Raw genomic sequence first — 55,775 nt, forward strand, 5'->3', positions numbered from 1 at the left:
CGGCGCAGGCGCTCCGCCATGCGGGCGGACGGCGCGAGGTCGGGGAGAGCGACGTCGCTCTCTTGAGTGAGCAGTGCCACGGAAAGTCCTTCCTGATTCAATCGAGCACTATGGTCGCGGTGGACAGGCTCGAGCCGACGGAACCGGCCACCGCCTGCCACAGCTCGACGACGAGCTCGCCGAACGCCTCGTCACGGCGCAACTCAGTGACATCCGTCGTGGTCTTGGGCGGGGTCTCTCGGACCATCGCGATGCGACCGGGGCGTGCTGAGAGGACGATGACGCGGTCGGCGAGGGTGACCGCCTCCTCGATGTCGTGGGTGATGTAGACCACGGTCGAACGCGTCTCCGACCAGATCCGCAGCAGCTCCTGCTGCATGACGACCCGCGTCTGGGCGTCTAGCGCCGAAAGGGGCTCGTCCATCAGCAGGAGATGCGGCCTGGTCGCGAGTGCACGGGCGATCGAGACGCGCTGGCGCATCCCGCCCGACAGCTCGTGCGGATACGCGTTCTCGAAGCCCTGCAGCCCGACGAGCTCGAGCACCTCATCGGCTCTGCGGCTCTTCTCGGCCGAAGAGATGGCGAGCTTTGAGAGCCCCACCGCGGTGATGTTCTTCTTCACCGTGAGCCATGGAAGCGTCGACTCCATCTGAAAGACGGTCGCGCTCGGCAGTCTTCCGAGTTCTCCGTCGGAGTCCCCGGCGACGATGTCGACCGAGCCGTCGTAGACGGTGTCGAGACCCGCGAGGAGACGCAGGAGCGAGCTCTTGCCGCAGCCACTAGGACCGATAACGGCGATGACCTCGCCTTCTCGCACCTCGATGTCGATGCCGCGGAGAGCCTCGACCTCCTTCCCCTTACGGCTGAGGAAGGTCTTGTTGACGTCGCGGATGGTCACCGCGACGTCAGCCCCCGCCGGGGCGGCCGCCGAAGCGGCCCCCCGAGTCGGGGCCGAATCAGCTGCCAGCGACATATTCTCCGAGCTCCTTGATCGCAGCATCCCGGAACTGCGTGTCGATGAGATCCGCGACGTCGACGTCGACCGCGAGGTCTCCCGTCATCTGATAGAAGTCGCTGCAGTGCTGGATCCAGTCACTGTCGACGACCTGGTCGGGGTCGAGACCGGCCGGGCTGGCCTTCATGAGGTCTTCGATGGGGGTTCCGGTGCGCTCCGCGACGACCTCCATGACAGCGCGCTTCTCCTCCTCCGTTCCATAGAAGACCGCATCGTTGTACTCGCGCACGGCCTTCATGTACGCGTTCATGAAGGCCTGAGCGGTCTCAGCGTCTTCGATGAACGCCGGTCCGTATACGAGCGCAGCCGTGCTGACGCCACGGGGCAGGCCGTCAGTGAGGTCCGAGACCTCGACAGCGATGTCGTTCGTGATCGCCTGCGTCAGGTACGGCTCCTGCATGACGGCCGCTTCGATCGAGCCTCCCTGCAGGGCGGCGGTCTGGTCGGGCGATAGGACCGGCGTGATCTGGAAGTCGTCGAGCGAGAAGCCATGGTTCTCGAGGAACGCGGCCAAGTAGACGATCTGGATCGACAGGGAGCTGTGGATCGCGAGCCTCTTGCCCTTCAGGCTCTCCAGCGTCGCCGTGATGTCTCCCTTGTCGTACTCGGGAAGCACCGCCAGCCGCGTCGCGGAGATCGCGGGCGTGTCGCCATCAGCGGGAGCCATGTAGTTCTTGTCGCCGACGATCTTGATGCCGAGATCCTGCTCGACCGACATGAAGGTTCCGGGCGTCATCGTGGCGCCGGCGACTTCGAGCTGTCCCGTCGCGAGGGCGTTCGTGATGGCGGACGCGTCCGCCAGTCGCTCGAACTTCACCTCGATGCCCGCGTCTGCGAAGTACCCGCGCTCATCGGCGAGGAACAGACCCGCATCGGCGGCCACCTGCTGGCTTCCGATTCGCACGAGCGTTAGCTCGTCGCTGCCCGGATCCGCCGGGGTTGTGGATGCGCTGCTGCACGCGCTCACCGGGAGCACGAGGCTCAGAACGGCGGCGGCGATGAGCGCCACCCTCTTCCGTCTACTGATCATGGACCAGATCCTTTCGAACTCATCTGCACTTCATCGGACTGACGAGACGTCCCGGCCATTCGGTCACGAGACGCGAGCGGAGACATCATCATGCCCGCTGTGACTCCCACATTAGTCTATTGCCCTACAAACGGTCAATGGGTTAGTAACTGTGCGGGTTAGTAGCTGCGCGCGAGAAACGCACCGTAGGCGCCGCCCGAGTACACCAGCGCCGTCTCGTCACCGTGATACCGCGAGCGGACGATCGCTCCCGTCACGAGATCGTGGTCCCCGCAGCGCAGCGTCGCGTCGAGTTCGCACTGCAGCACGGCGACTGTCCCCGAGCCCAGGGTGGGGATGCTCGTGATCGGGTCCGAGACGATGAGGTGGGCGATGCGAGCGAGGTCGTCGCCTCCCCGCGCAAAGGCGCGCGCGACGTCGACCCGGTCAGCCGCCAGATAGTTGACGGAGAAGACGCGCGTGGCCTCCAGCGAGCCGAGGAACGACGTCTTGACGTCCACGGAAAAGGTCGCCATCGCCGGATCCGCGGACAGCGACGTCGCCGAGGTGCATGTGATGCCGACGACGGTTCCCGTCTCGGTGCGCGTCAACACGACCGCGACGGGGCCGGGCACCTGACGGTAGGCCGACCGGAACGATTGCGGAGCGATCGTCCTCAGGGGAGCGAGGGTGTTCATGCATTGTCCTTCCTGACAATCAGTGCAGCTCCGTCGGCCCACACGGCGTCCACGACGCCCCGAGCCGCGAGCCGCTCGCACTGCGATTGATCGATGATGAGCGCTGTCGCCGCCCACTCCGCCGCCGTGGCCGTGGCCGCGAGCACCGTGATCGTCTGTGCGTCGACGGCGGCCGGAGCTCCCGTGCGCGGGTCGATGATGTGGTGCGCGACATCCGACGCCCGCTTGGTGACGCCGCTCGTAGCGACGCCCCCCACGGAGAGCATCACGACCCGGTCGCCGGGGACCTGGACGGCCCATCCCTCACCGACGGGACCTCCCCCGCGGGCGGCGACGTCGCCGCCGAGGCTCACGACGGCGTCGCCGCCCAGCCTCCGCACCGCTTCGTCAGCCCACACACCCTTCGCGATCGCGCCGAAGTCGACGTTTACTCCGGCTGCCAGTCGTGCTCGACCGCGACCCAGCTCGAGCACCTCGAAGAGCGGCCGCACGGGCGACGGCTCCTCCCCGGCGCCCACCCACGCCGCGGGCCACGGCCGCCGGTATCCGACGTCGATGAGCGCCTGCGTCGTAGCGATGTTGACCAGCCCGAGGCTGTCGGCCTCCACGCGCAGGGCGTGGGCGAGCATCTGTGACATCTCGTGCGAGATGGTCACCCATTCGCCGCCGGAAGAGTTCAGAGCGCTCAGCTCGCTGTCTTCGCGGAACCTCGAGAACCGCGCGTCGAGCGAGCGCAGCCACTCCTCGATCCGCTCGTACTCCGCCGCTCCCGCACCCATCGCGGCGTACTCGACGTCCGTGTTGAACACGCGGACCCGATGCACCTCGAGCGTGGAAGCGATCATGTCATCGGCTCCTACGCACGCGGGTTGAAGGGATCCTTGATTCCCTGCCCCGCATCGATCCAGATGCTCTTCTCCTCGGAGAACTCCCGCATCGCGTCGATGCCGTTCTCACGACCAAGACCGCTCTGCTTGTAACCTCCGAACGGCGTCGCATAGGACGTCTTGCGGTAGTTGTTGACCCACACGGTGCCAGCCCTGAGCAGACCCGCCACGCGGTGCGCGCGGGGGACGGAGCCCGTCCAGACACCGGCAGCGAGGCCGAACTCCGTGTCGTTGGCAATGCGGACGGCCTCTTCTTCATCGTCGAAGCGGATGATCGCCGCGATCGGGCCGAAGACCTCCTCGCGCGCGATGCGCATGTCGTTGGTGACATCGGCGAAGACCGTCGGCCGGACGAAGAGCCCCTCCTTGAGTCCCGGAACCTCCGCGACGACCCCTCCGGAGACCAGCCGCGCTCCTTCTCCGGTCGCGATCCCGATGTACTCGAGGACCTTGTCGTACTGCGCGCGGCTCGCGACGGCGCCCATCTGACTCTCGTCCTCACGCGGGTCGCCGACCACGATCGCGTCAGCGCGCCGCGCAATCCGCTCCACGACCTCATCGTAGACAGTACTCTGGACGAGGATGCGCGAGCCCGCCATGCAGGTCTGCCCGCTCGCACCGAAGATGCCCGCGACGGCCCCCGTGACGGCGGCCTCGATGTCGGCGTCGTCGAAGATGATGTTGGGCGACTTGCCGCCGAGCTCGAGCGACACCCGGGCGAGGCGGGACGCCGCGCTGGCGGCGATGGCCTTCCCCGTCGGCGTCGATCCCGTGAACGCGACCTTGTCGACCTCGGGGTGCTCGACGAGAGCGCGGCCCGCTGCGCCTTGCCCTGTCACGACGTTGAAGACGCCGTCGGGGAAACCGACTTCGGACGCGATCTGCGCCAGGCGCACGGTCGAAAGCGGAGTGACCTCCGACGGCTTCGCGACGACGGTGTTGCCGGCGGCGAGAGCCGGTCCGAGCTTCCACACGAGCAGCAGAAGGGGGGAGTTCCACGGCGTCACGGCGCCGACGACTCCGATCGGTTCGCGCACCGTGTAGTTGACCATGCCGCGCAGGTGAGTCGCATTCGTCGCGCCGAGGGGGAGCTGCGCCAGGCCGGCATAGTAGTTGAAGTACTCGCGCATGAGCTTGGTCTGCCCGAACATCTCGCGCATGAGCTTGCCGTTCTCCCGCACCTGCAGGTCGGACAGCTCCTCGGCGTTGTCGGCGATGGCGCTTCCGAAGTCGATCAGCAGCTGGGCGCGATCGGCGGGGCGCAACATGCTCCACTCTTCCGATTCGAAAGCGCGCCGCGCACTCCTGACCGCGAGATCGACCTCTGCGGCTGTCGCATCGAGCGCGCGATTCCACACGCGTCCGGTCGCAGGGTCGCGCACGTCGAAGTACTGTGCGCCGTCGGGGCGCACGAGTCGCCCATCGACGTAGATGCCGTCCAGTGCGGTGGTCTCGGCTGTCGAGCGGTCGTCCCGGGTGATCGTCTGCCTCATTGCATCCTCAAGTCTGCTGATCTTGGCCGCGGATACGGTCGGATGCAAGACTAACCTATTGCCCTACAATTCGTCAATCGACCTCATTGGGGAAACTGGTGGTACATTTCAGCGTGTGAGCGACTCTTCCGTGCTGTACCCCGTGCGCCGTGTCGCCTCGCCCGTCCGAGAGCAGACGGCCGAGGCAATCCGGATCCAGATCATGTCCGGCGGGTTGCGTGAGGGACAACGGCTGGTCGAACGCGAACTGTGCGAGCAGCTCGACGTCTCCCGCAACACCCTCCGGGAGGCGTACCGTCAGCTCGAGGCGGAGGGCTTCATCGACATCCGCCCTCACAAGGGCCCCACTGTCGCCCGCATCACCCCGAGCGACGCGACGTCGCTGTACGAGATGCGCGAGGCACTCGAGGGAATGGCCATCAAGGTCTTCACCCTGCGTGCGAGCGACGCCGATCTCGCCGAGCTGGTCGAGTCCTTCGAACAGCTGCGCACAGCCCACACGCAGTCCGACACGAATGCCGTCCTGCAGAGCAAAGAGGCCTTCTACGACGTGCTGTATCGCGGCGCGGCGAACAAGGTTCTCGAAAGCCACGCCCGGGTGCTGCGCGGACGCCTCGCCCAGCTGCGCGTACGGTCGCTGTCACGGGGATCGCGTCGCGAACAGATGCTCCTGGAGATCGACGCGGTGCTCGAGCACATCAAGAAGCGCGACGCCGAAAGAGCCCAGAGTGCATGGTGCGAGCACATTCGCTTGGCTGCTCGCGCCGCAGAGGAATCGCTCGCGGCGGCAGCATCCGAGGCGGAGGATCGCACCCCGGATCCCGGCGAGGATCACCACCAGCCGACGAACTCGTCCCCCAGCGCCCGGTAACGACGCTCGAACCCCAGCGAGAGCTCGACCATGTGCTCACGCATGCGATCCTCCGCGAGATCGGGGTCGCCCTCCATCACAGCCTCGGCGACCTCACGATGCTCGCGCAGAACGAGCTCCCGGCGCGCCGCCGGTTGCTCGACCGGAACGACACGGCCGGTGTAGACCTCTTTGAGCGACCGACCGAAGAGGTCGAGCACCGCGTTGCCGGAGATTCCGGCAATCACACCGTGGAACCGCTGCGTCGCCTCGAGATAACCGTGATCGTCCTCAGGATAGTCCTCCAGCGTCGCCGCGAGTGCGCGCAGGCCATCGGCATCGCGCCGTCGCGCTGCGAGCGCAGCCATCATCGGCTCGAGGAGCACGCGGGCTTCGAGCACCTCCCAGAACCGGGTCTGGCGCATCTGGAGGAACCAGGTGAGGGATCGCGCGAATGTCACAGGATCCACTTCTCCCACCTGCGGGCCGCCGTTGCGACCAGGCTTGAGCACCACGAGCCCGTGCGTCTCGAGGATCCGCAGCGCCTCGCGGACCGTCGCACGCGACACGCCGAAGTGATCGGCCATCTCCGCCTCAGGCGCGAGGGGTTCACCGGGAAGCCTGCCCCGTGCGACGATCTCGTCGACAACAGATCGGGCGACCGTCTCGGCGAGCTTCACGACACGGGGACGGCTCGGCGACGAACCGGTGAGTGCGCGTGACACGTGCGTCCTCCTCCCGGCCGCGAGCGGCGCGTCGTCAGTTCCCGGCGGGTTGACTGTATCGGATTGTGGAGCCGCCATCGATGACGACATGCTCCCCTGTGATGTGACGGCTGAGGTCGGAGGCGAGGAACACGACGAGGTTCGCGACATCCACCGGCTCGGCGAGTCTCCCGATCGGGATCTCGCGTCGGTAAAGTTCGCCCAGCTCCCCTTCCGCCAGATGCAGGCGTCTCGGCGTCCGGGTCGATCCAGGACGCACCGAGTTGACGCGCACGCCGTGCGGGGCGGCCTCTATCGCCAGCGACCTCACCAGCGAGTCGAGCCCCGCCTTGGCCACTCCGTACGGGATGCGCAGAGGCGAGGACTGCTGCGCGTTGATCGACGAGATCACGACGACGCTGCCCGAACCGCGTTCCATCATTGCGGGCAGGAAGGCCTGTGCGACGAGGAACTGCTGGCGCAGGTTGAGGCCGATGATCTCGTCCCACAGCTCGACATCGGTCTCGCCTACGCCGCGGGCGGGGCCGCCGATCCCGACGACGTTGACGAGCACGTCCGGGAGCCCGAAGGAGCCGACGACCGCCGCCATGAGCTCCTGCACGCCCGCCGCATCGCGCACATCGCACTCGAAGCCGGCATGCCCCTCCCCGTCGAGCGCCGCGACGGCGTCGTCGGCACGACCGGGGTCGATGTCGACGACGCCGATGCGCGCACCGAGCGCTGCGAAGGTGCGCGCCGTCTCGAGTCCGATGCCGGGCCCGGAGCCGATCACGAGCACGCGGCGGCCGGCCAGACCGGGAGCGAACGCCTGAGGGGTCGTCATCCGTCGGAGTCCAGGATCCCCGCCTTGGCGAAGTTGGTCAACTCGATCTCTTCTATCACGATCGTGACGCTCGCCGGCGTGCATCCGAACGAAGAGACGACGGCGTCCGTCACGGAACGCGCGAGGTCCGCCTTCTGCTCATGGGTGCGTCCTGCCTTTGCCTGGACGATGATGCGAGGCATGGGTGATTCCTTTCTTCGGATACCGCTTCGTCGCGCCTCGGACTGAGGGCACGTATGTCAGGAGACGGCGCTGGCCAGGACGGGTGCGATCGGCGCCGTGTCGTTGGCGATCCGCCATGACGTGTCGTCGTCGCCCCAGTTCACTCCGAGGTGCTGCACACGCGGCATGACCTCGCGCGCGAAGAGCATGATCGAGTCCCGCACCTCGTTGCTCGTCATCTCCCCCGCCTGGTTCATGAGGACGATGTTGCCCACCCCCGTCTTGGCGTAGAGTCTCTCGATCTGCGCCACGACCTGGTCCGGTGTGCCGACCAGGGCGATGCCCGCCTCGATGAGCTCCTCGAACGACTTGCGACGCACTGCGCCCATGGTGCCCCGCATCGCTGCCACCGCATCCGATGCGGACGAGTATCCGGGAGGGATCGCCGCACCCAGCCGCATGCGACCGGCCCGTAGATAGAACATGAGCTTCTCGCCGATCTCACGCGCCTTCTCCTCGGTCTCCGCGACGTGGCAGAGCGCGAGATAAGCGAACTTGTCGGGTCCGGGCTCGCCGAGCCCGGCGTCCGCAGCCGTGCGTCGATAGAGCCGGAATGTGTTGGCGGCATCGTCGTAGGCGCCCAGCAGGTTGCAGAGCGTGTGCTCCTGCTCCGCCGTCCATCTCACGAGCCGCTCAGCGGTACCGCTCACCCACACCGGGGGAACCGGTTGCTGGAACGGACGCGGCCAGATGCTCACGTATCGGTAGTGGTAGAACTCGCCCTCCCACGAGAAGATGTCGCGCTGGCGCCACGCCTCCTGGATGAGGTCGTGGGCCTCGAAGAACATGTCGAGGTTGCGCGCCGGGTTCGCGTTGGACGGATAGGTCTCGCCCTGGACCCCGCGGACGAAGCCGCAGTTGACTCGGCCTCCGCTGATGTTGTCGAGGAAAGCCATCTCCTCCGCGATGCGCACGGGACTCGGGTGGTGGGGCACGGGCGTGCCGAGCACGAGCACACGACCGTTGCGCGTGCGCTGGATGACGGTTGCAGCGCTCAGCGACGCCGATACGTGCAGAGTCGCGGCGGACTGGTGGTGCTCGTTGACCATGACGTTGAACCCCAACTCGTCGGCGAGCTCGTACTCGTCGAAGTAGCGCTGGTAGAGATCGTGCGCCTTGAGCGGGTCGAAGTACTTGTTGGGCATGAAGTACTTCAGGCCGCCGTGCTGTTCCTCGACCTCCGGCGGAACGTACGGGTAGGGCATCTCTGTGAAGTGGAAGAACTGCATGTCGTCATCCCTTGAGTTGTGCGTGGAAGGAGCGGACAGCCGCGGCGAAGGCATCGGGCTGTTCGAGGTACGGGTAGTGGCCTGCGTCGGGGATTTCGACGTACGTCGCCCGCGGAAGGCGTTCGGCGAGTTCGCGGCTGTGCCCCTCGGCGACCATGCGGTCGTGGGATCCGGCGATCACGAGGGTCGGAACATCGATCACGTCGAGCCAGCGTCCGAGCTGCGGGCTATGGAGGAAGGGCTTCCAGATGTAGCGCGTCAGCGTCGCGCGCTCGGCGAAAGCGGTCTCGTGCTCGGCATCGTCCGGGGTCGGCGGATAACCGGGCATGCGCAGGCCGTGAGCACGCGACGGGTCGGCCCATCCGAGCTCGAGCTGCTCATCGGCGTCGAGCAGCACGATGTCAGCGAACTCGCGCTCCATGGGGCCGCGCAGCTTCACGCCGTACGGCCCGACCAGGACGAGGCTCTCGAGGCGCTCGGGGCACAGGAGCGCCAGTTCCAGGGCCACCCAGCCTCCGAAACCCGCCCCACCGACGCGGACGGCCTCGCCGCGAGGGATTTCCCTGCGCACATGCAGCGCGAGGTCGGCGGCGGTGTCCCACCTCTCCCACGCTCGATCGAGGTCGTCGAAGTGGCCCTCCATACCGGGGTAGCCGGGAACGGTGATCTCGTGCGTCTGCGCGAGCGGTCCCAGCATGTCGGCGTCCCGGATCACGACATCGGCATCGTGCAGGAACAGAAAAGGCGTCTTCGCTTCGACCATGCCATCACATCCTCTTAATACTGTATTGATTAGGGTAGTTATCTTACGCGGCCCGCGCAAGTACCCGGTGGTTCGACAGAGTCGATGCTCCGGCGAGCGCTCCTCGCGGTCGCGATGGCCAAAGCCCGCGCACGGACCGCCGCGCTCCGGCGCTGCACGCCTGCGCTCAATGACCAGGCAGCCCCGGCTCTAGACTGGAGGGCATGTCCAAGGTCCTCCAGTCCCTCCCCGTCGGCGAGAAGGTCGGCATCGCGTTCTCCGGGGGCCTCGACACCTCCGTGGCCGTCGCGTGGATGCGCGACAAGGGCGCCGTGCCGTACACCTACACGGGCGATCTCGGCCAGTACGACGAGGACGACATCGACTCGATCCCCGGTCGTGCGCTGGAGTACGGCGCCGAGGCCTCACGGCTGATCGACTGCAAGACGGCGCTCGTCGAAGAGGGCTTCGTCGCCCTCTCCTGCGGCGCGTTCCACATCCGCTCCGGCGGCAAGACGTACTTCAACACCACGCCCATCGGCCGCGCCGTGACCGGCACGCTGCTCGTACGCGCCATGCGCGAGGACGGCGTGGACATCTGGGGCGACGGCTCCACCTACAAGGGCAACGACATCGAGCGGTTCTACCGCTACGGCCTGCTCGCCAACCCGCGCCTGCGTATCTACAAGCCCTGGCTCGACGCCGACTTCGTCACCGAGCTGGGCGGGCGTCAGGAGATGAGCGAGTGGCTCGTCGCGCACGGGTTTCCGTACCGCGACTCGGCCGAGAAGGCGTACTCGACGGATGCGAACATCTGGGGCGCCACGCACGAGGCGAAGACCCTGGAGCACCTCGACGTGTCGCTGGAGACCGTCGACCCGATCATGGGCGTGAAGTACTGGGACGACACGGTCGCCATCGCGACCGAGGACGTCACCGTCACGTTCGAGGGCGGGCGCCCCGTCGCCCTCAACGGCACGGAGTACGCCGACCCGGTGGCGCTCGTCGACGAGGCCAACGCGATCGGCGGGCGTCACGGCCTGGGCATGAGCGACCAGATCGAGAACCGCATCATCGAGGCGAAGTCGCGCGGCATCTACGAGGCCCCCGGCATGGCACTGCTGTTCATCGCATATGAGCGCCTCGTCAACGGCATCCTCAACGAAGACACCCTCGCCACCTACCACGAGCAGGGACGGCGCCTGGGCCGCCTCATGTACGAGGGCCGCTGGCTGGAGCCGCAGTCGCTCATGCTGCGCGAGTCGATCCAGCGCTGGGTCGGATCCACGATCTCGGGCACGGTCACGCTGCGTCTGCGCCGCGGCGACGACTGGACGATCCTCGACACGACCAGCCCGAACCTCTCCTACGGCCCCGAGAAGCTGTCGATGGAGCGCGTCGGCGATGCGGCCTTCGGCCCGGTCGACCGCATTGGTCAGCTCACGATGCGCAACCTCGACATCGCAGACTCGCGGGCCCGCCTGGAGCAGTACGCCGGCCTCGGCCTGGTCGGCGGCGCCACGGGCGAGCTCGTGGGCCGCGTGACCGCGGGCGAGGCCGGCGAGATCACCGGTGCCGTGGAGGGCTCGCTCGCCGAGACGGATGAGGCGTTCGCCGACGCGGTCGACTCGGCATCCGAGGGCGCCGCCTTCGACTCCGGCACCGACTGATCGCCTGACCGGGGTCTCGCAGAATACAACTTGCACAGGCGTGTGTAAGTTAAATACACTCTCTGGGTGACCACGACAGCCGAACCCCGCCGGCAGCGCCGAGACGCGGCCGAGAACCGCGCCGGCATCCTCGCCGCCGCTCGCCGCGCCCTCGCCGCCGACCCGCACGCCTCGATCGACGAGATCGCACGCGCGGCGGGCCTCAGCCGCCGCGCGCTGTACGGGCACTTCGACGATCGCGGCGCGCTCGTGCGCGAGCTGGTGCGCTCGGGCGCGCAACGGTTCAACGCCGTCGCCGCGCGGATCGACGAGACCGATGCCCGACTCGCCCTCGCCCGCCTGGCCGCCGAGCTGTGGCGCGAAGCCGCGCACGTGCGCCTCGCCGCCGCTCTCGCGCTCGACGAGGCGCACCTCGAAGAGACCGCCGCCGCTCTCGCCCCGCTGCGCCGCACCGTCGCCGCGATCGTGCGGTCGGGGCAGGAGGCCGAGACCCTGCGTGCCGACATCACCGCGCCCGCGCTCGCCCGTCTCATCGAAGAGACCGCCCGGATGGTCGTGACGCGCGCAGACCCGTCGTCGGCCGTGGGCGGCATCGCGGTGCGCGCCGTGCTGAGCATGGCCGGGTTGTCTTGGCAGGATGTGGATGCGCTGATGCGCGCGCATCCGGCTCTGCTGTCCACGAGCGCGTCGGAGCGCGAGGAGCCTCGGTCATGAGAGTCGTCGTCGATGCCGTCTCGAAGGGCCGCCGCGGTGAGGCGCTCGGCCAGACCAGCCTGACCTTCGAATCGGGCCACGCCCGCTTCGTGCGCACCGAGACCGAGCAGCGCCCCGCCGTGCTCGGCCTCATCGCCAGCGGACGGATGCGCCCCGACACGGGCACCGTGACGATCGACGGCGACGCGTCGCCGAAGGAGCTGCGCCGGCGCGTCGCGCTCGTCGACGCGCCCGATGTGAACGACCCGCCGCCGAACGTGACGGTGACCGGTGTCGTCGGTGAAGAACTGATGTTCGCGGGGCTCCCGGCCACCCCTGTGCACGCCCGCCGCTGGCTGAAGCAGACCGGCTTTCCGGATGTCGCCGCGCAGCCGATCAGCACGGTCGACCCGCACGTGCGCGTGCGCATCCTGTGCGAGCTCGCGGCGCTCCGGGAAGGGGTGGAGGGCATCGTGCTCGTCTCGCCCGACCGCCACGGCGGCGGCCCCGAGGGCTGGTGGCGGATCGCCGCCGAGCTCGCCGAACGCGGTCTCGCACTGCTCGTGATCATCGGCTCGGCCGCCGCCGAGGTCATCGCCCGGATGCCCGAGACCGCTGCCGACCACCTCGCCGAGGCGACCGCCGACGACCCTGATCCCGCCGCCGACACCGAAGAGCCCGAGACCGAAGGAGAGATCCGATGAAGGTCCCCTCGATGATGGCCGCCGAGTTCCGGCGGCTCACGGCGAGCCCGATGGCGCTCATCGCGCTCATCGCGCTCATGTGCGTGCCGATCCTGTACGGCGGGCTGTACCTGTGGGCCAACCAGGATCCCTACGACAAGCTCTCCGACGTGCCGGTCGCCCTCGTCGTCGACGACGAGGGTGTCCGCACGCCCGCCGGCGAAGGCGCGACGGCCACGACGAACTACGGCGAGAAGGTCGCCGAGAACCTCCTCGACGGCAAGGCGTTCGCCTGGCAGCGGATGTCGGCGGATGCGGCCCAGACGGCGCTGAAGCGCGGCGAGGTCGACTTCACCGTCACCATCCCGTCGGACTTCTCCGCGGCGCTGAACTCCGCCTCCGGCACCGATCCCCACCAGGCGCGCATCGCCCTGGAGACCAACGACGCGAACAACTACCTCGCCTCGACCATCGGCACCCAGGCGGTGGAGAAGATCCGCCGCTCGGTGGCCGAGATGGTCGGCACCGAGGCGGCCGAGAAACTGCTCACCGGGCTCAGCGATGTGCGCGACAAGCTCGGCGAGGCCACCGACGGCGCCTCGCAGCTGTTCGACGGCGCGGGCACGGCGTCGGCGGGCAGTGCGCAGCTGGCCGAGGGCACCGCGCAGCTGGCCGACGGCACCGCCCAGTTGGCCAGCGGTGCCCAGCAGCTCGCCGACGGCGCGGGGCAGATCAGCGCAGGCAACCAGCAGCTGGCCGGCTATGCCGACGATGCCGCCTCCCTCTCGCAGCTCGCCGTGGATGCGCTGCCCCAGGCGCGCGCCGACCTCGCCCAGCTGCTGGCCGAGCAGGGCCTGTCGCAGCAGACGATCGACGCGATCCTCGCCCGCCTCGACCCCGTCGCCGACCGTCTGCACGACGTCAACGGATCGGTGCAGAACGCGGTGGGCAAGATCGATCAGCTCGCCGGCGGCAGCGCGACTCTCGCCTCCAGCGCGCAGCAGCTCGCCGACGGTGCGGGCGCCGCGGCGAACGGTGCCGCCTCGGCCCGCGACGGGGCCGCCTCGCTGCGCGATGGGCTCGGCACGCTGGGCACCGGCATCGGCCAGCTGCGTGACGGGCTCGCGGCCGGCGTCGAGCAGATCCCCGCATCCACGCCCGAGCTGCGCCAGGCGCAGGCGGGAACCATCGCCGATCCCGTCCAGGTCTCCTCCGACAAGGTCGCCGCGGCGGCCGACTACGGTCAGGGCCTTGCGCCGTTCTTCGCGGCGCTGGCGGGCTGGATCGGCATCTACGCGCTGTTCCTCATCGTCAAGCCGATCTCGCGCCGCGCCGTGACCGCACTGCACTCCCCGCTGCGCATCACGCTCGCCGGGTGGCTGACCCCCGCCGTGCTGGGAGCGGTGCAGATGGTGACCCTGCTCGGCGTGCTCGCGATCGCGCTGGGCTTCACGTTCGACAATCCGTGGGGCACGCTCGGCGTGATGGTGTTCGCCTCGATCACGTACGCGGCGATCATCCTCGCCCTCAACGTGTGGCTCGGATCCGTGGGGCAGTTCCTCGGGCTCGTGCTCATGGTGCTGCAGCTCGTCACCGCCGGGGGCACGTTCCCGTGGCAGACGCTGCCCGGGCCCCTGGTGGCGCTGCACCACGTGCTGCCGATGAGCTACGTCGTCGACGCGATGCGCCAGCTGATGTACGGCGGCGATGCGTCACGCGCGATCACCGACCTCATCGTGCTCACGCTGTGGCTGGTGGGTGCCCTGGCGATCGCGGCGATCGGCGTCACGCGGATGACGCACCGCCGCACCCTGCGCGACCTCCAGCCGAGCCTCATCGGGTAGCGGAGCGGCGAGGCGCGGTCATGCCGATGAGCGCATATCGTGAAGCGAGGAGGTAGGTCCGCGATGGTACGACACAGTCCGCTGCCGGTCGATCCGATCGCCGAGGCCAAGCGGCAGTGGAGCCTGCACGGATGGACGGATGCCGCGCCGGGCATGACGGCGGTCACCTCGATCATGCGCACACAGCAGCTCATCCTCGGCCGGGTGGAGCGCACGCTCAAGCCGTACGGCCTGTCGTTCGCGCGCTTCGAGATGCTGCGTCTGCTCGCCTTCACCCGCGAGGGGAGGATGCCGATGGCCAGCGCGATCGCGCGCTTGCAGGTGCATCCCACGAGCGTGACGAACGCCGTGTCCCGCCTCGTGAAAGACGGGCTCGTGCGGCGCGAGGTGCATCCGGAGGACGGACGGGCGGCGCTGCTCGTGCTCACGCCCTCCGGTCGTGCGCTGATCGAGGAGGCCACGGTCGCGCTGAACGAGGTGTTCTGCGACATCGGGTTCTCCGACGACGAGACGACGGCGCTCGTGCGCATTCTCGCGCGGTTCCGCAAGGAGGCGGGCGACTTCCGCGACCCTGATCCGGTGCCCGAGCCGCTCTGAGCCGGTCAGCGGTGGGTGAACTCCGCCGGTCGCTTGTCGCGGAAGGCGGCCATCCCCTCCTTCTGGTCGTCGAGCCCGAAGGCGGCCGTGAACGCCTGCTTCTCGAAGCGCAGGCCCTCGGCGAGCGCGGTCTCCTGCGCGGCCTGCAGCGCATCCTTGGCCGCGTAGACGACGGGCAGCGACTTGCTCGCGATCGTCTCGGCGACGGCGGCGACCTCGGTGAGCAGGTCGTCGGCAGGAACGATGCGCGAGACGAGCCCGGCGCGCTCGGCCTCCTCGGCGCCCATGGTGCGGCCGGTGAGGATGAGGTCGGCGGCCTTGTACTTGCCGATCGCGCGGGGCAGGCGCTGCGTGCCGCCGATGCCGGGGATCACGCCGAGGTTGATCTCGGGCTGGCCGAACTTCGCGGTGTCGGCGGCGATGATGAGGTCGGCCATCATCGCCAGCTCGCATCCGCCGCCGAGGGCGAAGCCGGCCACCGCGGCGATCACGGGGGTGCGCAGCCGGCCGAACTCGCCCCAGCGCGCGAACGGATCGTTCAGGTACATGTCGATGTAGCCCTGATCCGCCATCTCCTTGATGTCGGCGCCGGCGGCGAACGCCTTGGCCGAGCCGGTGATCACGATGGCGCCGATGCCCGGATCGGCGTCGAACGCCGTGGCAGCCTCGACGATCTCGCGGATGAGCGTCGAGTTGAGCGCATTGAGCGCCTCGGGGCGGTTGAGCGTGATCCAGCCGACGCGGCCGGTGGTCTCGACGAGGATGGATTCGTAGTCGGTCATGCTCTCTCCCGGCTCAGGCATCGGTCGCCGTGCTCTGCGCACGGATGGTGTTGATGATGCCAGAGAAGTCCTGCCGCGCGCCGTCGCCGTCGGCGAACGCCTTGTAGATGGCGCGGGCATGGCGGCCCAGCTGCGCATCCACGCCGGTGAGGTCGATGGCCGATTCGGCCAGCCCCAGATCCTTCGACATGAGCGCGCCGGCGAACCCCGGCTGATAGTCGCGGTTGGCGGGGCTCGTGGGCACCGGTCCCGGCACGGGGCAGTTCGTGGTGAGTGCCCAGCACTGCCCGGAGGCGTGGGAGGCGACGTCGAACAGCGCCTCATGGGTCAGGCCGAGTCGCTCGCCGAGCACGAAGGCCTCCGCGACGGCGATCTGCGAGATGCCGAGGATCATGTTGTTGCAGACCTTCGCGGCCTGGCCGAGACCAGGGCCGCCGCAGTGCACGATGCGTCCGCCCATGACTTCCAGCACCGGAAGCGCCGAGGAGAAGTCCTCCTCGCTTGCGCCGACCATGAACGCGAGGGTGCCGTTCTCGGCGCCCACGACGCCGCCCGAGACCGGAGCATCGGCGGCTCTGTGCCCCGCCGCGAGCGCGAGGTCGTGCGCGGTGCGCGCCTCGTCGACGGCGATGGTCGAGCAGTCCAGGAACAGGGTGTCGGGGCGGGCCGAGGCGAGGAGCCCCGGGGAATCGTCGTCGCCGCGATAGGCGGCGATCACGTGCGCCCCCGACGGGAACATCGTGATCACGATGTCGGCGTCGGCGACGGCGGATGCGGCATCCGCGGCGATCTCCACACCGTGCCCGCGGGCGTCGTCACCGGCGGCGGGCACGAGGTCGAAGCCGATCACCCGATGCCCGGCGGCGACGAGGTTGGCTGCCATGGGCCCGCCCATGTGGCCGAGTCCGAGGAATGCGATGTCGGTCATGTAGACTCTTCTCTCTCTGTCATGCGCTCTCCAGGAGGCTTCGGCCGATGATCATCTTCATGATCTCGTTCGTGCCCTCCAGGATCTGGTGCACGCGCAGGTCGCGGACCACGCGCTCGATGCCGTACTCCTTGAGGTATCCGTAGCCGCCGTGCAGCTGCAGGGCGGCGTTGGCAGCCGCGGATGCCGCATCCGTGGCGAAGCGCTTGGCCAACGCGCAGGCGACGGCGGCATCCGGGGCGCCCTCGTCCATCTTCTCCGCGGCGCGCTCGAGCAGCGCGCGAGCCGCCTGCAGCTCGGTCTCCATGTCGGCGAGGGCGAAGACGACGGACTGGTTCTCGGCCAGCGGACCGCCGAATGCACGCCGCTCCTGCACGTAGCGCGTGGCGCGCTCCAACGACCACTGCGCGCCGCCCAGCGAGCAGGCGCCGATGTTGACCCGCCCGCCGTTCAGGCCCTTCATTGCGATGCCGAACCCGTCGCCCTCCTCGCCGAGGCGGTGCGAGACGGGCACGCGCACATCGTCGAAGAACACCTGGCGGGTGGGCTGGGCGTTCCAGCCCATCTTCTCCTCGTTGGGCCCGAAGCTCAGTCCCGGGGTGCCGTCGGGCACGACGATGGCGCTGATCCCCTTGGCACCCGGTTCGCCCGTGCGCACCATCACGACGTACACCGCTGAGGATCCCGCGCCGGAGATGAACTGCTTGACCCCGTTGATGGCGTACTCGTCGCCCTCACGCACCGCCGACGTCGTGATCGCCGCCGCGTCGGATCCCGCGCCGGGCTCGGTGAGGCAGTAGCTGCCCAGCGCCGACATCTCGGCAAGGCCCGGGACCCAGCGCTCGCGCTGCGCATCGTCGCCGAACGCATCGATCATCCAGGCGACCATGTTGTGGATGGAGATGTACGCGGCGATCGTCGTGTCTCCCTTGGCGAGCTCCTCGAAGATCGCCACCGCATCCCGGCGCGACAGCGCAGAGCCGCCGACGTCCTCGCGGACGTAGATTCCGCCGAGCCCCATCTCGCCCGCCGTGCGGAGGGTGTCGACGGGGAAGAACTTGTCTCTGTCCCACTGGGCGGCGTGGGGCACCAGCTCGGTCTCGGCGAAGTCGCGGACGGCGTCGACAAGGGCCGCGCGCTCCTGTGCGGCCGTGGGGGTGGCGGTGCGGGACATGAGCATCACTGCATCGTAGGGATGACGAAGCTCGCGCCGTCGCGCAGGCCGTGCGAGGGCCAGCGCGAGGTGACCGTCTTCGTCTTCGTGTAGAAGCGGAACGCGTCCGGACCGTGCTGGTTGAGGTCGCCGAAGAGGGTGGGTCCGAGATAGAAGCCGTTCTCGTGCCCTTCGACCGAGAACCCGCGGCCGTCGACGAGCAGGCTCGCCCCCTCATCGACCCCCTTCTGGATGTATCCCTCGACGCGAGCCAGCGCATCCGCCGTCACGAGGGGGCCGTAATCGACGCCCTTCTCCAGCGACGGACCGACCTTGAGCGCCTTCACGCGCTCGGTGAGCTTCGCCGCCAGCGCGTCGCCGGTCTCCTTGCCGACCGGGACGGCCACCGAGATGGCCATGCAGCGCTCGCCGGCCGAGCCGTAGCCCGCGCCGATCAGTGCGTCCGCGACCTGGTCGAGATCTGCGTCGGGCATGACGATCAAGTGGTTCTTCGCGCCGCCGAAGCACTGCGCGCGCTTGCCGTTCTGCGCGGCCGTCTCGTAGATGTACTGCGCGATCGGCGTCGAGCCCACGAATCCGACCGCCCGGATGCGCTCATCGTGCAGCAGCGCGTCGACGGACTCCTTGTCGCCGTTGACGACGTTGAGCACGCCGGCGGGCAGCCCCCCCTCGAGGAACAGCTCGGCGATCCGCAGCGGCACCGACGGGTCGCGCTCGCTGGGCTTGAGGATGAACGCATTGCCCGCGGCGAGGGCCGGGCCCATCTTCCACAGCGGGATCATCGCGGGGAAGTTGAACGGCGTGATCCCCGCCACCACGCCCAGCGGCTGGCGCATGGAGTACACGTCGATGCCCGTGCCCGCGTTCGAGGAGTACTCGCCCTTGAGCAGATGCGGCGCGCCGATCGCGAACTCGATCACCTCGACGCCGCGCTGGATGTCGCCCAGCGAATCCTCATACGTCTTGCCGTGCTCGCGGCTCAGCGTCTTGGCCAGCTCAGGGGCGTCGGCGTTGATCAGATCCACGAACCTCATCAGCACCCGGGCGCGCTTCTGCGGGTTCGTCGCGGCCCAGCCGATCTGCGCCTCCTCCGCGTTCGCGATCGCCGCCTCGACCTCGGCCGTCGAGGCCAGCGGCACGCGCGCCCGCACCTCGCCCGTCGAGGGATCGAACACGTCGGCGAACCGGCCGGACGTGCCGGCGACGTGCTCGCCGCCGACGAAGTGGGTGAGTTCGCGGACCATTCCAGACTTCCCTTCGCGCACGTCTCGTCGTGCGCATCCGATGTTAGTTGATATTCAACGTATTTACTAGGTAATGCAAGTAATTGCTCTCGCGGCGTCGCCGATAGGATGCCGGGAGCACCTCAGTGCGGAGACTCGGCAGGGACGACCGTGATACTCCGTCTCACCCGAACGGAGGAGCACCGATGACTGCTCTCGCTCCCGCCCACCCCGATCCGGATGCGCCGCGGCCCCATCGCATCGGCCGGATCATTGGACGACTCGCGTTCGGCGTCGTCGCCGGAATCGTCGTACTCGCCACGGCCGCCGCGTTCTTCCTCGTGTGGACCATCCAGCGCTCCTTCCCGCAGACCTCGGGCGAGCTGGAGCTGTCGGGGCTCGACGCGCAGGTGACCGTGCAGCGCGACGACCGGGGCGTGCCGACGATCACCGCCGACAACACGCACGACCTCTTCTTCGCGCAGGGCTTCGTGCATGCGCAGGATCGCTTCTGGGAGATGGACTTCCGCCGCCACGTGACCAGCGGTCGGGTGGCCGAGCTGTTCGGCGAATCGCAGGCGGGCACCGACGCGTTCCTGCGCACGCTCGACTGGCACGGCATCGCCGAGCAGGAGGTCGAGGCGATGGATGAGACCACGCGCGCCTACTACGAGGCCTACGCCGACGGCGTGAACGCCTATCTCGCCGACCATTCCGGCGCCACGGCCTCGCTCGAGTACGCCGTGCTCGAGCTCACCACGCCCGGGTACGAGCCGGAGCCGTGGACGCCGGCGGATTCCGTGGCGTGGCTGAAGGCGATGGCCTGGGATCTGCGCGGCAACGTCGAGGCCGAGACCGAGCGCGCGCTGCTGGCCCAGTCCGTCGACCCCGCCACGATCGCCTCGGTGTACCCGGCCTATCCGTTCGCGGAGAACCCCGTCATCGTGCCGACCATCACCCCGGCCGATCAGCTGCCCGCGGCCGCGGCCGCCTCTGGCGATGGCGGCGGCTCGGGATCCCTCGCGGTCGCCCCGACGACGGACGACACCGACGACCACGCATCGGCGAGCGCCGAACCCTCGCCCACCGCATCCGCCGTCACCTGGACCGAAGCCGACGGCGTGCTCGGGGCCGTCTCGGCCCTGATCGGCGACCTCGGCGAGGGCATCGGATCGAACTCATGGGTCGTCTCGGGCGATCTCACCGAGAGCGGCATGCCGCTGCTGGCCAACGACCCGCACCTCGGCGCCTCGCTGCCCTCGGTCTGGTACCAGATGCAGCTGCGCTGCTCGACGGTGAGCGAGGAGTGCCCGTTCGACGTCGGTGGATTCTCGTTCTCGGGCCTGCCGAGCATCGTGATCGGCCACAACGCCGACATCGCCTGGGGATTCACCAACCTCACCACCGATGTCACCGACCTGTACATCGAGAAGATCGACGGCGACGCGTACTGGCGCGACGGCGCTCTCGTGCCGCTGGAGACCCGCTCCGAGACCATCGAGGTCGCCGGCGGCGACGACATCGACCTCGAGATCCGCTCCACCGTGCACGGCCCGATCGTCTCGGGTCTCACCGCCGACTTCACCGCGATCGCGGGCGACCCCCGACTCGGCTCAGGCGACGCGGTGAACGACCCTGCCTGGATCGGCGCGCCCGATGCGAGCGTCGAGGCCCTGACGGGCGAGTACGCCGTGAGCCTGCGGTGGACGGCGCTGGACCCCGGCACCACGGCGACGGCGATCTTCGCCATGAACACCGCGAAGGACTTCACCGACTTCCGCGCCGCCGCATCGCTGTTCGACGTGCCCGCCCAGAACCTCGTCTACGCCGACCGCGAGGGCAACATCGGCTACCAGACGCCGGGCCGGCTGCCCACCCGCGGCGCCGGCAACGGCTTCGCCCCCCAGCCGGGCTGGAGCAGCGCCTACGACTGGACCGGCTTCATCCCCTTCGACGACCTGCCCGTGTCGTACAACCCCGAGTCGGGCTACATCGTCACCGCGAACAACGCGATCGTCTCCGACGACTACGCGTACTTCCTCTCCCGCGACTGGGACTATGGCTATCGGGCCGGACGCATCGCGACCCTCATCGAGGACGCCGCGGCCGACGGCCCGATCACCGCGCAGGACCTGCGCGACATCCAGTTCGATCAGGAGTTCTGGATCGGCAAGAAGCTCGCCGCCGTCGTGCAGAAGGTCGCCGTCACCGGCGACGGACCCAAGGCCGCTGTCGAGCTGCTGCGGTCGTGGGATGCGCAGGGCACGGCGGACTCGGCCGCGGCCGCCTTCGCCAACGTGCTGTGGTCGAACCTGGCGCAGAATGTCTTCGCGAACCGCGCCGACGCGCTTCCGCTGAGCTCGCAGGGGCGGATGTTCGCCGTCGTCGGCGCCATGCTCGCCGACCCCGACGATCCGCTCTGGGTCAACGACGAGATCGGCGTGGCCGGCATGGACGAGATGCTCGCCTTGTCGATCGAGCAGGCGTACGACGAGATCGCCTCGTTGCAGGGCGAGGATCCGGCGGCATGGAACTGGGGGTCGCTGCACGCGCTCACCCTCACTCACCAGACGCTCGGCACCTCGGGCATCGCGCCGATCGAGATGCTCTTCAACCGCGGGCCGTTCGCGGTCGGAGGCGGCGCCTCGGTCGTGGATGCGACGGGCTGGGTGCTCGGCGAGTCGTACGAGACGACGACCGTGCCGTCGATGCGGATGGTGGTGGATCTGTCGGACTGGGACGCCTCGACATGGAACCACCTCACCGGGGCGAGCGGTCACGCCTTCCACGCGCACTACACCGACCAGACCGATGCCTGGGTGAAGGGCGAGCAGTCGCCGTGGGCGTTCAGCGAGGAGGCCGTCGACGCCGCCGCCGTCGACACGCTCGTCCTCTCCCCCGCGGGCTGATCCGTGCCGGAACACCTTCTGGACGACGACTCCGACGTCGAGGAGTTCAACCACGCCGGGGCGACCCTCGTCGTCGAATCGATCGGGAAGGGCCGCCGGCCATTCGTGCTCCTGCACGGCATCGGGATGGGCCGCAGCGTGTACCTCGACATCGTCTCGCGGCTGCCGGGCCGGGTGATCGCGATCGACCTGCCCGGCTTCGGCGAGGCGCCCGAGCCGGCGCGCACTCTGACGATGCCGCGCCATGCCGACCTCGTCGCAGCCTGGCTGCGCCGGGCCGGTGTGCACGATGCGGTCGTCATCGGGCACTCCATGGGCAGCCAGATCGCCGCCGAGCTCGCCGCACGGCATCCCGACGTCGTGGCCGGGCTCGTGCTGGCCGGGCCCACCGTCGACAGCACGGCCCGCAGTATCCGCGCGCAGGCGTCGCTGCTGCTGCGCGACCTCATCGGCGAGCGCCCGCGCGTGCTGTGGCGCGGCGCCCGCGAATACCTGCGCGGCGGCCCGCACCTGCTGCGCAAGATGCGCGCGACCATCGTGCACGAGCCCGAAGACGCCTACCGCCGCGTGACCCGCCCCACCCTCGTGCTGCGCGGCGAGCATGACCCGCTTGCCCCCGCTGACTGGTGCGAGTCGATCCTCGAGCTCATCCCCGGCACGCGGCTCGAGGTGATCCCCGATCACGGCCACGGCACGCTCATCAGCGACTCCGGCCCAGCCGCCGCGGTGATCGCCGCCTTCGCCACGCGGCTCTGAAGAGCTAACGGGGCTGCAAGAGCGGAGGCGGCTGCGTGGGAAGGATGAACGCGAAGCGGCGCGCCCGGGTGAGGAGCACGACGAACAGGCCGAGCCCGGCGAACAGCAGCCCGATGAAGATGCCCACGCCTCCCAGGACTGCCACCACGCCGCCGACTGCGATGCCGATGATGCCCGCGAGCACCACGGCTGCGGCGAGTCCGATCAGCACCCATCCGACGATCAACGAGACGAGATAGCCGCGGGGCCCGGCATGACCGGGCCGCACGCCGACGCTCTGCGCGACGTACCAGCTCCACCGGGTGCCGGTCCACCACCGGGTGATCCGGCCTGCGACGGCATACCAGCCCGCACCCGGCCCCTCGGTCGTTCCCGGCAGCGGCTGCAGAGAGGGGTCGAGGATCGGCCCGGTCTGCGGAGCGGGCAGCTTGGCCACCCGCGCGGTGCTGACCGCGCCGATCAGCCAGATCGCGGCGACCAGGAGGAACAGGATCGGCACCGCGGCGTTCACCCCCGAGCGCGACAGGAAGAACAGGAACAGCTGCGCGAGGCCGATCGCGGCGAACACGAACCCGAACACGAGCCCCCGGCCGGACGGCTCGACGGCGAAGGCGTCGGGCTTGGGCCTGCCGTCGTGGATGCGGTAGGGCGTCCAGGTCACGCCGTCCCACCAGCGCACGTCCGAGGTGCCGGGCACCGGATACCAGCCCATGCCCGCGACGAGCCCGGTCATCGCGCCCGCGAGAGGGCGCTCGTGCACCGTCCATTGCCGGCCGTCCCACCAGCGTTCGACGCCGGCCACTCCCGCGTCGTACCACCCCGGATGTGCGTTCATCGGTCCCCCTTGTCGGCGCCCCTTTCGTCGCACTGTGACACGCGGCGCGCTGCGGCGGATCAGCCGCCGGCGGCGGGCGGCGTCTCGCGCGACTCGGCCAGTTCGTCGACCACGAGGTGCCGGTGATCGATCGTGCCGTTGCGGTACGCCTGTCGTCCCACCATATGCGCCGACAGCGGCGCCGTAGCGAACTGCATGAGCACGACGGGGATGACCAGCAGCAGTCCCAGCCCGATGCCGAGCACCGAGCGCTGCGACAGCGCGATGGCCAGGCAGATGAGGGCGAGCCCCAGCACCTGCGGCTTGGTGGCCGCGTGCAGGCGGGTCGGCACGTCGCGCAGACGCAGCAGGCCGATCGCGGCCACGAGGCACAGCAGCGCGCCCAGCAGCACGAGGATCCAGACGGCCGTGTCGATCACGGCATCGGGGATCGTCCACTCGAAGACGTTCATGGCGTGTTGTCCCTCCGCGCGACGTACCGGGCCACGGCGATCGAGCCGAACACCCCGACGGCGGCCACGACGAGCAGCACGGGCAGCGTGCGGGTGTGCTGATCGATCGCCATCTCGGCGCCGAGCACGCAGATCACCTCGGTGACGAGCACGTCGGAGGCCACGGCGCGGTCGAGGATCGACGGGCCGAGCACGATGCGGATGACGGTGAGCGTCGCCGCGATCGCGAACACGATCATGATGATGAGCAGCAGCGGATTCACGGGTGCTCCCCTCCCCCGTCGGCACGGGCGTCCTCGCGCAGCGCGCGGTACTGCGCGGTCGTGCCCAGCGCGCGCACGATCCGGCGCTCCCAGCGCAGCGCATCCTCGCGCTGGCGGTCGGCATCCGCGCGGGTGCGCACCCCGATCACGTGCAGGTACAGCGTACGGGTGTCGCGATCGGCCTCCACGACGAGCGAGCCGGGGATCAGCGAACAGGTCACGGCGACGTGCGTCATCACGAGGTCGTCGGCGTACCGCAGCGGCACGGCGATGATCGCCGATCCGGGCAAACGCCGCGGGTTCAGCACCTGCGCCGCGACACTCAGCGAGCCGAGCACGACCGCACCGAGGAACTGCGCGAGCAGCACCGCACCCCACCACAGGTTGATGCGGCCGGACAGCTCGATGGTCGGCAGCCGGAACACGCGCGTCACGAACACGGCCACGACGATGCCGGTCACCAGCGACAGCACGGTGAACTGGCCCCACAGCAGCATCCACAGCACGACCAGCCAGATCAGGAACGGCAGCTGCAGGCGCAGGTCGCGCCGCACGTTGCGCTTGACGTCGGGGGTCACGGCACGCCCTCCCCGCTCTCGTACACGAGCACCACGGGCTCCTGCAGTCCGATGCCGATGCGCTCACACAGCCCGTAGATGGGCCCGGCAAACACCGTCAGCGCGAGGGTGACGGCGACCATGCCGCCCGTGGCCAGCGTCATGATCAGCGGGATTCGGCGACGCTCCTGCTGGTCGGCCGCGGCGGGCGCGTCGCCCAGGTAGGCGATGCGCTCATCCGGCTCTTGCGCATCGCCGTCCTCGCGCCAGAAGGCGAGGTTCCAGGCGCGCATGAGGGCGTACAGGGTGAGCAGCGAGGTGACGACTCCGCCGACGATGAGCACGATCATGAGCGGGGTGCCCACGGCGGCGGCCGCTTCGAACAGCCCTATCTTGCCGATGAAGCCCGAGAACGGCGGCAGTCCGCCGAGGTTGATGGCCGGCACGAAGTACAGCACGGCGATCAGCGGCGCCGCCTTCATCAGTCCCTTGACGCGCACGATCGAGGTGCTCCCCGCCCGGCGCTCGACGAGCCCGACGGCGAGGAACAGCGTCGTCTGCACGACGATGTGGTGCACGATGTAGTACACCGTCGCGCCGATCGCCGCGGGTGTGGCGATCGCGAGGCCGAACACCATGTACCCGACGTGGCTGACGAGCGTGAACGACAGGATGCGTTTGAGCTCGGCCTGCGCGACGGCGCCGAGCACCCCCACGACCATCGTCGCCAGCGCCACGATGAGCAGCAGGGTGTCGATGCTGTTGGAGGCGAACAGCTGCGTCTCGGTGCGGATGAGCGCGTAGACGCCCACCTTGGTGAGCAGGCCCGCGAACACGGCCGTGACCGGGGCGGGCGCGGTGGGGTACGAGTCGGGCAGCCAGAACGACACGGGGAAGACGGCCGCCTTGATGCCGAAGGCCGCGACGAGCAGCAGGTGCAGCACGAGCTGCACGTCTTGCGGCAGCTCCCCCATCCGATCGGCGATCTGGGCCATGTTCACCGTGCCGAGCGCGCCGTAGATCATCGCGATGGCGGCGAGGAAGAGGATCGACGACACGAGCGAGACGACGATGTACACGGCGCCGGTGCGGATGCGCGACTCGGTGCTGCCCAGCGTGATGAGCACGTACGAGGCGACGAGCAGGATCTCGAACCCGACGTAGAGGTTGAACAGGTCGCCCGCGATGAACGCGTTGAAGATGCCCGCGGCGAGGATCAGGTACGAGGGGTTGAAGATCGAGATGGGGGTCTCTTCGATGCCGTCGGCCGATCCCTGGCCGATCGAGAACAGCAGCACCGCCCCGAGCACGACGCTCGAGACCAGCACGAGGAGAGCGGCGAGCCGGTCGACGTAGAGCACGATGCCGAAGGGCGCCGGCCATCCGCCGACCTCCACGGCGATCGGCGCCGTCGCATCCACCGTCACCAGCAGCACGGCCGCGATGATCGAGACGAGGCCCAGCGTGGTGACCGTCACGATCACCTGCACGCGCGTGTTGCGGCCGAACACGAGGGTCACGGCCGCGCCGAGCAGGGGCAGGGCGACCAGCAGCGGCACGAGGGCGCTCATCGATCACCCCCGCCCGTCGAGGGGTCGTCGGCGCGGGCGTCCGGCAGGTCGTAGGGCGCGTCGTCGTCGATCGCGGCGAGGTCCTTGGCGTGCAGGATGCGGATGGGCGAGGTGTCGACCCCGACGAAGTCGGTCGTCGCCTCGTCTTCGGAGGGATCCGTCTCGTCCTCCATGATGTCTTCCTCGGCCTCGGAGCGCTCGCGCAGGGCGATGTCGACTTCGTCGTCCTCGACCGTGTCGGCCTGGCCGAGCTGCCAGGAGCGGTAGATGAGGGCGAGCAGGAACGCCGAGACGGCGAAGGTGATGACGATGGCGGTGAGGGTGAGCGCCTGCGGCAGCGGGTCGCTCGTCGCCCGCTCCTCGCCGAAGAAGGGTGCCGCGCCCGGCACCCCCATCACGATGAGCAGCAGCAGGTTGGTGGCGTTGCCGAGCAGCAGGAACCCGATGAGCACGCGCGTGAGGCTGCGCTCGAGCATGGCGTACACGCCGCAGGCGAAGAGCGCCGCCATGACGATGATGAGCACGAGAGAGACGTCCATCAGATGCGCACCCCCCTCGCGCGCATCTCCTGGGCCTGCCGGTCGACCTCGGCGCCGAGGCTGCGCAGCACGTCGAGCACGAGCCCGATCACGACGAGGTACACGCCGATGTCGAAGATCGTCGAGGTGACGAACTCGATGTGCCCGAGCACGGGGACCTCGATCTCCCAGAACGCGCTCGACAGCGGCGCGAGCCCGAAGAACAGCGGTACGACGGCCGATCCGACGGCGAGGATGAGCCCGGCGCCCAGCAGACGCCCGGCATCCGCGGGGGCGGCGGCGCCGAGCTCCCACCGGCCGCCGGCGATGTAGCGCATGACCAGCGCCATGCCCGCCACGAGCCCGCCGGCGAAGCCGCCGCCGGGGGCGTTGTGCCCGGCGAAGAGGAGGAAGATCGACACGACGATGATCGTGTGGAACAGGATCCGCACGATCACCTCGAGCAGGATCGAGCGGTTCTCGGGCTTCATCTGCTGTCCGCCGACGAGCCAGGCCCGCGGCCCGCCGACATTCTCGGCCGTCTGGAAGCGCACGCCGTCGGTCGTCTCGATGAGCGGCCTGCGCTGTGCACGACGACCCGCCACGCGCGTGCTCGTGCCGATGTCGGGCAGGGCGCTCATGCTCGACAGGCGGTCGGCGCGATGCGTGACGAACACGAGCGAGGCGACGCCCGTGGCGGCGAGCACGAGCACCGACAGTTCGCCCATCGTGTCCCACCCGCGCAGGTCGACGAGGGCGACGTTCACGACGTTCTTGCCGTGCCCGAGCTTGTACGCCAGCTCCGGGAAGGCCTCGGAGATCGGCGTCTGCACGCGGGCGCCGGTCGCGAGCACGGCGACGAAGGCCATGGTCGCCCCGACGGCGATGGCGAGCACGGCGCGCGGGAGGCGGCCCACCGACGCGTTGTGCTCGCCCATGCGCGATGGCAGCCGTCGCAGAACGAGCGCGAAGGTGACCAGCGTGACCGTCTCGACGAGGATCTGCGTGACGGCGAGATCGGGCGCCCCGCTGGTGGCGAAAAGCACGACCATGCCCATGCCGGTGACCGAGACCAGCACGACGCCGGTGTAGCGCTTCCGCGCCACGACGGCGAGGATGCCCGCGGCGATCATGATCGGGGCGATCGCCACCTGAAGGGGCGTGTGCCATGCGCTCAACTGCATACGTGCGGGCTCGCCCGCGACGAGAGCCGTCGTCTCGGCCGCCACGACGACGATGAAGATCGTGCCGACATACACCGGCAGTGATCCGCGCTGGGTGAGACCGGTGGTGAGCACCGACAGGCGGTCGACACCGCGCATGACCAGCTGGTACGCATCCTGCGCGGTGAACGGCAGCAGCCGCGGCTTTGCGCCCCACCCGGTGCGGCGGGTGATCACGAACAGGCCGAGACCCAGTAGCACCGCGCCGAGAGAGAGGAACAGCGCCGGCTCCAGCCCGTGCCACAGCGCGAGGTGCCCGGTCTCAAGCAGTTCACCGTCGCCGGCGGGGGCGGTCGCCGTGACGGCATAGCCGTGCAGCGCGGTGTCGAGCGCCGGTGCCGCGATCCCCGCGCCGAGCGTCGCGACGGCGAGCACCACCGGAGCCACGAGGAAGCCGAACGGCGGATCGGGCCATTCCGTATCGGGCATGTACTCGCTGGGATTCGCCCGTTTGCGCCAGAACGCCCCCCAGAGGAAGCGGGCGCCGTATGCCGCGGTGAGCACGGACCCGAGCACGACGCCTGCCAGCGCCACGATCCCCCAGGGCGAACCGCGCAGCGCGTCGTCGAAGAGGGCGGCGAGCGTGGACTCCTTCGCGACGTAGCCGATCGTGGGCGCGATACCCGCCATCGAGGCGACCGAGATGAACGACGCGACCGTCATCACGGGCGCCTGGCGGCCGACGCCCGACAACTCGGTGATGTCTCGTGTGGACAGCTGCCGGTCGATCACGCCGACGATGAGGAACAGCGCCGATTTGAACAGCGCGTGCCCGATCACGAGCGCGAGCCCGCCGAGAGCCGCATCGGGGGTGCCGTAGCCGAGCACGACCGTGAAGAATCCGAGCTGGCTCACGGTGCCGAAGGCGAGGATGCGCTTGAGGTCGGTCTCGCGCATCGCCTGGATGCCGCCCAGCAGCATGGTGAGCACGCCGAGGCCGATCGTAATCGGCCGCCAGCTCGCGGAGAGCGCGAAGATCGGCGCGAACCGGGCGATGAGGTAGATGCCGGCCTTCACCATCGCCGCCGCGTGCAGGTACGCGCTCACCGGTGTGGGGGCAGCCATGGCGCCGGGCAGCCAGAAGTGGAAGGGGAAGATGGCCGACTTGCTCAGGGCTCCCACCAGCAGCAGCACGATCGCGGCCTCCACGACCGGCCCGGTGGGGGCGACCGCAAGGATCTCGGCGATGCTGCTCGTGCCCGTGTCGACGACGAGCAGGATGACGCCCACGAACATCGCCAGGCCGCCGAGGGTCGTCACCAGCAGGGCCTGCAGCGCCGCACGACGGCTGGCGCCGCGGGCGTGGTAGTAGCCGATGAGCAGATAGGAGAGGACGCTCGTGAGCTCCCAGAACATCACGAGCAGCACGAGGTCGTCGGTGAGCACCAGGCCGTACATCGCGCCGGCGAAGGCGAGCAGTACGGCGGCGAACTGGGCGATCGGCGACGACGAGTCGCGGAAGTACCAGCGGCAGTACAGCAGCACGAGCGCACCCACGCCGGTGACGATGAGCGTGAGCACCCAGCCCAGCACATCCATGCGGAACGACAGCGACAGCCCGAGCTGTGGAATCCATTCCACCGACTCGTACGGAGTGGCGCCGACGTCGTCGGATCCCGCCAGCACCCGAGGTGTGAGCAGGAGCGCATGGACGAATGCCGCCGCAGGAATGAGAGCGGCGATCGCGAAGGCGCGGGCGCCCGCGACGCGCACGAGAAGGGGCAGTGCGAGAGCTCCTGCGGCGAACACGGCGAGGAGCATCAGCATGCGCGGACTCCTCTGGCTCGTCGGCCGAGATGAGATCGACGCAGGCGGGCGGTTGACCCTATTCTACGGGGCGGACGCCCTCCCGTGCGACGGTGCACAGGTCGTCGTGCCCTCGCGGAAGCGGCAGGTGAAGACGATCGACTCGACCTGCTCCCCCGCCAGCAGGCGCGCCACCGCGGCACCCGCGGCACGCCCCTTTCCCACCGCCGGCTGCACCACGGTGGTGAGCACGTGGTCGCCGAGTCCGTCGACGACGACGCCGTCGAACCCCGTCACGCTGAGGTCTTCCGGCACGCGCAGCCCCCGCTCCTCGGCCGCGCGGATCACCCCGGCGGCGAGCAGGTCGCTCTGCGCCATGATCGCGGTCGGTCGATCCTCGGCCTGCTCGAGCAGCGTGCGCCCGGCGATCATCCCCTCGTCGATCGAGCTTCCGCCCGCCGAGACCACCCGGGCATCGGGGTACTCCTCCCGCACGCCATCAAGGCGTTTGCGGGTGACGTCGACGGTGATCGCCGCGATCCGCTCCGGCGAGGCGAGCCCGCGCAGACGGGACGCGTCGAACGGGAGCGTGACGACGTCGACCCGCTCATGGCCGAGCCCGCGCAGATGCCGGGCGAGCTGCGCGGCGGCCTCGCGGTTGTCGAGGTCGATGCGGGGCACGCCCTCCCCGGCATCCCCCTCGATGACGACAGCCGGCACACCGCGCGCACGGACCGCGTCGAGGTCTTCGTGCAGCCGACCGCTGCATCCGATGAGCACGACGGCGTCCACGGGCACCGAGGCGAGCGTGGGCGCCCCGGCCACGGCATCCGTGTCGTCGCGCAGCAGGAGCACACCGGCGCCGAGGCCGGCCAGACCGTCGGTGACGCCGTCCATCATCGCCGTGGTCACCGGATCGAGGAAGGCCGTGCGCAGATGCCCCTCGAGCACTACGGCGACGATGCCGCTCCTCCCCCGCCGCAGCGATGCCGCCCGCGGGTCGGGCCCGGCGTATCCGAGCTCGGCCGCGACGGCGAGCACGCGTTCCCTCGTGCTGTCCGCCACGGGGGCCTTGCCGCTGAAGACGACGGATGCCGTGGACGGCGAGACGCCGGCCGCCTGAGCGACGTCGGCGATGGTGGCGCGGCGTGCGGCGTCCCTGCCCTGCGACATCCCGGTCATGCCCCGAGGATAGCGCCCGCTGTCGCCGGGATCGAATCGATTCGATACGCTGGTGCGATGACCACCGCCCTCAGCCGCGCGCTCTTCGTGCGCTGGCGCGCCGCGATCTTCGCGATCTTCCTGCTCAGCGGCCTGTCGATCGCCACGTGGGCCGGGCGCGTGCCCGCGATCAAGGTCGCACTCGACATCGACAAGGCGCAGGTCGGCCTGCTGCTGCTCGCGATGGGCGTCGCCTCCATCATCGGCATCTCGTCGGGGCCGTTCGTCTTAGCACGCACCGGTGCGCGCAAGGGGATGCTCGCGACCATGCTCCTCGTTGCCGCAGGCGTCATCCTGATCGGACTCGGCACGGATGTGGCGCACTCCATCCCGCTCGTGGTGCTGGGTCTCGTGCTCTTCGGGCTCGGCAATGGCTCGCTCGACGTGATGATGAACGTCGAGGCGACCGCGGTCGAGCAGGTGATGAAGAAGACGATCCTGCCCGTGTTCCATGCCTTCTTCAGCTTCGGCACCGTGCTCGGCGCCGGCGCGGCGGCGCTGGCCAGCGGAGCAGGGCTCACGGTGGCCATGCACGGCGGCATCGTCGGCGCGCTCATCGCCCTCGCCGCCGTGGTGTGCTTCATGAACGTGCCCGACCGGGCCGAGGCGCAGGATGCGACCGCCGAGGAGAAGCCGCCGTGGCGTGAGAGGATGCATGCCGCGCTGGAGGTCTGGCGCGAGCCGCGCACCTATGCGCTGGGCATCGTGATGCTCGGCATGGCGTTCGCCGAGGGCGGTGCCAACGACTGGCTCGCGCTGGGCGTCGTCGAGGGCCACGGGGCTCCGGGCGAGTACGGCGCCGCCGCGCTGGCGGTGTTCTCGGTCGGCATGACCGCCGTGCGCCTGCTCGGCGGTCCGCTCGTGGACCGGTTCGGGCGGGTGGTCGTGCTGCGCGCCCTGGCCGTGACGGCGACCGCCGGCATCCTGCTGTTCATCCTCGCCGACGGCAACCTCGTGCTCGTCTTCGCCGGCGCCGCGCTGTGGGGAATCGGTGCCTCGCTCGGATTCCCGCTCGGCATGTCGGCCGCCGCCGACGACCCGGCCAAGGCCGCCGCCCGCGTGAGCGCCGCCGCGACGATCGGCTATATCGCCTTCCTCGGCGGCCCTCCCGTGCTCGGCCTCATCAGCGAGCACCTCGGTCTGCTCAACACGCTTTTCATCCTCGCCGTGCTGGCCCTGCTGTCTGGCCTGTTCTCCGGCGCTGCGCGTCCGCTGAAGACTCGCGCCGGGGGCGAGCCCGATCACCGGCGGTAGGCTCGTCGGGTGCGTCTCGTCATCGCCCGCTGCGCCGTGGACTACACCGGCCGCCTCAACGCCCACCTGCCCCCGGCCACCCGCCTACTGGTGCACAAGGGTGACGGGAGCCTGCTCGTGCACTCCGACGGCGGCAGCTACAAGCCGCTGAACTGGATGAGCCCGCCGTGCCACCTCGAGACCGAGGAGCCGGGCGAGGAGGAGGCGTCGGCGGGAGTCGTCGAGGTATGGCGTGTCACCCACAAGAAGACCGGGGACGCGCTGAGAGTGCAGCTCTACGAGATCATCCACGACTCCGCGCACGAGCTGGGCGTCGACCCCGGCCTGCAGAAGGATGGCGTGGAGGCCGATCTGCAGCGGCTGCTCGCCGAGCAGGTGGACCGCGTGTCCGAGGGCGCCACGCTCGTGCGCCGCGAGTTCCCCACCGCGATCGGCCCGGTCGACCTCATGGTGCGCGACGCCTCCGGCGCCGCCATCGCCGTGGAGATCAAGCGTCGCGGCGACATCGACGGCGTCGAGCAGCTCACGAGGTACCTGGAGCTCCTCGGCCGAGATCCGCACCTCGCACCGGTGCAGGGTGTGTTCGCCGCGCAGGAGATCAAGCCGCAGGCGCGCATCCTCGCCGAGGACCGCGGCATCCGCTGCCTCGTGCTCGACTACGAAGACATGAAGGGCGTCGAGTCCGGCATCCCCCGCCTGTTCTGACGACTCGCTCGCCCTTCCACCCGAGAACGACGCCGACTCCCGTCGAAGCGCCCGGATGCGTCGGGAGTTGATGCGATTCTCGGGAGAACGCGCCGCCCGCTTAGGCTGAGAGCATGGCCGCATCCCCGTATTCGTGTGTGCTCTGGGACGTCGACGGCACGATCGCGGATGCCTCGGCCGGCATCCTGCCGCGGCTCGTGGAGGTGTTCGCCTCGTTCGGGCTGCCGGCCCCGGATGCGTCGGTGCTGTCGAGCTGGATCGGCCCGCCGATGCTCGAATCGTTCCGCGTTCACGCGGGCCTGTCGGCGGCCGATGCCGAAGAGGCCGTGCGGCGCTACCGCGACCTCGCGGCACGCGATGGCTATGCGGCCTCGGTGTCGATCTACCCCGGTATCCGCGAGGTGCTGACCGAGGTCTTCGACGCGGGGATCCCGCAGTCCACGGCAAGCACGAAGCCCGAGAACCAGGTGGCCGCGATCCTCGAGCACTACGGCCTGCGGCGTCTGTTCACCGCACTGTCGGGCGCGGATGCCAACGGCGAGGGCAAGAGCGTCGTCGTCGCACGCGCGCTGGAGCGGCTCAGCGCTGCGGGCGCGGACATCAGCCGCCCGGTGCTCGTCGGCGACCGCTACCACGACGTCGAGGGTGCGGCCGAGCACGGCATCCCCGTGATCTTCGTCGACTGGGGCTTCGGCGATGCGGGCGAGGCCCATGGCGCGATCGCCCGTGCCGGCACCGCGCGCGACCTCGTGCCGCTGCTGCTCAGCTGACGACCGAAAGGGGCCGTCACCGCGAAAAGAGGAAGCTCCCCGGGCGCCGAAGCGCACCGGGGAGCTCACATCACGCGCGGGGTCATCCGCGCCGCTGATTACAGCGGGCGGATGTTCTCGGCCTGCAGGCCCTTGGGGCCCTGCGCCACATCGAACTCGACGCGCTGGTTCTCGTCGAGCGAGCGGTAGCCGGTCGAATCAATGGCGGAGTAGTGCGCGAACACGTCGGCGCCGCCGTCATCGGGGGAGATGAAGCCGAAGCCCTTCTCCGAGTTGAACCACTTCACTGTGCCCTGGGTGCTCATGTACTGCCGTTCTTTCGGGGCGATGACGGCGCGAGATACGCCGCCATCGATAACGGTACTGGAGTGAGCCGACAGCGCAATGAACGTGATACAAACGTTGCACTGCAGACGACGCGGCCCTCACCGCGGGGGGAGCGATGAGGGCCAAGACGACCGGAGGGTGCGTCTGAATTCAGCATACCCGCAAAACCCGGTTCTTGTCCCCCAAATGGGGGACAAGCTGTGGATAGCCGTAACGATCGCGCATCGGCACGATCCGTCGCCGCAGAGAGAGACCGCCGACGATGCGCCTCCGCCCCGATCAAACATTCCGCGTGCTCGCCGAGGTGCACGGTTGATCCCGGTCCGTCGCCGTGCTGCGGCTCAGATCATGGTTTCGATCTGAGCGTTCGTGCGCACCCTGCTGTAGTACGGCATGACCTTCTCGAGGGTGAACTCGTGCGCATCGGACTCATAGTTGTAGCAGCAGTCGCGTGCGATCACGATGTCGTATCCGAGATCGGCACCGGTGCGCATAGCGCTCTCCACTCCGCCTGGTCGTCGAGGTCGATCGGTAGTTCGTCGATGTTCTGTGCCTCGAAGCTGCCTGCGAGCACCGGCGGCTTCGGCACGGTGACTCGACGATGGAGCAGGTCGGTCTTGATCGACATGGTGTCCGCCCGGTCGGCGCGCCGCTCCACCTGGATCCAGAAGATCGGGATGCCCGACTCACGCGCGGCGGCGACCAGCGCCACCGTGCTCTCCACGATTCCGGATGCACAGATCTTCTCCATCCTCTCCGGATCGTCTCGTGTAGTGAGGTTGGAGTTGATCATGTCGTTCAACACCGCCGCGGCATTGCCACCGCGGCCCGCTCCTCGCGCGTCGCCGTCGCGTGCTGCGATCGTCGCGGGGACGAACGCGGCACGCGCTGGACGAGAGGCACCACGATCGTCGGCCATGGCTTGGACGACCTCCGGCGCATGCTCGCCCTCGGGCCGCGGGAGCAGGAGCCAGTTGACCGGCGCCGCGATGATGTCGGCCCCGGCGAGCGCCAGAGCCCGCGGAACCTCGGGGAACTCGAGGTCGTAGCACACGAGGACCCCGAGGCCTCCGAGCGGCGTGCGGACGACGGATGGGGCATCCTCGCCCGAGGCGAAGATCCGCTTCTCCTTCAGAGGCCGTCTAGGGAATCATTGCGGAGTCACGGATGATCGGAGCGCTCGAGAGTGCTCGCGAGCGTCTGGATGAACACGCCGACTGAATCAGGGGTGGGCAGGTCGATCCGGAGTCGGATGCTTCCCGCTTTCGGTCCCGCGCCGTTGATGATTGCCGCACCGCCGAGTTGGTCGAGAAGCGGTCCCATGACGTGTGCCGCGTCGGCGGACAGATGGCCGACGCCGCGTCCGTTGGAGGTGACGGCGACCCCGGCGGGGGATCGTCGCGTGCGGGACTGGGTGCGGAGGACGTAGGTGCGAGGAGCTTGGCTGTCGCGTTCGCGATCGTTCACGAGGTAGTGGGTCCGTTCCAGCACGACCGACCGTGTCGGCAAATGCCGGAGATCGGGGAGTTCGTCGTGGCGGCTGACGCGACCGATCGTGATGTGCAGGAATTGTTCCCACCATGCGGGCATGAGCGCCCCGTCTCCTCGGATCGGTATGCCATCACCGAGGCGGAGCACTCTTCTACTATGTCAGCCCGTGCTGTGAATCTTCCGGTCAGCCGCAGGCCCGACAGATCACGCAGAGGCAATGTCGTTGATCACCGGTATTCTCGGGCGATTGAGCGTAGCGTGAGGAGCATGTGGACAGTTCTTCTCCTCTTGCTTGTGGCATGGGTGGTGCTGTCGATCGTGGGATTCGTGTTCGAGGGGCTGCTCTGGTTGGCCATCATCGGAATCGTGCTCTTCGTCGGCACCCTGATCTTCGGGATACTCCGACAGCGCGCCAAGCGCGCCAAGGCGTAACCACCTCGCGCGGGATGCACGGGGCGCGATTCACCTTCTTTGCCATTGCGCGGGGGTTCTACAGGCGTGACGGCCGTTGCCGGGCGGCGGTGCTCTTCTCCACCGAGTTCGTTCGGGCCGACACTCGCACGCGCAGGGCGCCTGGGCGGACGCTGACGCGGACACGGGTGATGTGACCGAAGCTGTCGCCGTCGAGTTCGATGGGGTGGGGGGCGTCGAACCGGGCTTCGAACCGGGTTCCTTGAACGTAGGCGAGTGCGTGGAGGTCGGGTGTCTGCTGGAGGAGTCTGCGGCTGAGCGGGGAGCGGCGGGCGAGGCCTTGTAGGGTGAGGCGGGTTCCGATCCGCGCCCACCCAAAGCGTCCTGTCGGGCGCATCATCACGACGTCCAACAGCCCGTCGTCGATGATCGCAGCGGGGATCAGCACCATGTTCCCGGTGAGGGTTCCGCAGTTGCCGACGATGACCGTGTGCGCCCGCGTTGACCTCACTCGCCCTCCGTCGATTCGATAGTCGAGATGGAAGAGCTTGTTCGCGATGACCGAGCGGGCGATCGGCGTGACGTACGCGAACCAGCCGAGATGCTTCTTCGCGATGGTGCTTGTGCTCTCCGCCATCTTCGCATCCAGTCCGATGCCGGCCATGACCATGAACGTGTGCGAACGCCGGGTGCCGCTCTCGTCCTCGAGCTCAGCCACCCCGACATCCACGAACCGGTCCTCACCTGCGAAGGCAACGGAGACGCAGGCGGCGATGTCGTTGAGCGGCGCACCGACATCACGAGCAAGAAGATTGCCGGTACCCCGGGGAACCAGCGCGACCGGGATGCCCGTCCCTTGCATCACCTCCGCGACGGCTCGGACCGTGCCGTCGCCGCCCGCGACCATCACCACCGCCGGAGCAGCAGCGAGAGCGTGCTCCGCGGCGGCCCGGCCCGCGTCGTCGCTGCGGGTCTCGTACCAGCGCGTCTGCGCCCACCCGTGCTGGACCTCATACTCCGCGACCACGGGGCGAAGCCGCTCCAGCGGGGTCTTCACCGGGTTGTAGACGACGGCGGCATGCCGTCGCCCGGCTGCCGGGTGGTCGTGCGTGCTCACTGCGGGGCTGCGGTGAAGTAGCGGCGCTGCTCGACCAGGGGGCAGGTGAACACGTCGCGCTCCCCGAGCCCGACACGGTTGATGTACCGCACGATGATCGCATAGGACGCCAGCAACCCGGTCTGCACATACGACACTTCGTGGCTCCGGCAATAGGCGGCGATGATGGGCGCTGCCTTGCGCAGGTGAGGGCGTGGCATCGACGGGAACAGGTGATGCTCGATCTGATAGTTCAGCCCGCCCATCGCGGTGTCGAGCAGACGGCCGCCGCGGATGTTTCGGCTCATCATCGCCTGGCGGCGCAGGAAGTCGAAGCTCGCATCGCTCGGCACGATCGGCATCCCCTTGTGGTTCGGGGCGAAAGAGACGCCCATGTAGAACCCGAAGAGCCCGAGCTGCACCGCGAGGAACACGAACGCGATGCCCGGCGACAGCACGAGGAAGACGAGCACCGGGAAACCGACCAGCCGGACCAAGAGGAACCCGATCTCGACCCATCGCCTGCTCAACGGACCGCGCGTGACCACCCGACGCACCCCGGAAGCATGCAGCGAGACGCCCTCCAGGAGCAGGATCGGGAAGAAGAAGATCCCCTGATGCGAGCGCAACCACGACAGAACCCGCCCTCTCGGCGCGGCACGCTCGGGAGCCACGACGATCACCGGCAGCTCGATGTCCGGATCGGATCCCAGCTTGTTCGGATTCGCGTGGTGACGGGTGTGCTTGTGCTGCCACCACCCGTAGCTCATCCCCACCAGCAGGTCGCCGAGGACAAGGCTCACCCAATCATTCCACTTGCCCGAGACGAAGATCTGCCGGTGCGCTGAATCATGACCGAGAAAGGCGATCTGCGTGAAGACGACGGCCAGGAACGCTGCTGTGAACAACTGCCACCAGGTATCGCCGATCCACACGAACGCCAGCAAACCTCCGGCGAGCACGAGCGGCAGACCGATCAGCTTCGACCAGTAATACCCATACCGGCGACGCAGCAACCCCCGATCCCGGATCGTCTTCGCCAGAGCCGTGAACTCACTCCCGGCCCGGGTGCCCTGTCGATTCTCTGAGCGCGGTGTGGTCGAACGAATCCCATCCATGATGCGCCCCGCATCCCAAGGTCACGAACGTCATCAACGCCCCTGACCACCCTCGTCAGTCCAGTCGTCGATGCGGGCACGATCGTCGGTCGCCGCGGATCGCTGATCCGACGCGGATCCCGATCCTGGCACTCCGTCCGCGGAAGTGGGGAAGGTCACCGACTCCGCCAATGCCGCAACAGAGGCCGCTCTGTCCTGCTCGCCGGCAGCCGCCTCACGGAACCGGGCTGCCGCCGCATCCTGCTTGGCCCGGACGCCCTCGCTGATCTCCGCGAGCCGGTCAGCGAGCACGCCGCCGAGGCCGTCGCGCAACTCCTCGAGGTTCGTGTTCGCGATCTCCAAGCGACGATCCGAGATCGTCAGCTCAACGGTCGAGTAGCCCGCCTTCGCGAGACGAGCCCGTGTCTCGCTCGCCAGGATCTCCGTGATCTCGTCCCGTTCGGGGCGGCGCGTGAACACCGCCTCCACCGTGTAACGATCCGGGGCCTCATCGGTCATCAGCGCAGCAGGCAACGAACCCACCAGCACCGATCCCAGGCCCAGCGTCGCGGTATCTGCACCGCTCGTTCGTGTCTGCGTCTCCATAACCCGACGTTACGCCCCCAACATGTACGCCTCACAGGTTCAACCAAACCCGCGCGCGCCGCAGAAGCCCCCAGAAATCAAGCGACGTCAGCGCAGTGGTCATATTCGCACCAGGCTTCGATGCCGTGACATGTCTGGGCATGGCACGTGACCTGCACTACGCGCAAGTGACAGACCCATTCGCACGCCCCTTCTACGCGTGAGGGACAAGAATCGACATCAGTCCCAGGAGATCCTGAGCATCGCCGTCGTTGGTCTCTTTCGATCCTTGCGGAGCAAGGCAGAGCACTTTTCTCGCGCTTCCGACGAAGACGGCCCCGGATCCGAGATGTAAAATCCCAGATCCGGGGCCATTTCATTCGCGTGCGCGAGGGGGGACTTGAACCCCCACGCCCTTGCAGGCACTGGCACCTGAAGCCAGCGCGTCTACCTATTCCGCCACTCGCGCATGTCGGATCCTCGAATCCAACCTCCCGAGAATATCACGGGTCCGGAGCACCCGAAGCGCCGCTCCGCCCCGCCCGCGCCCGGCATCCCTCACGGCATCCCCTCACAGGCAACGGGGCGCACTCAGCCCGTGTGGCTAACATGGGCCTACCGATCGCCCAGCCTTGGGAGCCCCGTGGGACTACTAGACAGCTTCGAGAAGGGTCTCGAGCGCGCCGTGAACAGCGCGTTCGCCAAGACCTTCCGCAGCGGCATCCAGCCTGTCGAGATCGCGTCCGCCCTGCGCCGCGAGATCGACACGAAGGCGGCGGTCGTCAGCCGCGATCGCATCCTCGCCCCCAGCAGCTTCGTCGTGCACCTCAGCGATGACGACACCGCCGCCATGCGCGGCCTCGGCGCCGGACTCACGGATGAATTGCGCGCTCTGCTGTCAAAACATGCGCGCGCGCAGGGGTACAGCTTTCCCGGCCCGCTCACGATCGCGATCGAGTCCGACGACAAGGTCGCCACGGGCACGGTGACGGTGATCTCCGGCGCCGCCGACGAACGCGTCACCTGGCAGGCGATCGTCGAGGTCGACGGATCGCGTCATCCGCTGGGCAAGGCCCGCACGGTGATCGGCCGCGGCAGCGATGCCGACATCACGATCGGCGATGCGGGCTCCAGCCGCAAGCACGCCGAGGTGCTGTGGGACGGCGAACGCGCCATGCTGCGCGACCTGGGCTCCACGAACGGCACGAAGGTCGACGGGCAGAAGGTGCGCGAGGCGCCGCTCCCCTCCGACACCGTCGTCACGATCGGCCGCACCGACCTCGTCTTCCGCATCGTCCCCGTCGCCGATCGCGGCGATGACGCGACCCGCGCCTTCGGAGCCCTGTGATGGGAGCCCTGTGATGAGCGAGCTGACCCTGCTGCTGCTGCGGATCGGATTCCTGGTCCTGCTGTGGTTCTTCGTGTTCGCGGTGGTGTACTCGCTGCGCGCCGACCTGTTCGGCGTGCGCGTGCGCAAACTCCCGCAGGCCGCCGAGGCCGGTGCCGGCGCCGCTCCTGCCAAGCCCGCCGCTCCGACCGCCAGGCCCGCGCCCACCGCGAAGGCGGGGGAGCCGGCGACCACATCGACTGCGACGCGACTGGTGATCACCTCCGGCCCGAAGGCGGGGCTCGAACTGCCCCTGGGCACCGATCCGATGACGATCGGCCGCTCGAGCGAGTCGGGCCTGGTCATCCGCGACGACTACACCTCCAGCCATCACGCGCGCCTGCTGCTGTGGGGCGACCGCTGGATGCTGCAGGACCTCGACTCCACGAACGGCACCTTCCTCGGCGGCGAGCGCGTGGGCGCGCCCGCACCGATCCCGCTCGGCACGGCCATCAAGGTCGGCGCTACGACGTTCGAGCTGCGGGCGTAACCGGCGGCCATGGTCTTCGAGGGCTCGAGCGCCGCGATCTCCCACACCGGGAAGGTCCGCTCCAACAACCAGGACTCCGGATACGCCGGCTCCAACCTGTTCGTCGTCGCCGACGGCATGGGCGGCCACGCCGGGGGAGACGTGGCCTCCAGCCTCGCCATCCACCGGATGCAGCCGCTGGATCACCCGTACACCTCGACGGAGGATGCGCAGGCCGAGCTGCAGGCGGCGGCCACGACCGCGGCCGGCGACCTCATCCGCGCGGCGAAGGACCGCCCCGAGCTCGCAGGCCTGGGCACCACGCTCAGCGCGATCGCCATGGTCGGCGAGTACGCGGTGATCGGCCACATCGGCGACTCCCGCATCTACCTGTACCGCGACGACGCGCTCACCCAGATCACCGCCGACCACACGTTCGTGCAGCGCCTCGTCGACTCGGGCCGCATCACGCCGGAGGAGGCGCGCTTCCATCCGCGGCGCTCGGTGCTCATGCGCGTGCTCAGCGACATGGATGCCGACCCCGAGCTCGACATGTTCGTCATGCCGACCCAGCCGGGCGACCGCTGGCTGCTGTGCTCCGACGGCCTGTCGGGCGTGGTCGACGACGCGCACATGGACAAGGTTCTGCGGCTGGGCATGGCCCCCGGCCGCACCGCCGACAGCCTGCTCAAACTGGCGCTCGACGGCGGCGCGCCCGACAACGTGACGATCGTGATCGTCGACGTGGGAGGGCAGCATCCGCTCGTCTCCGGCACGGCGACGATCGTCGGCTCAGCCTCGAACCCGCAGGGCGTGGTCGTGCCCGCCGCCCGCCCCGCGCGCTCGAGCTGGCTGCACCCGGTGCGCCAGGCGGCGAACGAGCCGACGCACTTCGAGCCCGCCGCGGAGTACCTCGAGGAGCTCATCGAAGAGGATCGCCGCCGCGCGCGCCGACGGCGAGTCGGTTGGATCACCGGTCTCGTCGTCGTCGTCGCCCTTATCGCCGCCGCGCTGTTCGGCGGCTACAACTGGACGCAGACGCGCTACTTCGTGGGTGCCGATGACGACACCGTGGTCATCTACCGCGGCATCCAGCAGGACATCGGGCCGATCTCGCTGTCGAGCGTGCACGAGGACACGGGCATCCGCTTGAAGGACCTGCCCTCGTTCGATCGTTCTCAGGTGCAGCGCACGATCACGGCCCGTTCGCTCGACGACGCCGAACGGATCGTCGACCGGCTGCGCACCTCGGCGGGAGACGATCGATGACCGATCAGCTCACCGCCGACACGAGCGTGGTGCGCGCGCTGCGCCGGATCCGGGGCCCGCAGACCCAGCGCAACCGCGAGTTCTGGCTGCTGGTGTTCGCCGTGCTGGTCGCCGGCGCGGCGATCACGCTCGTGCAGCTGGGGGCGCTGGGCGCCATCGACCCGATGATCCTGTTCATCGGCGGTGGGCTGGCCGTCATCGCGTTCGCCCTGCACGTCGTGCTGCGCTTCGTCGCCGCCGACGCCGACCCCTTCGTGCTCCCCATCGCCACAGTGCTCACGGGGCTGGGGATCGCGATGATCTACCGGCTCGACATCGCCGACCACAGCACCGGGTGGGAAGCGGACTCCAGCAAGCAGCTGGCCTGGACGGCCATCTCGATCGCCGGCGCCGTCGCGCTCGTCATCGCGCTGCGCAACTACCGGGTGCTGTACCGCTTCACCTATCTTTCCGGCCTGGGCGGCATCGTCCTGCTGCTCCTGCCGTTCGTGCCGGGCCTTTCCATTCCGGATGCGAACGCCGACGTGTGGGTCTCGCTCGGAGGCGTCTTCTCGTTCCAGCCGGGAGAGATCGCCAAGATCCTGCTCGCGATCTTCTTCGCCGGCTACCTCGTGCGCACCCGGGAGAGCCTGTCGTCGGTGGGCAAGAAGTGGCTCGGCATCACGTGGCCGCGGATGCGCGAACTCGGCCCGGTGATCGTGGTCTGGATCATCTCGCTGGGCATCATCGTCGCCCAGCGAGACCTGGGCACCGGCGTGCTCATCTTCGGCATGTTCATCGCGATGCTCTACGTCGCCACGGGAAAGACGAGCTGGGTGCTCATCGGCCTGGCGATGGTCGCGATCGGCGTCGCCATCGCCACCCGGGTGCTCAGCTACGTGCAGGGCCGTTTCACGAACTGGCTCGACGCGTTCAACCCCGAGCTCATCGACGCTCAGGGCGGCAGCTACCAGCTGGTGCAGGGCATCTTCGGCCTCGCGCACGGCGGGCTCATCGGCACCGGTTTCGGCCAGGGCCGCCCGCAGCTGACCCCGCTCGCCGAGAGCGACTACATCATCCCGAGCCTGGGCGAGGAGCTGGGCCTGATCGGGCTGTTCGCCATCCTCTGCCTCTACATGGTGTTCACCAGCCGCGGCCTGCGGATCGGCCTGGCGGGGCAGGACGACTTCGGCAAACTGCTGGCCACGGGGCTGTCGTTCACGATCGCGCTGCAGGTGTTCATCATGGTCGGCGGCGTGACCCGGGTCATTCCGCTGACGGGTCTGACGACGCCGTTCCTCGCCGCCGGCGGATCCTCGCTCGTGGCGAACTGGCTCATCGTGGCGCTGCTGCTGCGCATCTCCGACGGGGTGCGCCGCCAGCCGCGCGTGGTGATCGGATGAGGACGGTGATCGGATGACCAAAGAGCTTCGCCGCATCAGCATCGTCGTCCTGATGATGTTCCTGTCGCTGTTCGTGGCGGTCAGCTGGATCCAGGTCGTCGACGCCGAAAGTCTCGGGCAGAACGACCACAACCGCCGCACCCTGCTGGACAGCTACCAGATCCAGCGCGGATCGATCATCGTCGCGGGATCCCCGATCGCCTCGTCGACGCCATCCAACGACATGTACTCGTTCCAGCGGCAGTACGCCGACCCGGGACTGTGGTCCAGTGTCACCGGCTTCTACAACCCCGCGCTGGGCAGCGCCACCGGCATCGAGCGGGCGCTGAACAGCGAGCTGTCGGGCACCGGGGGCACGCAGTTCTTCGCCACCGTGGAGCGCATCATCTCGGGCCAGCCGCAGCACGGCGCCAACGTCGTTCTGAGCCTCGACCCGGCCGCGCAACAGGCCGCGTACGAGGCGCTGCAGGGCTACCAGGGTGCGGTGCTCGCCATCGAGCCCAAATCGGGGCGCATCCTCGCCATGGTCTCCACGCCCGGATTCGATCCGAACGCGATCGCCGTGCACGATCCGGATGCCGCCGAGGCCGCCTACGACACGCTCGACGCCGATCCCGCCGACCCGCTGTACAACCGGGCGATCGCCGGGGGCCTGAACCCCCCGGGCTCGACGTTCAAGGTCGTCGTCGCCGCGGCGGCGCTCGCCTCCGGTCAATACACGATGGACTCCGCCTTCCCCAACCCGGCCGCCTACACGCTGCCCGGCACGACCACAGCCGTGCACAACGCCTGGGGCGGCACCTGCGGATCGGGCGCGACGGTGACGCTGTCGGAGGCGCTCCGCCTCAGCTGCAACATCCCGATGGCGGAGCTGGCCGCAGAGCTCGGCGACGACGCCATCAAGGAGATGGCCGAGAAGTTCGGCTTCAACCAGTCGTTCGAGACGCCCCTGGAGTCGACGCCGTCGAGCTACCCGTCGGGACTGGACGACGCGCAGACCGCTCTGACCGGGTTCGGACAGGGCAAGGTCACCGCGACGCCGCTGCAGATGGCCATGGTCGCGGCGGGCATCGCCAACGACGGCGTGGTGATGAAGCCGCGGATGGTCGACAGCGTGCTGGGCGATGACCTCTCGGTGCTCAAGGCCTACGAGGACTCGGAGCTGGGCCGCGCGCTGAGCGGCGACGAGGCGAAGGCGATCACCGCCGCGCTGGTGGCCGGCGTCCAGGGTGGCGCGGCGCAGGGTGCAAGAATAGACGGCATCGACGTGGCCGGGAAGACCGGCACGGCGGAGAACGGTGACGACAAGCCTTACACGCTCTGGTTCACCGGGTTCGCGCCGGCCGAGAACCCGGAGATCGCCGTGGCGGTCGTCGTCGAGGATGGCGGGGGTATGAATCAGTCCGGGTCCGGTGACGAGATCGCGTCACCGATTGCGAAGAAGGTCATTGAGGCGGTGCTGGGCAGATGAGGCCGACGCAGGGAGTGTCGTTCGGTGGTCGCTACGAGCTGCAGTCGCGGATCGCGATCGGCGGCATGGGCGAGGTGTGGGAGGCGACGGATCACGTCATCGGCCGCACGGTGGCGATCAAGATCCTCAAGGACGAGTACATGGGGGATCCGGGCTTCCTCGAGCGCTTCCGCGCCGAGGCCCGTCACGCCGCACTCGTGAACCACGAGGGCATCGCGAGCGTCTTCGACTACGGCGAGGAGAACGGTTCGGCCTACCTCGTCATGGAGCTCGTGCCCGGTGAGGCACTGTCGACCATCATCGAGCGCGAGGGGACCCTCAGCGCCGACAAGACCCTCGATATCGTCGCGCAGACGGCATCCGCCCTGCAAGCCGCGCACGCCGCGGGCCTCGTGCACCGCGACATCAAGCCGGGAAACCTGCTGATCACGCCCGACGGCCGCGTGAAGATCACCGACTTCGGCATCGCCCGGATCGCCGACCAGGTGCCGCTGACGGCCACGGGTCAGGTGATGGGCACCGTGCAGTACCTCTCGCCAGAACAAGCGTCGGGACACCCCGCGTCCCCTGCCACCGACACATACTCGCTGGGCATCGTCGCCTACGAATGCCTCACCGGCAAGCGCCCGTTCACCGGCGAGTCGCAGGTGGCGATCGCGATGGCCCAGATCAACGAGCAGCCGCCGCCGCTGCCGGCCACGGTGCCGGTGCCGGTGCAGAACCTCGTCATGGCGATGATCGCGAAGAAGCCCGCCGACCGCCCGTCGTCGGCGGCCACGGTCTCCCGTGCCGCGCAGGCGCTGCGCCGCGGCGACCTGAACTCCGCGGCCATCGCCGTTCCCGCCATCGCCGCGGGCGCGGCGCTCACGACGGCCGGAGGCGACGACGCGGTGACCCAGCTGCTCGGTGCGTCGGGCGGCGAGGGCGCCACGCGCATCCTGCCGACGACGGCGCAGCTCCCCACCGACGCCGCCGCGGGTGCCCCCGTCGAGAAGAAGAAGCGCAGCCCGTGGACGTGGCCGCTCGTCGCGCTCATCGCACTGCTCGTGCTCATCCTCGGCGGCACCGTGCTCGCCCTGGTCAACAACCAGAACGCGGGCCCCTCGCCCACCGACTCGACCGCGGCGAGCACCCCGCCGAAATCGCCCACCAAGAGCTCGACGCCGACGCCCACAGCCGATCGCGTCGACGTGAACGCGCTGGGCCTGGTGGGGATGACGTGCGCCGATGCCACCGCGAAGGCCAAGGAGGCCGGGCTCGACGCGAACTGCACCACGGGCGACGCGGCCCCCAGCGACGACAAGGTCGGCACCGTCAGCAAGGTGCAGCCCACAGGAACCGTGCCGAAGGGCACGATCCTCGCCCTCACCGTCTACGGCGACCGCACCTCGGTCGGAACCCCGCCGAACCCGCCGTCGCTCGACGGCGATGCCGAGGCCGGCGCCACGCTCGTGCTCACCTGGGATGCGTACGTGTGCCCCAGCGGCACCGGCAACGTGAGCGCGTACACGGTCACCCTCAGCGGGGCATCCTTCGCCGACGGCACGAGCACCAACACCTTCGACGCCGGCACGACCAGTGCCAGCATCGTCGTGGCCAACCTTCCCGGCCAGCAGCTCACGGCCTCGTACACCGCCACGTGCGGCTCGGGCGACCAGGCTCGCGAGACCGGCTCGTCGCCGCAGCTGTCGGTGACGATCGTCGCCATCCCCAGCCCGCAGCCCACGACACAGGAAGAAGAGTGATCCCCGGTAGCCTGGGCACGTGGGGGAATCGCAGGGGGTAGGACAGGTGACCGCTCAGTCGCGTGTGATCTCGGGGCGCTATCGCGTCGACGAGCTCATCGGCAGGGGCGGCATGGCCGAGGTCTATCGGGGGCACGACGTGACTCTGGGGCGCGACGTGGCGGTGAAGATCCTCAATCGTGAGCTCGCGCGCGACGCCGGGTTCCGTGCGCGGTTCCGCGCCGAGGCGCAGTCGGCGTCGCGAATGGCGCATCCGAGCATCGTGCGCGTCTTCGATGCCGGGGAGGACGCCTCCGCCGAGGCGGGCGGCTCGCCGAACGCGCCCGTGCCGTACATCGTGATGGAGCTCGTCGACGGCGAGCTGCTCAAAGACGTGATCGCCCGCGGGCCCGTTCCCGTGCGCGACGCCGTGCGCTACACCGACGGCATCCTCGAGGCGCTGGCCTACTCGCACCGCGCCGGTGTCGTGCACCGCGACATCAAGCCGGGCAACGTGATGATCACCCGCAACGGCACCGTGAAGGTGATGGACTTCGGCATCGCCCGTGCCGTGTCGGACTCGTCGTCGACAGTGGCCGAGACCACCCAGATCCTCGGCACCGCCGCATACTTCTCTCCCGAGCAGGCCAAGGGCGAGCAGGTCGACGCCCGTACCGATCTGTACTCGACGGGCGTCGTGCTCTACGAGATGCTCGCCGGGCGTCAGCCGTTCCGCGGCGAATCCCCCGTCGCCATCGCCTACCAGCACGTGAGCGAGACGCCCGAGCCGCCCAGCGACGTCGTCGACGAGGACGATGCCGAGCACGCCGCGCGGCGCGCTCTGGACCCGGTCGTGCTGCGCGCACTGGCCAAGGATCCGTTCCAGCGCTACCCGGATGCGACCAGCTTCCGTCACGAGCTCGACGCCGCCTCGACGGGGCAGGCGCCCACGAAACGGGAGCTCGGCGCACTCACCAGCGAGCTGTACGGTCCGAGCCCGCGTCAGGCGGCCGAGACCGCGCGCACCCTGCGTCAGCTGAGCACAGACACCACCATGACCCGCACGCAGTCGGGCCCGCCCGTCGCATGGATCTGGGCCGGCGTCGCGCTGCTGGCCGTGCTGCTGGCCTCCGTGCTCATCTGGGTCGTCGCGATGCGGCCGATCGGCGTGGTGCCCGACAGCGTCCGGGAGGTTCCCGACCTGTCGGGCATGTCATACGAGCGCGCCGAGAGCACGCTCGATGAGCTCGGCCTGACTGCCGCGCGCATCAACGAGGCCAACGCCGAGGTCACCGAGGGCAATGTCGTGCGCTCCGATCCCACCGCGGGCTCGCGCATCGAGAAGGGTCAGAAGGTCACCCTCTATGTGTCCACCGGCGCACAGATGACCACTGTGCCGACGCTTGTGGGCCTCGGCCAGGCCGCCGCCACGGATGCGCTGACCAAGGCGGGGCTCACCCTCGGCACCGTGCGGCAGGTGAACGACGATCCGCGCGCGGCCCAGGGCACGGTGCTCGAGGCAAGCGTCAAGGCCGACTCCGAGGTGCCGCCGGGAACCGTCGTCGACCTCGTCGTCGCCAGCGGCGTCGTCACGCTGAACAACCTCGCCGGGTGGGAGCTGGAGGCCGCCAAGGCCGAGCTCGAGCGTCTGGGACTTTCCGGGCGCGAGGTGGAGAATCCGGAGTGCCCGGCGACCAAGCCGGCCACGGTGAGCTCGATGTCGGTGGCCCCGGGGGATGTGCCGGTGCTGTCGACCATCGACCTCAACTACTGCACGGGCTAGTTCCTAGGACGCGGGGGACTCGATCGTGACGTCTCCCGGGCTGATGATCGGGCTCACCCAGGGGAACACGTAGAAGAACAGGCCGTACAGGATCGCGGCCACCGCGACGAGCACGATGATCAGCCGCACCCACCAGGGGCCGGGCAGGATCCGCCAGAGTGCCGCGTACATCACGCACCCGCTTCCGTCAGGGCCGCGGGTGGTCCCTCGGCCCGGGGCTGGAAGCGATCGAACACGCCGTAGGCGACGATGCGCTCTGCCAGCGAGTACAGCGGCGAGCACGCGGTGAGAGTGATGTACTTCTCACCCGTGACCATCCCGCCGCCCTGCGGCACGGCGTCGAGCACGTCGATGCTGTCGGGCGTGACGTACTCCAGGGTGCGGAAGCGGTACACGTACCAGCCCTCCTGGGTCTCGACGACGATGGGGTCGTTCAGCTGCAGCTTGTCGACCTGGTTCAGCGGCGCACCCCACGTGGTGCGGTGGCCGGCGACGGCGAAGTTGCCCACCTGACCGGGCATGGTCGTATCGGGGTACACCCCGATCCATCCTTCGTCGAGGGTCACGGGGCGAGTGACCCCTCCCGCGATGATGTTGTTGTAGTCGGCGCCGAAGCGCGGGATGATCATCTGCGCGAAGTACTCACCGTCTCCGGGCGGAGCCAGCAGGGGCGCCTCGTAGGTCGGCTCGCCACCCGGGTCGTCCGGCTCCTCCAGCACGGGCGGCGGTTCGGGCGCGGGGCCGTCTGCCCAGTTCCGGCTGATCTCATGCCCCTTCTCGTTGTTCGCGGTGCTCATGATGATGTCGCCGATCCACATCTGCCAGGCCACGTAGAGCAGGATGACCACCCCGGCCGTCAGCAGCAGCTCGCCGAGCACGCCCAGCACCGAGACGCGAGGCCGCGCCTTGCGGGCAGCGTGCGCAGGGCGGCGCTCCGGCTCGCGCGTCTGCACGGGATCGGCCGCCGGCTGCGCGGGCCATTGCTGCGCACGACGACGGTCACGGCGCAGCGGTGCATCCCCCCGAACCTGCGTCATGCGGGCGATCCTACCGGTCTCGTTTGTACAGTCCCTGACGGCGACGCCCCGCCGGTTAGGATGGGGGCATGGCACGGTCCGAGAAGAGCGCACGTTCCGACAAGAACGACGAGCCCGTCATCGAGCACAGCGCGGCCGACGCCGCCCCCAACGCGGTGTGGTTCAAGCCCCTCATGGTGGGCTTCATGCTGCTCGGCCTGGTCTGGATCCTGGTGTACTACATCAGCGGTCAGGCGTACCCGATCCCGGGCCTGGGCGCCTGGAACCTGCTCATCGGGCTCGGCATCGCCATGATCGGCTTCCTCATGACCACCCGCTGGCGCTGACCCCGCCCGGTCGACCTTCCGATGCCCTCGCCGCGTGCGGGGGCATCATCGTCTCCGTCGACGGAGTTATCCACAGGTCTATCCCCAGGTGGGGAGAATTACACACGTGTCATTCTTCGCCTATTCCGGCTCGGAGATATCGGCGACGGTCGCGTCGTAGGCGGCGGCGAGGGCATCCGCGTCGACGAACAGGCTGTACCCGTGCGATCCGGCGCCCATCGCGATGCGGCGGCCGAGGATCGACGCGTCCGCGAACACCGGCAAGTCCTGCGTGCTGCCGATCGGCACGATCGTGCCACGCGCGTACCCCGTGGCCGCCTTTGCGACCTCCGGATCGGGCATCGTGAGCCGGTTGACGCCGACGACGGCGCGCAGTTTGGGCCACGAGATCTTGCGCCCGCCGGGAACGAGGGCGAAAAGGAACGTGTCGTCAGCGCGCTTGACCACGAGGGTCTTGACGATGCCCGAGGGCTCAATGCCCAGCAACGCGGCGGCCTCGGCGAGGCTTCGCGCCTCCGGTCGTTCGAGGATCTCGATGTCGAGACCACGAAAAGCCGCCGCATCCCGCACCCGCGCATGCGGGTCGGATGCGGCGGCCGCGTCGGAGCTCACGCTCCGGGAGTGCTCAGCGGGTCGTCGGCCACCCACAGCTCGTCGTCGGCACGCAGCGTCTGCCATGCGGCGACGAGCACACCGATCGCGGCGCCGACGCCGAGGACGATCGCGATGACCGCGCCGATGCCGGGGCCGCTCTTCTTCGGAGCGGCGACGGGGGCGAGGCGGGCAGGCGTCGGGCGACCGAGAGCCTTGGCGCGCTTGGCGTTGGCGACGTCCCACGCCGACAGCGCGGTGCCGATCACGCCGCCCACAGCGGGCGCGACGCGGTCGTCGACGATGTGCTTGGAGAACTTGACCCCGCGGTCGACGGCCGGAACGACGCGGTTCTCATACGCATCCTGCACGGCGGGAACCACCCGCTCCCGCCCGAAGTTGCCGAGCTGGCGGCCGGCCTCGCGCGCGACATCGGCCGCATCGGCCACGAGAACCTGCTGCGACTCCCACAGCTTGGTGGCGTCGCCCTGCAGACGGCGGAGTTCCTTCTTGCGCTTACGCGTGGTGCCCACGGTGCCTCCCAGATCGACTTGGGGTTCGGATGCTCCATCTTGCCAGACACGAGGGCGTTAGCCAGAGAGTTCCCCGAGAACTCATCGGATCCTCTGCGAGAATGGAACCATGCCTTACCCCTCTCACGTCGCGACCCTGCACACCAACCACGGCGACATGGTCGTCAACCTGTTCGGCGATCACGCGCCGCGCACGGTCAAGAACTTCGTCGGCCTTGCCGACGGCACCGGCGAGTGGACCGACCCCGCCACCGGGAAGCCGGGCGAGGGTCCCCTCTACAAGGACGTCATCTTCCACCGGATCATCCCGAACTTCATGATCCAGGGCGGCGATCCGCTCGGCCAGGGCGTGGGCGGTCCGGGATACACCTTCAACGACGAGATCCACGGCGAGCTCGACTTCAACGCGCCCTACAAGCTGGCCATGGCCAACGCGGGCCTGCGCCGCAACCCCGCCACCGGCGAGGTCGAGGGCACCAACGGCTCGCAGTTCTTCATCACGACCGACCCCACGCCGTGGCTGCAGGGCAAGCACACCATCTTCGGCGAGGTCGCCGACGACGCCTCCAAGAAGGTCGTCGACGCGATCGCCGCCGTGCCGACCGCCGCGGGCGACCGCCCGATCGACGACGTCGTGCTGCAGTCGGTCGATATCGTCGCCGCCTGACCCGCGCCGCCGAGCGCCGCTCGCACCCCATGACAGACACCGGCTTCGCGGCCAATCGCGACAACTTCTGCTATCGGCATCCCGATCGGCAGAGCTTCGTGCTGTGCCAGCGCTGCATGCGCACGATCTGCCCGCAGTGCCAGACCCAGGCAGCGGTCGGCGTGATCTGCCCCGAATGCCTGGCCGAGCAGCGCAAGGCGGAATCGTCCGCGCAGAAGCGCGCGCGACGCAGTTGGGGGCGCGGGGGCGGCGTCGTCGCGGTGCGGGCGGGGGCAAAGCCCGTGGCGACCTACGCCATCCTCGCGCTCACCGCGTTCGTCGGACTGCTGCAGCTCATCCCCGGCCTGCACATCACCGACACGTTCCTGTTCGCGGCGCCATACCTGTATCCGCAGATCTCGCCGTATCCGTTCGAACCCTGGCGTCTGCTCACCGCCGCTCTCGTGCACGGCGGCTTCTGGCACTTCGGCCTGAACATGCTCGCGCTGTGGATGATCGGGCAGAGCCTGGAGCCGCTCATCGGCCGGTGGCGGTTCATCGCCCTGTATGCCATCAGCGCGCTCGGCGGCTCGGTCGCCGTCGCCGTCATCGCGCCGACCACCGCGACCGTCGGCGCCTCGGGGGCGGTGTTCGGGCTCATGGCGGCGCTGCTCGTGATCGGGCGGCATCTCGGCGCGAACGTCACGGGCATCCTCGTGATCCTCGGCATCAACCTCGTGCTCGGGTTCGTGCCCGGGTTCAACGTGGCCTGGCAGGCGCACGTGGGCGGGGCGATCATCGGCGCGCTGATCGGGTTCGTCTTCACCCGCACGCGGCGGCCCGACCAGCGCGTGTGGCAGATCGTGCTGCTGGCCGCGATCGTGGTCGCCCTGCTCGTGATCGTGGCGTTCGTGCCGCCGGCGATCCTGCTCGCGCGCTGAGGCGTCAGGGGTCAGCCGCTCGTGATCCCTGCCATCCCGAGCGCGATGTCGACGAGCTTCACCCGCTGCAGCGCGCCGAGCTCTTCGAGACCGAACCAGCCGGCCATGTCGGTCGATCCGTCTTCCTCGAACCGGAGCCGGCCGCCCACGATGTGCGCGCGATACACGATCCGTAGGGTGTGCAGCGGTCCCGCGGCGCCCTGGGTGACGCGCCGGCGGGCGGGGATCACGCGCGAGTGGATGCCGAGCAGCTCGTCGAGCACGGCCTTGTAGCCCGTCTCCTCTCGCACCTCGCGCCGGGCGGCGACCTCGGGATCCTCGCCCGCCTCAAGGCCCCCGCCGGGCAGCGTCCAGGAAACACGGCGACCCTCGGTCCATCGCGCGAGCAGGATGCGGTCGCGATCGTCGGTGATGACGGCGTATGCCGCGACGCGCATGTCCACGTGCTCACCCTACGCCCGCGACGCTCCCTCGCCGCCGCCCGCGAGCGAGTACCGTGAGGAGGTGACTGATCCGGCCGCGCCGCTGCGCACCCGTGACCGCCGCCCCGCCCGCGCGTGGCTGAGGGTTCTGCTGCCCGCCGTGCTCATCCTCCTCTGGCTGGGCGGGGCCGCCTTGGGCGGGCCGCTGTTCGGGAAGGTCGACGAGGTCTCCTCGAACGACAGCACCGCCTACCTGCCCGACTCCGCCGACGCGACCGAGGTGCAGGGGCTGCTCGGAGAGTTCAGCGGTTCGGACGCCATCCCCGGCATCGTCGTCTTCGTCGGCGACGACGAGTTCACCGAGGAGCAGCTCGAGGCCATCGGCGCCGCGCTCGACGAGGCGCCGTCGGTCGAAGGCGTCGTCGGCGACATCTCCCCGCCGATCCCCTCCGACGACGGCCGCGCCGCGCAGGCGTTCGTGCCGATCGACGCGGATGCGGATGTGGGCGACGCCGTCGCCGCGCTCGGAGACGAGCTGCGGGCCGCCGCACCGGCCGGTGTGGATGTCTACGTCACGGGACCGGCCGGGTTCACCGCCGACCTCGTGGCCGGCTTCGCGGGGATCGACGGCCTGCTGATCCTCGTCGCGTTCGGCGCGGTGCTGGTGATCCTCATCCTCGTGTACCGCTCCTTCCTGCTGCCGATCGTCGTGCTCTCCACGAGCTTGTTCGCCCTGTGCGTGGCCCTCCTGGTCGTGTGGTGGCTGGCGAAGTGGGGCGTGCTGCTGCTGAGCGGGCAGACGCAGGGCATCCTGTTCATCCTCGTCATCGGGGCCGCCACCGACTACGCCCTGCTGTTCGTCTCGCGCTTCCGCGAGGAGCTGCGCGTCACGAACGACAGGGGCGCGGCGATCGCGGCGGCGTGGAAGGGCTCGGTCGAACCGATCGTCGCCTCCGGCGGCACGGTCATCGCGGGGCTGCTCTGCCTGCTGCTGAGCGACCTGAAGTCGAACAGCACCCTGGGTCCGGTCGCCGCCATCGGCATCGTGTTCGCGATGCTGTCCGCGCTCACGCTTCTGCCCGCCCTGCTCTTCGCGTTCGGGCGCACGGTGTTCTGGCCCCGCCGCCCGGCATTCGAGCCCGAGGTCGTCGCCGCGGAGGACGGGATGCCGTCGAAGGGGCTGTGGTCCCGGCTCGCCGGTGCCGTGCGCGCCCGCCCCCGCGCCATCTGGGTCGCGACGGTCGCCGTGCTGCTGGTCGGCGCCTTCGGGGCGACGCAGCTGAACGCCTCCGGCGTCGCGCAGTCCGAGCTCGTGCTCGGATCATCCGAGGCCCGCGACGGGCAGATCGCACTGGGAGAACACTTCCCCGGCGGATCGGGCAGCCCCGCCTACGTCGTCGTCGACGAGGGCGACCTGCAGGAAGTCGCCGATCTCCTGCTGCAACACGACGGCGTCGAGGGCGTGGCCGTCACCGCCGACTCCGCCAGCGGCACAGCCACGGTCACCGAGGACGGGATCGTCGCGGTCGGCCCGCCCGGCGCACAGGCCCCCGAGCCCACGGTCGTCGACGGCCGGGTGATGCTACAGGCCACCCTCGCGGACGCCGCCGACTCGACCGCGGCGGAGGACACCGTCCGCTCGCTGCGCTCCGACCTGTCGGGGTTCGACGCGCTCGTGGGAGGCGTGACGGCCACCGCCATCGACACCGACGACGCCTCCATCCACGACCGCACCCTCATCATCCCCGTGATCCTCGCGGTCATCATGGTGATCCTGATGCTGCTCCTGCGCTCACTGGTCGCCCCTGTGCTGCTCGTGCTCACCACGGTGCTGTCGTTCGGCACGGCGATGGGCGTCTCGGCGCTGGTGTTCAACCACGTCTTCCGCTTCCCCGGAGCGGATCCGGCGGTGCCGCTGTACGGATTCGTGTTCCTGGTGGCGCTGGGCATCGACTACAACATCTTCCTCATGACACGGGTGCGCGAGGAGTCGGCGGCGCACGGCACCCGTCCCGGGATCCTGCGCGGGCTGGCCATTACGGGCGGCGTGATCACCTCGGCGGGGCTCGTACTGGCGGCGACCTTCGCGGCGCTGTCGGTCATCCCCATCCTGTTCCTCTTGCAGCTGGCGTTCATCGTCGCCTTCGGGGTGCTGCTGGACACCTTCGTCGTGCGCTCGCTGCTCGTGCCTGCCCTTGCCTACGACATCGACGGGGCCATCTGGTGGCCCTCGAAGCTCAGCCGCCGAGCGGACGACTGAGGCGCGTCCCTCGATTTGAGGCTCGATCCCATCCATGACACTGTGGAAGGGAAGTTCGACGACGCACACCGATATCGAGACTGAAGATGATGCATACGAAACCGATGACCGTGTCCGCCTTCCCGCCGATCGACCGTTCCGCGTTCTGACTTCCGCGATGGGCTCCGAGCCCGCGATCCGCGTCCGCGCACCCCGCCTCGACGATGGCGCCGAACTGTGGCGCATCGCCCGCGATTCGCGCACGCTCGATCTGAACACGCCGTACGCCTACGTCCTGTGGGCGCGGGATTTCTCGGCGACCTCACGCATCGCGCTCGTCGACGACGCCCCGGCGGGGTTCATCATCGGCTACCGGCGCCCCGCACGGCAGGACTGCCTGTTCATCTGGCAGGTCGCCGTCGATGAGCGCTTCCGCGGCCTCGGCCTCGCCGGCCGGCTGCTCCAGGATCTCGTCGACGAC

Annotated in this window: 59 protein-coding genes and 1 tRNA gene (2 of these 60 only partly in view); 24 read left to right on the top strand and 36 right to left on the bottom strand. The window is 69.2% G+C overall.

Annotated features, from left to right (window positions below; translation table 11 throughout):
• From BKA02_RS05225 to BKA02_RS05250, 6 genes are all read right to left on the bottom strand, one after another.
• Nucleotides 1-80 carry the 5' portion of an ABC transporter permease subunit gene (locus BKA02_RS05225; protein WP_179431929.1) on the bottom strand. The gene continues 778 nt to the left of window position 1, outside the view, so only the first 80 of its 858 coding nucleotides appear in the window; it begins with the start codon at nt 78-80; the stop codon falls past the left edge of the window.
• Between the two features lie 17 nt (nt 81-97).
• Nucleotides 98-898: an ATP-binding cassette domain-containing protein gene (locus BKA02_RS05230; RefSeq protein WP_179431931.1), complete on the bottom strand. Its 801-nt coding sequence runs from the start codon at nt 896-898 to the stop codon at nt 98-100.
• 58 nt (nt 899-956) lie between these two features.
• Complete coding sequence (locus BKA02_RS05235; RefSeq protein ID WP_179431933.1) at nt 957-2,045, bottom strand: ABC transporter substrate-binding protein; 1,089 nt, start codon at nt 2,043-2,045, stop codon at nt 957-959.
• 158 nt (nt 2,046-2,203) lie between these two features.
• A complete protein-coding gene (locus tag BKA02_RS05240) occupies nt 2,204-2,722 on the bottom strand; it encodes a flavin reductase family protein (RefSeq protein WP_179431935.1) in 519 nt (172 codons plus the stop codon).
• Entirely contained in the window at nt 2,719-3,567 is an 849-nt protein-coding gene (locus BKA02_RS05245) for an FAD:protein FMN transferase (protein ID WP_179431937.1), read from the bottom strand. Before BKA02_RS05245 ends, BKA02_RS05240 begins: the two co-directional genes overlap by 4 nt.
• An 11-nt stretch (nt 3,568-3,578) precedes the next feature.
• The gene (locus tag BKA02_RS05250) at nt 3,579-5,102 is read right to left on the bottom strand and encodes an aldehyde dehydrogenase (RefSeq protein ID WP_179431939.1); all 1,524 of its coding nucleotides are present in this window, start codon (nt 5,100-5,102) and stop codon (nt 3,579-3,581) included.
• Between the two features lie 115 nt (nt 5,103-5,217).
• Here BKA02_RS05250 and BKA02_RS14475 point away from each other — a divergent pair, with 115 nt between their 5' ends.
• Entirely contained in the window at nt 5,218-5,973 is a 756-nt protein-coding gene (locus BKA02_RS14475) for a GntR family transcriptional regulator (RefSeq protein ID WP_343045354.1), read from the top strand.
• Here the strand turns inward: BKA02_RS14475 and BKA02_RS05260 are convergent.
• The 5 genes from BKA02_RS05260 to BKA02_RS05280 are packed head-to-tail and all read right to left on the bottom strand — an operon-like array spanning nt 5,934 to nt 9,714.
• Nucleotides 5,934-6,677 (bottom strand): FCD domain-containing protein, encoded by a 744-nt coding sequence (locus tag BKA02_RS05260; protein ID WP_179431943.1) that lies wholly within the window; start codon nt 6,675-6,677, stop codon nt 5,934-5,936. The genes BKA02_RS14475 and BKA02_RS05260 overlap by 40 nt on opposite strands.
• Before the next feature lie 34 nt (nt 6,678-6,711).
• Complete coding sequence (locus tag BKA02_RS05265; RefSeq protein ID WP_179431945.1) at nt 6,712-7,500, bottom strand: SDR family NAD(P)-dependent oxidoreductase; 789 nt, start codon at nt 7,498-7,500, stop codon at nt 6,712-6,714.
• Entirely contained in the window at nt 7,497-7,682 is a 186-nt protein-coding gene (locus tag BKA02_RS05270; protein ID WP_179431947.1) for a tautomerase family protein, read from the bottom strand. Before BKA02_RS05270 ends, BKA02_RS05265 begins: the two co-directional genes overlap by 4 nt.
• A gap of 57 nt (nt 7,683-7,739) precedes the next feature.
• Nucleotides 7,740-8,951 carry an LLM class flavin-dependent oxidoreductase gene (locus BKA02_RS05275; RefSeq protein ID WP_179431949.1) on the bottom strand — a complete coding sequence of 404 codons (1,212 nt, stop codon included), beginning with the start codon at nt 8,949-8,951 and terminating at the stop codon, nt 7,740-7,742.
• 4 nt (nt 8,952-8,955) lie between these two features.
• The gene (locus BKA02_RS05280) at nt 8,956-9,714 is read right to left on the bottom strand and encodes an alpha/beta fold hydrolase (RefSeq protein ID WP_179431951.1); all 759 of its coding nucleotides are present in this window, start codon (nt 9,712-9,714) and stop codon (nt 8,956-8,958) included.
• A 203-nt stretch (nt 9,715-9,917) separates the two neighbouring features.
• Between BKA02_RS05280 and argG the strand changes: the two genes are divergently transcribed.
• The 5 genes from argG to BKA02_RS05305 all read left to right on the top strand — a co-directional run bounded on the left by argG (nt 9,918) and on the right by BKA02_RS05305 (nt 15,180).
• Nucleotides 9,918-11,363, top strand: coding sequence for an argininosuccinate synthase (gene argG / locus BKA02_RS05285; protein WP_179431953.1), 1,446 nt, complete (start codon nt 9,918-9,920; stop codon nt 11,361-11,363).
• Between the two features lie 66 nt (nt 11,364-11,429).
• Nucleotides 11,430-12,077 carry a TetR family transcriptional regulator gene (locus tag BKA02_RS05290; protein ID WP_179431955.1) on the top strand — a complete coding sequence of 216 codons (648 nt, stop codon included), beginning with the start codon at nt 11,430-11,432 and terminating at the stop codon, nt 12,075-12,077.
• Nucleotides 12,074-12,760 carry a hypothetical protein gene (locus BKA02_RS05295; RefSeq protein ID WP_179431957.1) on the top strand — a complete coding sequence of 229 codons (687 nt, stop codon included), beginning with the start codon at nt 12,074-12,076 and terminating at the stop codon, nt 12,758-12,760. Before BKA02_RS05290 ends, BKA02_RS05295 begins: the two co-directional genes overlap by 4 nt.
• Entirely contained in the window at nt 12,757-14,583 is a 1,827-nt protein-coding gene (locus BKA02_RS05300; RefSeq protein ID WP_179431959.1) for a YhgE/Pip family protein, read from the top strand. Before BKA02_RS05295 ends, BKA02_RS05300 begins: the two co-directional genes overlap by 4 nt.
• 63 nt (nt 14,584-14,646) lie before the next feature.
• Nucleotides 14,647-15,180 carry a MarR family winged helix-turn-helix transcriptional regulator gene (locus BKA02_RS05305; protein ID WP_179431961.1) on the top strand — a complete coding sequence of 178 codons (534 nt, stop codon included), beginning with the start codon at nt 14,647-14,649 and terminating at the stop codon, nt 15,178-15,180.
• 5 nt (nt 15,181-15,185) lie between these two features.
• Here the strand turns inward: BKA02_RS05305 and BKA02_RS05310 are convergent, their stop codons facing one another.
• The 4 genes from BKA02_RS05310 to mmsA are packed head-to-tail and all read right to left on the bottom strand — an operon-like array spanning nt 15,186 to nt 19,308.
• On the bottom strand, nt 15,186-15,962 hold the full coding sequence (locus BKA02_RS05310; RefSeq protein WP_179431963.1) for an enoyl-CoA hydratase: 777 nt from the start codon (nt 15,960-15,962) through the stop codon (nt 15,186-15,188).
• Nucleotides 15,963-15,975: 13 nt separating this feature from the next.
• Nucleotides 15,976-16,890, bottom strand: a complete 915-nt coding sequence (gene mmsB / locus BKA02_RS05315) for a 3-hydroxyisobutyrate dehydrogenase (protein WP_179431965.1) — start codon at nt 16,888-16,890, stop codon at nt 15,976-15,978.
• A 19-nt stretch (nt 16,891-16,909) separates the two neighbouring features.
• A complete protein-coding gene (locus BKA02_RS05320) occupies nt 16,910-18,064 on the bottom strand; it encodes an acyl-CoA dehydrogenase family protein (protein WP_179435237.1) in 1,155 nt (384 codons plus the stop codon).
• A 5-nt stretch (nt 18,065-18,069) separates the two neighbouring features.
• Nucleotides 18,070-19,308, bottom strand: coding sequence for a CoA-acylating methylmalonate-semialdehyde dehydrogenase (gene mmsA / locus BKA02_RS05325; RefSeq protein WP_179431967.1), 1,239 nt, complete (start codon nt 19,306-19,308; stop codon nt 18,070-18,072).
• Nucleotides 19,309-19,493: 185 nt separating this feature from the next.
• Between mmsA and BKA02_RS05330 the strand changes: the two genes are divergently transcribed.
• Both BKA02_RS05330 and BKA02_RS05335 read left to right on the top strand, forming a co-directional pair.
• Nucleotides 19,494-22,196 carry a penicillin acylase family protein gene (locus BKA02_RS05330; RefSeq protein ID WP_179431969.1) on the top strand — a complete coding sequence of 901 codons (2,703 nt, stop codon included), beginning with the start codon at nt 19,494-19,496 and terminating at the stop codon, nt 22,194-22,196.
• A 3-nt stretch (nt 22,197-22,199) separates the two neighbouring features.
• Entirely contained in the window at nt 22,200-22,952 is a 753-nt protein-coding gene (locus BKA02_RS05335; RefSeq protein ID WP_343045355.1) for an alpha/beta fold hydrolase, read from the top strand.
• A 4-nt stretch (nt 22,953-22,956) separates the two neighbouring features.
• Here the strand turns inward: BKA02_RS05335 and BKA02_RS05340 are convergent, their stop codons facing one another.
• From BKA02_RS05340 to BKA02_RS05375, 8 genes are all read right to left on the bottom strand, one after another.
• Nucleotides 22,957-23,787, bottom strand: coding sequence for a DUF2510 domain-containing protein (locus tag BKA02_RS05340; RefSeq protein ID WP_179431971.1), 831 nt, complete (start codon nt 23,785-23,787; stop codon nt 22,957-22,959).
• Between the two features lie 59 nt (nt 23,788-23,846).
• Nucleotides 23,847-24,239 carry a monovalent cation/H(+) antiporter subunit G gene (gene mnhG, locus BKA02_RS05345; protein WP_179431973.1) on the bottom strand — a complete coding sequence of 131 codons (393 nt, stop codon included), beginning with the start codon at nt 24,237-24,239 and terminating at the stop codon, nt 23,847-23,849.
• The gene (locus tag BKA02_RS05350; RefSeq protein ID WP_179431975.1) at nt 24,236-24,502 is read right to left on the bottom strand and encodes a monovalent cation/H+ antiporter complex subunit F; all 267 of its coding nucleotides are present in this window, start codon (nt 24,500-24,502) and stop codon (nt 24,236-24,238) included. The genes mnhG and BKA02_RS05350 overlap by 4 nt, the downstream gene beginning before the upstream one ends.
• The gene (locus BKA02_RS05355) at nt 24,499-25,080 is read right to left on the bottom strand and encodes a Na+/H+ antiporter subunit E (protein ID WP_179431977.1); all 582 of its coding nucleotides are present in this window, start codon (nt 25,078-25,080) and stop codon (nt 24,499-24,501) included. The genes BKA02_RS05350 and BKA02_RS05355 overlap by 4 nt, the downstream gene beginning before the upstream one ends.
• Nucleotides 25,077-26,630, bottom strand: a complete 1,554-nt coding sequence (locus BKA02_RS05360; RefSeq protein ID WP_179431979.1) for a Na+/H+ antiporter subunit D — start codon at nt 26,628-26,630, stop codon at nt 25,077-25,079. Before BKA02_RS05360 ends, BKA02_RS05355 begins: the two co-directional genes overlap by 4 nt.
• Nucleotides 26,627-27,169 carry a Na(+)/H(+) antiporter subunit C gene (locus BKA02_RS05365; protein ID WP_179431981.1) on the bottom strand — a complete coding sequence of 181 codons (543 nt, stop codon included), beginning with the start codon at nt 27,167-27,169 and terminating at the stop codon, nt 26,627-26,629. Before BKA02_RS05365 ends, BKA02_RS05360 begins: the two co-directional genes overlap by 4 nt.
• Nucleotides 27,169-30,138, bottom strand: coding sequence for a Na+/H+ antiporter subunit A (locus tag BKA02_RS05370; protein ID WP_179431983.1), 2,970 nt, complete (start codon nt 30,136-30,138; stop codon nt 27,169-27,171). The genes BKA02_RS05365 and BKA02_RS05370 overlap by 1 nt, the downstream gene beginning before the upstream one ends.
• A gap of 63 nt (nt 30,139-30,201) precedes the next feature.
• The gene (locus tag BKA02_RS05375) at nt 30,202-31,299 is read right to left on the bottom strand and encodes a LacI family DNA-binding transcriptional regulator (protein WP_246285979.1); all 1,098 of its coding nucleotides are present in this window, start codon (nt 31,297-31,299) and stop codon (nt 30,202-30,204) included.
• 57 nt (nt 31,300-31,356) lie between these two features.
• On the opposite strand from BKA02_RS05375, the gene BKA02_RS05380 reads away from it, so the two are divergent.
• From BKA02_RS05380 to BKA02_RS05390, 3 genes are all read left to right on the top strand, one after another.
• A complete protein-coding gene (locus BKA02_RS05380) occupies nt 31,357-32,592 on the top strand; it encodes an MFS transporter (protein WP_179431985.1) in 1,236 nt (411 codons plus the stop codon).
• A gap of 9 nt (nt 32,593-32,601) precedes the next feature.
• Complete coding sequence (nucS, locus tag BKA02_RS05385; protein ID WP_179431987.1) at nt 32,602-33,297, top strand: endonuclease NucS; 696 nt, start codon at nt 32,602-32,604, stop codon at nt 33,295-33,297.
• A gap of 113 nt (nt 33,298-33,410) precedes the next feature.
• Complete coding sequence (locus BKA02_RS05390) at nt 33,411-34,067, top strand: HAD hydrolase-like protein (RefSeq protein ID WP_179431989.1); 657 nt, start codon at nt 33,411-33,413, stop codon at nt 34,065-34,067.
• 98 nt (nt 34,068-34,165) lie between these two features.
• Here the strand turns inward: BKA02_RS05390 and BKA02_RS05395 are convergent, their stop codons facing one another.
• From BKA02_RS05395 to BKA02_RS05410, 4 genes are all read right to left on the bottom strand, one after another.
• Nucleotides 34,166-34,372 (bottom strand): cold-shock protein, encoded by a 207-nt coding sequence (locus tag BKA02_RS05395; RefSeq protein WP_179431991.1) that lies wholly within the window; start codon nt 34,370-34,372, stop codon nt 34,166-34,168.
• A 363-nt stretch (nt 34,373-34,735) separates the two neighbouring features.
• Nucleotides 34,736-34,855 (bottom strand): hypothetical protein, encoded by a 120-nt coding sequence (locus BKA02_RS05400; protein WP_343045356.1) that lies wholly within the window; start codon nt 34,853-34,855, stop codon nt 34,736-34,738.
• The gene (locus tag BKA02_RS05405; protein ID WP_179435240.1) at nt 34,852-35,529 is read right to left on the bottom strand and encodes a nitrilase-related carbon-nitrogen hydrolase; all 678 of its coding nucleotides are present in this window, start codon (nt 35,527-35,529) and stop codon (nt 34,852-34,854) included. Before BKA02_RS05405 ends, BKA02_RS05400 begins: the two co-directional genes overlap by 4 nt.
• Nucleotides 35,530-35,555: 26 nt before the next feature.
• Entirely contained in the window at nt 35,556-35,984 is a 429-nt protein-coding gene (locus BKA02_RS05410; protein ID WP_179431995.1) for a hypothetical protein, read from the bottom strand.
• A gap of 168 nt (nt 35,985-36,152) precedes the next feature.
• On the opposite strand from BKA02_RS05410, the gene BKA02_RS05415 reads away from it, so the two are divergent.
• Nucleotides 36,153-36,317: a hypothetical protein gene (locus BKA02_RS05415; RefSeq protein WP_179431997.1), complete on the top strand. Its 165-nt coding sequence runs from the start codon at nt 36,153-36,155 to the stop codon at nt 36,315-36,317.
• Between the two features lie 58 nt (nt 36,318-36,375).
• Here BKA02_RS05415 and BKA02_RS05420 read toward each other — a convergent pair whose 3' ends face one another.
• The 4 genes from BKA02_RS05420 to BKA02_RS05435 form a co-directional block, all read right to left on the bottom strand.
• Complete coding sequence (locus BKA02_RS05420) at nt 36,376-37,413, bottom strand: diacylglycerol kinase family protein (RefSeq protein WP_179431999.1); 1,038 nt, start codon at nt 37,411-37,413, stop codon at nt 36,376-36,378.
• Nucleotides 37,410-38,510, bottom strand: a complete 1,101-nt coding sequence (locus BKA02_RS05425) for a fatty acid desaturase family protein (protein WP_179432001.1) — start codon at nt 38,508-38,510, stop codon at nt 37,410-37,412. The genes BKA02_RS05420 and BKA02_RS05425 overlap by 4 nt, the downstream gene beginning before the upstream one ends.
• 33 nt (nt 38,511-38,543) lie before the next feature.
• Nucleotides 38,544-39,095 (bottom strand): hypothetical protein, encoded by a 552-nt coding sequence (locus BKA02_RS05430; RefSeq protein WP_179432003.1) that lies wholly within the window; start codon nt 39,093-39,095, stop codon nt 38,544-38,546.
• A 364-nt stretch (nt 39,096-39,459) separates the two neighbouring features.
• Nucleotides 39,460-39,543, bottom strand: a tRNA-Leu gene (locus tag BKA02_RS05435).
• 174 nt (nt 39,544-39,717) lie between these two features.
• Here BKA02_RS05435 and BKA02_RS05440 point away from each other — a divergent pair.
• From BKA02_RS05440 to pknB, 7 genes are read left to right on the top strand one after another with little or no spacing between them, the layout of a single operon-like run.
• Nucleotides 39,718-40,422: an FhaA domain-containing protein gene (locus tag BKA02_RS05440; protein WP_179432005.1), complete on the top strand. Its 705-nt coding sequence runs from the start codon at nt 39,718-39,720 to the stop codon at nt 40,420-40,422.
• Between the two features lie 13 nt (nt 40,423-40,435).
• A complete protein-coding gene (locus BKA02_RS05445; protein WP_179432007.1) occupies nt 40,436-40,951 on the top strand; it encodes an FHA domain-containing protein FhaB/FipA in 516 nt (171 codons plus the stop codon).
• 9 nt (nt 40,952-40,960) lie between these two features.
• Nucleotides 40,961-42,199, top strand: coding sequence for a PP2C family protein-serine/threonine phosphatase (locus BKA02_RS05450; RefSeq protein ID WP_179432009.1), 1,239 nt, complete (start codon nt 40,961-40,963; stop codon nt 42,197-42,199).
• Nucleotides 42,196-43,581, top strand: coding sequence for an FtsW/RodA/SpoVE family cell cycle protein (locus BKA02_RS05455; RefSeq protein WP_179432011.1), 1,386 nt, complete (start codon nt 42,196-42,198; stop codon nt 43,579-43,581). Before BKA02_RS05450 ends, BKA02_RS05455 begins: the two co-directional genes overlap by 4 nt.
• A gap of 13 nt (nt 43,582-43,594) precedes the next feature.
• Entirely contained in the window at nt 43,595-45,052 is a 1,458-nt protein-coding gene (locus BKA02_RS05460; RefSeq protein WP_179432013.1) for a peptidoglycan D,D-transpeptidase FtsI family protein, read from the top strand.
• Entirely contained in the window at nt 45,049-46,797 is a 1,749-nt protein-coding gene (locus tag BKA02_RS05465; RefSeq protein WP_179432015.1) for a serine/threonine-protein kinase, read from the top strand. Before BKA02_RS05460 ends, BKA02_RS05465 begins: the two co-directional genes overlap by 4 nt.
• A 19-nt stretch (nt 46,798-46,816) precedes the next feature.
• Complete coding sequence (gene pknB / locus BKA02_RS05470) at nt 46,817-48,559, top strand: Stk1 family PASTA domain-containing Ser/Thr kinase (protein WP_484502625.1); 1,743 nt, start codon at nt 46,817-46,819, stop codon at nt 48,557-48,559.
• 3 nt (nt 48,560-48,562) lie between these two features.
• Here pknB and BKA02_RS05475 read toward each other — a convergent pair whose 3' ends face one another.
• The gene (locus BKA02_RS05475; RefSeq protein WP_179432017.1) at nt 48,563-48,730 is read right to left on the bottom strand and encodes a hypothetical protein; all 168 of its coding nucleotides are present in this window, start codon (nt 48,728-48,730) and stop codon (nt 48,563-48,565) included.
• Nucleotides 48,730-49,596 (bottom strand): class E sortase, encoded by an 867-nt coding sequence (locus BKA02_RS05480; RefSeq protein WP_179432019.1) that lies wholly within the window; start codon nt 49,594-49,596, stop codon nt 48,730-48,732. Before BKA02_RS05480 ends, BKA02_RS05475 begins: the two co-directional genes overlap by 1 nt.
• A 68-nt stretch (nt 49,597-49,664) precedes the next feature.
• Between BKA02_RS05480 and BKA02_RS05485 the strand changes: the two genes are divergently transcribed.
• Nucleotides 49,665-49,922 (top strand): cell division protein CrgA, encoded by a 258-nt coding sequence (locus tag BKA02_RS05485; protein WP_179432021.1) that lies wholly within the window; start codon nt 49,665-49,667, stop codon nt 49,920-49,922.
• Nucleotides 49,923-50,042: 120 nt separating this feature from the next.
• Here BKA02_RS05485 and BKA02_RS05490 read toward each other — a convergent pair whose 3' ends face one another.
• Both BKA02_RS05490 and BKA02_RS05495 read right to left on the bottom strand, forming a co-directional pair.
• The gene (locus BKA02_RS05490) at nt 50,043-50,492 is read right to left on the bottom strand and encodes an aminoacyl-tRNA deacylase (protein ID WP_370467860.1); all 450 of its coding nucleotides are present in this window, start codon (nt 50,490-50,492) and stop codon (nt 50,043-50,045) included.
• 38 nt (nt 50,493-50,530) lie between these two features.
• Nucleotides 50,531-51,046 carry a DNA helicase gene (locus BKA02_RS05495; RefSeq protein ID WP_179432025.1) on the bottom strand — a complete coding sequence of 172 codons (516 nt, stop codon included), beginning with the start codon at nt 51,044-51,046 and terminating at the stop codon, nt 50,531-50,533.
• Between the two features lie 109 nt (nt 51,047-51,155).
• Between BKA02_RS05495 and BKA02_RS05500 the strand changes: the two genes are divergently transcribed.
• Together BKA02_RS05500 and BKA02_RS05505 are read left to right on the top strand one after the other, a co-directional pair.
• Nucleotides 51,156-51,713, top strand: a complete 558-nt coding sequence (locus tag BKA02_RS05500; protein ID WP_179432027.1) for a peptidylprolyl isomerase — start codon at nt 51,156-51,158, stop codon at nt 51,711-51,713.
• Between the two features lie 29 nt (nt 51,714-51,742).
• Nucleotides 51,743-52,633, top strand: a complete 891-nt coding sequence (locus BKA02_RS05505) for a rhomboid family intramembrane serine protease (RefSeq protein ID WP_179432029.1) — start codon at nt 51,743-51,745, stop codon at nt 52,631-52,633.
• Nucleotides 52,634-52,644: 11 nt separating this feature from the next.
• On the opposite strand, the gene BKA02_RS05510 is transcribed toward BKA02_RS05505, so the two are convergent.
• Complete coding sequence (locus tag BKA02_RS05510) at nt 52,645-53,076, bottom strand: NUDIX domain-containing protein (RefSeq protein ID WP_179432031.1); 432 nt, start codon at nt 53,074-53,076, stop codon at nt 52,645-52,647.
• Between BKA02_RS05510 and BKA02_RS05515 the strand changes: the two genes are divergently transcribed.
• Complete coding sequence (locus BKA02_RS05515) at nt 53,069-55,315, top strand: MMPL family transporter (RefSeq protein WP_179432033.1); 2,247 nt, start codon at nt 53,069-53,071, stop codon at nt 55,313-55,315. The genes BKA02_RS05510 and BKA02_RS05515 overlap by 8 nt on opposite strands.
• A gap of 157 nt (nt 55,316-55,472) precedes the next feature.
• On the top strand, nt 55,473-55,775 hold the 5' portion of the coding sequence (gene ectA / locus BKA02_RS05520; protein ID WP_179432035.1) for a diaminobutyrate acetyltransferase. Its footprint extends 216 nt past the window's final position; the window shows 303 of its 519 coding nt (coding positions 1-303); the start codon lies at nt 55,473-55,475; its stop codon lies off the right edge, out of view.

Source organism: Microbacterium pseudoresistens (assembly GCF_013409745.1).
In the GTDB taxonomy this organism is placed as follows: domain Bacteria; phylum Actinomycetota; class Actinomycetes; order Actinomycetales; family Microbacteriaceae; genus Microbacterium; species Microbacterium pseudoresistens.

Bases quoted from the DNA above. Each gene is read 5' to 3' on its own strand.
- BKA02_RS05245 (WP_179431937.1), bottom strand. From the start codon at position 3,567: ATGATCGCTTCCACGCTCGAGGTGCATCGGGTCCGCGTGTTCAACACG.
- argG (WP_179431953.1), top strand. From the start codon at position 9,918: ATGTCCAAGGTCCTCCAGTCCCTCCCCGTCGGCGAGAAGGTCGGCATC.
- BKA02_RS05295 (WP_179431957.1), top strand. From the start codon at position 12,074: ATGAGAGTCGTCGTCGATGCCGTCTCGAAGGGCCGCCGCGGTGAGGCG.
- BKA02_RS05375 (WP_246285979.1), bottom strand. From the start codon at position 31,299: ATGACCGGGATGTCGCAGGGCAGGGACGCCGCACGCCGCGCCACCATC.
- BKA02_RS05235 (WP_179431933.1), bottom strand. From the start codon at position 2,045: ATGATCAGTAGACGGAAGAGGGTGGCGCTCATCGCCGCCGCCGTTCTG.
- mnhG (WP_179431973.1), bottom strand. From the start codon at position 24,239: ATGAACGTCTTCGAGTGGACGATCCCCGATGCCGTGATCGACACGGCC.
- BKA02_RS05455 (WP_179432011.1), top strand. From the start codon at position 42,196: ATGACCGATCAGCTCACCGCCGACACGAGCGTGGTGCGCGCGCTGCGC.
- BKA02_RS05465 (WP_179432015.1), top strand. From the start codon at position 45,049: ATGAGGCCGACGCAGGGAGTGTCGTTCGGTGGTCGCTACGAGCTGCAG.
- BKA02_RS05450 (WP_179432009.1), top strand. From the start codon at position 40,961: ATGGTCTTCGAGGGCTCGAGCGCCGCGATCTCCCACACCGGGAAGGTC.
- mmsB (WP_179431965.1), bottom strand. From the start codon at position 16,890: ATGACCGACATCGCATTCCTCGGACTCGGCCACATGGGCGGGCCCATG.
- BKA02_RS05270 (WP_179431947.1), bottom strand. From the start codon at position 7,682: ATGCCTCGCATCATCGTCCAGGCAAAGGCAGGACGCACCCATGAGCAG.
- BKA02_RS05425 (WP_179432001.1), bottom strand. From the start codon at position 38,510: ATGGATGGGATTCGTTCGACCACACCGCGCTCAGAGAATCGACAGGGC.
- BKA02_RS05390 (WP_179431989.1), top strand. From the start codon at position 33,411: ATGGCCGCATCCCCGTATTCGTGTGTGCTCTGGGACGTCGACGGCACG.
- BKA02_RS05430 (WP_179432003.1), bottom strand. From the start codon at position 39,095: ATGGAGACGCAGACACGAACGAGCGGTGCAGATACCGCGACGCTGGGC.
- BKA02_RS05395 (WP_179431991.1), bottom strand. From the start codon at position 34,372: ATGAGCACCCAGGGCACAGTGAAGTGGTTCAACTCGGAGAAGGGCTTC.
- BKA02_RS05460 (WP_179432013.1), top strand. From the start codon at position 43,595: ATGACCAAAGAGCTTCGCCGCATCAGCATCGTCGTCCTGATGATGTTC.
- BKA02_RS05320 (WP_179435237.1), bottom strand. From the start codon at position 18,064: ATGTCCCGCACCGCCACCCCCACGGCCGCACAGGAGCGCGCGGCCCTT.
- BKA02_RS05380 (WP_179431985.1), top strand. From the start codon at position 31,357: ATGACCACCGCCCTCAGCCGCGCGCTCTTCGTGCGCTGGCGCGCCGCG.
- BKA02_RS05445 (WP_179432007.1), top strand. From the start codon at position 40,436: ATGAGCGAGCTGACCCTGCTGCTGCTGCGGATCGGATTCCTGGTCCTG.
- BKA02_RS05300 (WP_179431959.1), top strand. From the start codon at position 12,757: ATGAAGGTCCCCTCGATGATGGCCGCCGAGTTCCGGCGGCTCACGGCG.
- BKA02_RS05310 (WP_179431963.1), bottom strand. From the start codon at position 15,962: ATGACCGACTACGAATCCATCCTCGTCGAGACCACCGGCCGCGTCGGC.
- BKA02_RS05410 (WP_179431995.1), bottom strand. From the start codon at position 35,984: ATGCCCGCATGGTGGGAACAATTCCTGCACATCACGATCGGTCGCGTC.
- BKA02_RS05485 (WP_179432021.1), top strand. From the start codon at position 49,665: ATGGCACGGTCCGAGAAGAGCGCACGTTCCGACAAGAACGACGAGCCC.
- BKA02_RS05365 (WP_179431981.1), bottom strand. From the start codon at position 27,169: ATGGACGTCTCTCTCGTGCTCATCATCGTCATGGCGGCGCTCTTCGCC.
- BKA02_RS05505 (WP_179432029.1), top strand. From the start codon at position 51,743: ATGACAGACACCGGCTTCGCGGCCAATCGCGACAACTTCTGCTATCGG.
- BKA02_RS05275 (WP_179431949.1), bottom strand. From the start codon at position 8,951: ATGCAGTTCTTCCACTTCACAGAGATGCCCTACCCGTACGTTCCGCCG.
- BKA02_RS05475 (WP_179432017.1), bottom strand. From the start codon at position 48,730: ATGTACGCGGCACTCTGGCGGATCCTGCCCGGCCCCTGGTGGGTGCGG.
- BKA02_RS05250 (WP_179431939.1), bottom strand. From the start codon at position 5,102: ATGAGGCAGACGATCACCCGGGACGACCGCTCGACAGCCGAGACCACC.
- BKA02_RS05330 (WP_179431969.1), top strand. From the start codon at position 19,494: ATGACTGCTCTCGCTCCCGCCCACCCCGATCCGGATGCGCCGCGGCCC.
- BKA02_RS05515 (WP_179432033.1), top strand. From the start codon at position 53,069: ATGTCCACGTGCTCACCCTACGCCCGCGACGCTCCCTCGCCGCCGCCC.
- BKA02_RS05280 (WP_179431951.1), bottom strand. From the start codon at position 9,714: ATGGTCGAAGCGAAGACGCCTTTTCTGTTCCTGCACGATGCCGATGTC.
- BKA02_RS05415 (WP_179431997.1), top strand. From the start codon at position 36,153: ATGTGGACAGTTCTTCTCCTCTTGCTTGTGGCATGGGTGGTGCTGTCG.
- BKA02_RS05340 (WP_179431971.1), bottom strand. From the start codon at position 23,787: ATGAACGCACATCCGGGGTGGTACGACGCGGGAGTGGCCGGCGTCGAA.
- BKA02_RS05500 (WP_179432027.1), top strand. From the start codon at position 51,156: ATGCCTTACCCCTCTCACGTCGCGACCCTGCACACCAACCACGGCGAC.
- BKA02_RS05265 (WP_179431945.1), bottom strand. From the start codon at position 7,500: ATGACGACCCCTCAGGCGTTCGCTCCCGGTCTGGCCGGCCGCCGCGTG.
- BKA02_RS05370 (WP_179431983.1), bottom strand. From the start codon at position 30,138: ATGCTGATGCTCCTCGCCGTGTTCGCCGCAGGAGCTCTCGCACTGCCC.
- mmsA (WP_179431967.1), bottom strand. From the start codon at position 19,308: ATGGTCCGCGAACTCACCCACTTCGTCGGCGGCGAGCACGTCGCCGGC.
- BKA02_RS05240 (WP_179431935.1), bottom strand. From the start codon at position 2,722: ATGAACACCCTCGCTCCCCTGAGGACGATCGCTCCGCAATCGTTCCGG.
- BKA02_RS05305 (WP_179431961.1), top strand. From the start codon at position 14,647: ATGGTACGACACAGTCCGCTGCCGGTCGATCCGATCGCCGAGGCCAAG.
- BKA02_RS05480 (WP_179432019.1), bottom strand. From the start codon at position 49,596: ATGACGCAGGTTCGGGGGGATGCACCGCTGCGCCGTGACCGTCGTCGT.
- BKA02_RS05360 (WP_179431979.1), bottom strand. From the start codon at position 26,630: ATGAGCGCCCTCGTGCCGCTGCTGGTCGCCCTGCCCCTGCTCGGCGCG.